The sequence below is a fragment of the Burkholderia sp. AU27893 genome (assembly GCF_002223205.1).
Taxonomy (GTDB): Bacteria; Pseudomonadota; Gammaproteobacteria; order Burkholderiales; family Burkholderiaceae; genus Burkholderia.
Genome location: NZ_NKFD01000005.1, coordinates 169,439 through 227,109, shown reverse-complemented (window position 1 = coordinate 227,109; position 57,671 = coordinate 169,439). Strand labels below are relative to the sequence as shown.

Below are 57,671 nucleotides of genomic sequence, written 5' to 3'. Positions count from 1 at the left end.
AGGCGCGCCGCCTGCTCGTCCAGCGACGACGCGGCCGCAGCCGCCTGCTCGACGAGCGCGGCGTTCTGCTGCGTGACTTCGTCCATTTGCGCGACCGCCAGCCCGATCTGTTCGATGCCGGTGCTCTGCTCGGCCGATGCCGCCGAAATCTCGCCCATGATGTCGGCCACCCGGTCGATCGACCGGACGATCTCCGTCATGCGCTCGCCCGCCGTCTCGACGAGCCGGCTGCCGCTGCCGGCCCGCTCGACCGACGCGTCGATCAATCCCTTGATGTCCTTCGCGGCCGCGGCGCTGCGTTGCGCGAGCGAGCGGACTTCCGACGCGACGACGGCGAACCCGCGCCCCTCCTCGCCGGCCCGTGCGGCTTCCACCGCGGCATTGAGCGCGAGAATGTTGGTCTGGAACGCGATGCTTTCGATGACGACGGTGATGTCGGCGATCCGCACCGATCCGTCCGAAATCTGCCGCATCGTCTCGACGACCGCCTGCACGGCGGCGCCGCCGAGTTCGGTCGCCTCCTTCGCCTGGCCCACGAGCGCATTCGCCTGGCGTGCGTTGTCCGCGTTCTGTTTGACCGTGGACGTCATCTGCTCCATGCTCGCGGCCGTTTCCTGCAGCGACGCGGCCTGCTGCTCCGTGCGCTGCGACAGGTCGAGGTTGCCTTGCGCGATCTCGCCGGTGCCGGTGGCGATCGAGTGCGTCGTGGTCTGGATTTCGGCGATGGTGTCGGTCAGCCGCGCCTTCATGTCGCCGAGCGCGACGAGCAGGCTGCCGGGCGCGGCGTGCGCCGTATCGAACTGCACGTCCAGTTCGCCGGCGGCGATGCGGGCAGCGATCTGCGTCGCATGCGCGGGCTCGCCGCCCAGCGTGCGCCTGACGCTGCGCAGCACGCCCCATGCGATGGCCGCGAGCGCCGCGGCGATGACGAGCGTGATCGCGCCCAGCACCGTCGCGAGCCGGGCAAACGCCGCGTTGATGTCGTCGTAGAAAAATCCGGTGCCGATCCACCAGTCCCAGTCCGGAATCGCGACCACGCCCTGCAGCTTCGGCTCCAGGTCCGCGTCGGGGCTGCGCTTGATCAGCACGTCGACGAGCGCGAAATGCGACTGTGCCATGCCCGCGCGATACGCCTCGCTGTCGGTCAGGCCGCTGGTCGTGCGGTTGCCTTTCGCGCGCGTGCCGATGAACTTCGCGTTCGGGTGGACGAGGTTGACGCCGTCGGCCGTCGTGACCCAGAAGTAGCTCTTCGAATTCGCGTTGAGCGCCGCCAGCGCGGCCTTGGCCTGCTGCTGCGCCTGCTCCTGCGTGAGCGTGCCGCTCGTCTGCATCGCGCGATACGAATCGACCAGGTGCTCGGCCTTGGTCAGCAGCATGACGATCTCTTCGCGGCGGCTGTCGATCAGCGCGTCGCGCAGCGTGTGCAGCGACAACGCGGCGAGCAGGACGACGCCGAGCAGCGCCGCGGCAACGAGCATCAGCAGTTTGGTGGACAACTTCATGCGGGGCCTCGAAAGATTAACCGTTCGGTACATATATCGGCCCGCGACGCCGCCCCTTGAACCGCTCAATATCGGTAATTACCCTCGTTTCGTGCGCTGATCGAACGCGCGACGGGTGGCGATGGACGCCGGCGGCATCGCGGCCGCCTCCCGTCCCGTCCTGCCCCGTCACGCCGATCGACGAATCGGCCGACGCAGCGCCTTACAGCCCGAGTTGCGTCGCGAGCTGGCCGATATCCGACACTTCGTAATAGTTGTAGAACGGCGTGCCCGGCTCGTGGCCGCGGTTCACGAACGCCTTGTGCCTGATCCCGAGGTCCTCGGCCGTCATCAGGTCGTAGCGCAGGCTCGACGACACGTGCAGCACGTCCTCCGGCTTGCAGCCGAGCTTGTCGAACATGTATTCGAAGCCCTGCATGCGCGGCTTGTACGACTGCGCCTGCTGCGCGGTGAACACCGCATGGAACGGCGCGCCGAGCTTGTCGACGTTGCTCATGATCTGGTCGTCCATCGCGTTCGACAGGATCACCAGCTTGTACTTCGACGCCAGCCGCGACAGCCCCGCCGGCACGTCCGGGTGCGGGCCCCAGGTCGGCACCGCGTGATAGAACAGCTCGGCCTCGGCTTCGTCGAACGTCACGCCGAGCCGCGCGCAGGTACGACGGACCGAGTTGACGACCACGTCGCGATACGGCTTCCATGCGCCCAGCACCTCGTCGAGCCGATAGGCGGCGAATGCGCGCACGAAGGCCTCCATCGTCGCCGGCGACAGCCGGTCCGCGTAGATTTCGCGCGCCGTCTCGGCCATCCGGAAATGGGTCAGCGTGCCGTAGCAGTCGAAGGTGATGTACTTCGGTTCAAACTGGATCATGGTCGGGTCCTGTCGGTGTGAAGCCCCGGCACGGCCGGGGATGGGCTGGGTTCAACGAAATTGAATCAGGGCAAAAAGTCGTTCGCGCATCGTTCGGCGCCGCTCAAAACGCACAATCGCCGCAAGTTGCCCGGCGCATGCAGCACGATCTGCGGTGCGATCGGGCGCGGCGCGGCAGGGCCGGCCGGTGGGCGCCGCGCTGCCGCAGCGGGCTCGCCTGTCAGCGCGGCCCGCCGGCAGGCGGCAGCGCCGCCGTGCATTCATCGTAGTGCTGTTCGCACAGCACGAGTGGCGGGATTGACCGGCCGCGCCGGCACGATCCGCGCGTTCGTCCGCGTCGATCGAACGGGTTTGCGTCGATCTCGCGGGCGGGCCCGTCCCCGCCGGAAAACAGGCGAATCGTCCTATCCGCGCCGCACCCGCGCTGGCAGAGTGAATGTGTCATTTCCACCCATCCGGAGTCCGGCGTGTCCGACCTCAACCCTTCCCGCACGCTCACCTATCGCCCGTTCGCCGACACCGACCTGCCCGCCGCCCATCGGCTGTCGGAGGCGGTCAAGTGGCCGCACCGGCTCGAGGACTGGCGCTTCGTGCTCCAGCTCGGCGGCGGCATCGTGGCCGAAGACGAGACCGGCGTCGTGGGGACCGCGCTGGGCTGGCGCCTCGGCGAATCGCACGCGGCGCTCGGCATGCTGATCGTGTCGCCCGAGCGCGCGGGCGGCGGCATCGAGCGCGAGCTCCTCGCCCGCGCGCTCGACGGCTTCGGCACCCGCACCGTCTTTCTGCATGCGATGCCGGGACGCGAGCCGCTGTACGCGGCGTTCGGCTTCGAGCCGATCGATACGATCAACCAGCATCAGGGCGCGGCGTTCCGGCCGCCGCTGATTTCGCTGCCGCCCGGCGAGCGCCTGCGCCCGCTCGGCACCAACGACGGGCCGCGCCTCGCCGCGCTCGCGTCGCGCGCGGCCGGCTACGAACGCGGCGCGGTGATCGACGCACTGCTCGACGTCGCGAACGGCATCGCGCTCGATCGCGACGGCGAGCTGCTCGGCTTCGCGCTGTTCCGCCGCTTCGGCCCGGGCCATGTGATCGGGCCGGTGATCGCGCCCGATGCGCTGCGCGCGCAGGCGCTGATCAGCCACTGGCTCGCGCTGAACGAAGGGATGTTCGTGCGGGTCGACCTGCCGAGCGACAGCGGGCTGTCCGACTGGCTGGACGGGCTCGGGCTGCCGCGCGTCGATACCGTCGTCACGATGGCGCGCGGCACGACGCCCGCGCGCGACCCGGCGCTGCGCGCGTTCGCGATCGTGAGCCAGGCGCTTGGCTGAACGGGACACACGATGAGCTTTCTCTACAAGGCCGACCCGGTGCGCGGTGCGCAATGGGCGGCACGCTTCGCGCAACAGGCGCCCGATCTGCCGTTCCGGATCTGGCCGGACCTCGGCGACGCCGCAGCCGTCCGCTATCTCGCCGCCTGGCAGCCGCCGGACGATCCGGTCGCGCTGTTGCCGAATCTCGAAGTCGTGTTCTCGGTCGGCGCCGGCATCGACCAGTTCGACCTGTCGCGCGTGCCGTCGCACATCCCCGTCGTGCGGATGATCGAGCCGGGCATCGTCGAAGGGATGGTCGAATACGTGACGCAGGCCGTGCTGACGATCCATCGCGACCTGTTCGACTATGCGGCGCAGCAGCGCGAGCAGATGTGGCACGAGAAACCGGTACGCGCGGCGGCATCGCGGCGCGTCGGCGTGCTCGGCCTCGGCACGCTCGGCCAGGCCGTGCTCGACACGCTGCGGCGCTTCGGCTTCCCGTGCGCCGGCTGGAGCCGCACGCCGCGCTCGCTCGACGGCATCGAGTGCTACGCGGGCGACGCGGCACTCGACGCGTTCCTCGCCCGCACCGACATCCTGATCTGCCTGCTGCCGCTGACCGACAGCACGCGCGGGCTGCTCGGCGCACGCGTGTTCGACGCGCTGCCGGCCGGCGCGTCGCTCGTGCAGGTCGGGCGCGGCCCGCAGCTCGATGAAGCCGCGCTGCTCGCGGCGCTCGCGAGCGGCCGCGTCGACAGCGCGATCCTCGACGTGACGGACCCCGAACCGTTGCCGGCCGGCCATCCGTTCTGGGCCCATCCGCGCATCCGCATCACGCCGCACATCGCGAGCGCGACGCGGCCCGACACCGCGGTCGATGCGGTGCTCGCGAACCTCGCGCGCCATCGCGCGGGGCAGCCGATGATCGGCGTCGTCGATCGCGCGCGCGGCTACTGACGTCGATGTCCGGCCGCACGGGGCGCGCAGCAGAAAATGCCGAAGCGCCCCGTGCAAACGCCGCGTGCGTACGTTTCGGGCAGCAAATTGAAGACGCATCCGGATTTGTCGCCCGTTAGCATGACCTCACCGCTGACACCTGACGAGAGTCCTGCCTGCCATGAACCAAGCCGCGCTGATCGAAGCCGATCGTCAACACCTGATCCACCCCGTCGTCAACTACCGTGCGCACGAAGCGCGCGGCGTCACCGTGCTCGAATCCGCGGAAGGCGTATTCCTGCGCGATGCCGCCGGCCATACGCTGCTCGACGCGTTCTCGGGCCTGTGGTGCGTGAACGTCGGCTACGGCCGCGACAGCATCGTGAAAGCTGCCGCCGACCAGCTGGCCAAGCTGCCCTACGCAACCGGCTATTTCCATTTCGGCTCGCAGCCAGCGATCGAACTCGCCGAACGCCTCGCCGCCCTCGCGCCGCCGTCGCTGAATCGTGTGTACTTCACGCTCGGTGGCTCGGACGCGGTCGATTCCGCGATCCGCTTCATCACGCACTATTTCAACGCGACCGGCCGCCCGTCGAAAAAGCACATGATCGCGCTGGAGCGCGGCTATCACGGCTCGTCGTCGATCGGCGCCGGCCTCACCGCGCTGCCGGCGTTCCACCGCCATTTCGACCTGCCGCGCGCGGACCAGCACCATATTCCGTCGCCCTACCCGTATCGCCACCCGCTCGGCAGCGATCCGCAGGCGCTGATCGCCGCGTCGGTCGCCGCGCTCGAATCGAAGGTCGCCGAACTCGGCGCGGACAACGTCGCCGCGTTCTTCTGCGAGCCGGTGCAAGGCTCGGGCGGCGTGATCGTGCCGCCGGCCGGCTGGCTGAAGGCGATGCGCGACGCGTGCCGGCGCCTGGGCATCCTGTTCGTCGCCGACGAGGTGATCACCGGCTTCGGCCGCACGGGCCCGCTGTTCGCGTGCGAGGCCGAACAGGTCGATCCCGACCTGATGACCGTCGCGAAGGGGCTGACCGCCGGCTATGCACCGATGGGCGCGGTGCTGATGTCCGACGAGATCTACGAAGGGATCGCGGGCAGCCGCACCGATTCGCCGGTGGTCGGCCACGGCCATACGTATTCCGCGCATCCGGTGAGCGCGGCGATCGGCCTCGAGGTGCTGAAGCTTTATCACGAAGGCGGGCTGCTCGCGAACGGCCAGGCGATCGCGCCCCGCTTTGCCGCGGGCCTCGACGCGCTGCGCGCGCATCCGCTCGTCGGCGACGCACGCTCGGTCGGCCTGCTCGGCGCGCTCGAACTGGTGACCGACAAGGCGCACAAGACGCGCTTCGATCCGGCACTGAACGTGCCCGACAAGATCGCGGCGGCCGCCTATGCGAACGGCATCGTCTTCCGCGCGTTCGGCGACGGCGTGCTCGGCTTCGCGCCGGCGCTGAGCTTCACCGTGGGCGAGTTCGACCTGTTGTTCGACCGCGTGCGCCAGACGCTCGACGACGTGCTGGCCGACGCGGGCGTGCAGCGCGCGCTCGATGCCGCGCACGCGCAGCCGGCCTGACGGGCCAAGGGAAAGCCGGGCTTGTGGCGGATATCTTTCGACTCTAAAGTAACCGGACATTCCATTTTTCCGACTCCCGACTCACGTGAACATGACGGACAGCAAGCTGGATCGCATCGACCTGCGCATCCTCTCCCAGTTGCAGAAGCGCGGCCGCATGACCAACGTCGAACTGGCCGATGCGGTCGGGCTGTCGCCCAGTCCCTGCCTGATCCGCGTGAAGCGGCTCGAGAAGGCCGGCTACATCGGCGGGTACGGCGCGCATATCCAGCTCGAGAAGCTCGGCGACGTGCAGGTCGTGTTCACCGAAGTCACGCTGGCCGACCATCGACGCGAGGATTTCGACCGCTTCGTCGCGGCGATCCGCAACGTCGACGAGATCGTCGAATGCCACCTCGCGAGCGGCGGCTACGACTATCTGCTGAAGTTCATCACGCGCAGCGTGAGCCATTACCAGACGATCGTCGAAGGGCTGCTCGAGCAGAACATCGGCATCGAGAAGTATTTCAGTTACGTGATCATCAAATCGCCGTTCGTCAAACGGCACTACCCGCTCGAATCGCTGTTCGGCGAACGTCACTGACGCACCGCGCGCGGCCCCCGCGAATACGGCAGCTTCGCTGTCCGTACGGGACAGTCGCGCGCGTGCCGCGCCGCCGTCGTCGCCGAACCGCTTCATCCAAGGACCTGCCATGCCGCTTTCGCTGACCCGCACCGAACTCCTGCGCTCCGCCAACCTGATCGACGGCACGTGGCGCGACGCGCTCGACGGCAGCCGCTTCCCCGTGACCGATCCGGCGCGGCTCGACACCGTTGCCCATGCACCCGACAGCGGCGCCGCCGATGCGCGCGCGGCCACCGATGCGGCGGTACGCGCCCTGCCCGCCTGGCGCGCGACGCCCGCTCGCGACCGCGCGGCGACACTCCGAGCCTGGCACGCGGCGATCGTCGCGAACACCGACGATCTCGCGAAGCTGATGTCGCGCGAACAGGGCAAGCCGCTTGCGGAAGCGCGCGGCGAAGTCGCGTACGGCGCGTCGTACGTGCTGTGGTTTGCCGAGGAAGCGACGCGCACGTACGGCGACATCATTCCGCAGCAGCAGCGCGGCAAGCGGCTGAGTGCGGTGAAGGAGCCGATCGGCGTCGTCGCGGCGATCACGCCGTGGAACTTCCCGCTCGCGATGATCGCGCGCAAGATCGCGCCGGCGCTCGCGGCCGGCTGCACGGTCGTCGCGAAGCCCGCGGAGGACACGCCGCTCACCGCGCTCGCGCTCGCGTTCCTCGCGCAGGAAGCCGGCGTGCCGGCGGGCGTGCTGAACCTGATCACGGCGTCGCGCGAGCGCGGCATCGACGCGGCCGCCGACTGGCTCGCCGACAGCCGCGTGCGCAAGATCACGTTCACCGGCTCGACGGCCGTCGGCAAGCTGCTCGCACGCGATTCGGCCGCGACGCTGAAGAAGCTGTCGCTCGAGTTGGGCGGCAATGCGCCGTTCATCGTGTTCGACGATGCCGAGCTCGACGCCGCGGTCGACGGGCTGATGGCCGCGAAGTTCCGCAATGGCGGGCAGACGTGCGTATCGCCGAATCGCATCTACGTGCAGGCCGGCGTGTACGACGCGTTCGCCGCGAAGCTCGCGGCGCGCGTCGCCGCGCTGAAGGTCGCGCCGGCGACCGACCCGGCCGCGCAGATCGGCCCGATGATCAACGCGCGGGCGGTGGACAAGATCGCGCGGCACGTGGGCGATGCCGTCGAGCGCGGCGCGCGCGTGCTGACGGGCGGCAAGCGCCTCACCGAGCTGGGCCCGAACTTCTACGCGCCGACGGTGCTCGCCGACGCGAGCGCCGACATGCAGCTCACGTGCGAGGAAACGTTCGGCCCGGTGGCGCCGCTGTTCCGGTTCGACACCGAGGACGACGCCGTCGACGCGGCGAACGACACGCCGTTCGGCCTCGCCGCGTATTTCTACACGCAGGACGTGCGGCGCATCGCGCGCGTGTCGGCGCGGCTCGAAACGGGCATCGTCGGCATCAACGAAGGCGCGCTCGCGAGCGAGGCCGCGCCGTTCGGCGGCGTGAAGGAATCGGGCTACGGCCGCGAAGGCTCGCGCTACGGGCTCGACGACTACCTGTCGATCAAGTATCTGTGCCAGGGCGGGCTGGATTGATCGGGGCGGCCGCGTGCCGTCCGCGGGGCGGCCTCGCGCTGCCCGGCCTGAACGCATGCGTTGACATAGGAACCGATCGGTTCTTATAATGCGATCCATTCCTGGACACCGCATCAATTGCGAAACCGATCAATGGCCAATTCCGCCGGCGTGGGCCGCCCCCGCGAATTCGAACTGGAAGATGCCGCGCGCGACGCGATGGCCGTCTTCTGGGACCACGGGTACGAAGGCGCGTCCCTGCCCGACCTGATGGCCGGCACGGGCTTGTCGCGCGGCAGCCTGTACAAGGCCTTCGGCGACAAGAAAGCGCTGCTGCTGGCGGCGCTCGACCTGTATATGGCCGACGGGCTCAAGGCAACCGCGGACATCCTGTCGCAACCCGGCACCGTGAAAGCGGCCATCCGGGACTCGCTGCTGCGTTATGCGCGCCTGTCCGTCGGCGACGCCGGCCGGCGCGGCTGTCTCGCGGTCGCGATGACCACGGAACTGGCCGCCCGCGACGCGGATGTCGCGGAGCGTACCGGGCGCATGTTCCGCCGCTTGCAGCAGCTCTATGCCGGCGCGATCGTGCGCGGCCAGGCAAGCGGCGAGATCGCCGAGCAGGACGAGCAGGTGCTCGCGCGTTTGCTCGTCTGCCAGGTCGAGGGCATGCGCGTGCTGGGCAAGACCGGCGTGCCCGAGGCCGACATGCTCGCGCTGGTCGACCGCACGATGCGCCTGCTCGATTGAAATTTTTTTACCCACTTTGGAACCGATTGGTTCCGTATGGAGAACCGTTCATGTCACGGAATGATCCCGGATCGCCCGACCCGCGTCGGTGGGCCATGTTCGCGGTGCTGCTCGTCGGCGCGTTTCTGCCACCGCTGGATTTCTTCATCGTCAATGTCGCCCTGCCATCGATTCGCGCGGAGCTGGGCGCGACGTCGTCCGCCGAGCAACTGGTGATTTCGTCGTATGCAGGCCTGTACGCGGTCACGCTGATCACCGGCGGGCGACTGGGCGACCTGTACGGTCGCGGCCGCGTGTTTTTCCTCGGGTTGATCGGTTTTGCCATCGCCTCGACGCTGTGCGGCCTCGCAGGCTCGCCGGGGATGCTCATCGCCGGGCGAGCATTGCAAGGTGTGACGGCCGCGATCATGGCGCCGCAGGCGCTCGCGTCGATCCAGGCGATCTTCCCGGAATCGGAAAAGCCGCTCGCGCTCAGCCTGTATGGCGCGGTCTTCGGCTTGGCGGCCGTGATCGGGCAGGCGCTGGGCGGGATCCTGATCTCGCTGAACCTGTTGAACCTCGGCTGGCGGACGATCTTCCTCGTCAACCTGCCGCTGGCGATGCTGGTCGTCGTGTTCGGCATCCCGCTGCTGAAGGAAACGCGTGCGCAGCATGCGCGCAAGCTCGACCTCGGCGGCACCGCGCTGTCGATGCTGACGCTCGGCGCGTTGATCGTGCCGCTGATCGAAGGGCGCGAGGCGGGCTGGCCCGTGTGGGCCTGGGCGTCGCTGATCGCGGCGCCGGCACTCGCGTGGGGCTTCTGGCGTTACGAGAGCCGGCTGGGCCGCCGCGGCGGCGCACCGCTGCTCGATCCGGCCGCGCTGCGCGCACCGGGGCTCGGCCGCGCGTTGCTGATCGCGCTGTTGCTGTACGCGATCGGCGCGTTCTTCCTGCTGTTCTCGGTGTATCTGCAGAATGCGTTGCACGTCGACGCGTTGAGCGCGGGCCTCGTGTTCCTGCCGTTCGGCGTGGGGTTTCTGCTTGGCCCGCTGTCGACGCCCTTGTGCACGCGTGCAATCGGCGCTTACGTGAATCCGCTCGGCATGAGCCTCGAGATCGTGGGGCTCGTCGGACTCGCCTGCCTGATCGACACGACGCCGATCGGGATGCCGCTCGCGTCCGTGCCGCTCGCCGCCGCGCTCTTCGTGATCGGGTTCGGACAAGGTCTCGCGCTGCCGACGCTGATGCGCATGGTGACGGGGCGCGTCGCACCGGCGGTGGCGGGGATGATCGCCGGTATCGCCAGCTCGACGCTGCAGGTCAGCACGTCGCTCAGCGTCGCGATCATCGGCGGGATTTTCTATACGGTTCTGGGCGCGCGCCAGGATCCGGCGGCCATTGCGCACGCATTTATCGTCGCACTCCTGTCGATCTCGGTGTTCCTCGCCGTCGGCGCCGCGCTGGGCATCTCGCTCGCGCGTGCACCGGCCGCGCCGTCGTCGGTGCGCTCCGCCGGGCAGCCGGCCTTCGGCCCCGCGCGCAAACGACCGTGATCGCCCGAGATCGCCCGTATCGACATTCAACGTTGCATCCGTCCAACCCGGAGGTTTCTCATGGTTTTCGCCGTTTCCTATCGTCGCGTGATGGGTGCGCGATTCGATGCCCGCTACTACGTCGAGCAGCACATTCCTCTGGTGGAAAAGTCGTGGAAACCGTACGGGCTCGAATACGTCGATGCGTTCTTCCCCGCACGGCAGGACAGCGAGGTGGTCGTCGTGGCCATGTGCCGCTTCACGGATCGGGCAGCGCTCGACGCCGCGTTCGCGTCCGCGGAAACGGCCGACATCATGGCCGATATCGACGCGTTCACCGATATCGCGCCCGATCGCTACATCACGGATGTGTTCTCGGGCGTCGAATGAATGCCGCCGGTCGCGGGCGACCGACGAACGACTGGGCGACCTGAATGGCGTAACGCGATTTTTGATTCACGACGTACACGGCAGGACCGGCGAACCTTGAATCATGCCGGCCGGGTCGTGCGTCGACGCATCCACGGATGCGTATGCGTATGCGTATGCGCATCGCGCATCGCGCATCGCGCATCGCGCATCGCGCATCGCGCATCGCGCATCGCGCATCGCGCATCGCGCGTCATGCGTCATGCGTCATGCGTCATGCTTCGTGCTTCGTGCGTCACGGATCGCGTCAAAGCAACCCCATCGCCGATGCCTTGAGCGTCGCCGCGGCGCGTGTCGAGCATTCGAGCTTGCGAAACGCCTTCTCGACATGGGTGCGCACCGTGCTCGGACTCATCGAGAGCGCCTGCGCGACCTGCTTGTTGCTCGCCCCTCGGGAGATGGCCCGCAGCACGTCGATCTCCCGTGGCGACAGTCGCGGGCCGTCATGCGACGCGCGAGCGGCCATGCGCCGGCCCGCAGGCGCGCCACCCGTGACGAGCGCCGCGACCACGTCGCCGCATAGCCGGCCGCGCGCCGCTTCTTCCTGCAATTGGCCGGCGGCGGCCGCATCATCGAGCGCCGCCCGCCACGGTCGCGCCGAGCGCAACGCGACCCACGCCAGCGATGCCGCGAGTACGCGCGCTTCCAGCGTCAGCGCCGCATCGCGCACGCCCCGGAAATAACCGGAACCGTCCTGCCGCTCGTACGCATACGACGCAAGCACCGCCGCTTCACCGAGCGCGCCGGTCTGCCGGCCGGCGCGCTCGGTCCAGTACGGCACGAGCCGCACCTTTTCCCATGCGCTTGCAGGCAGCCGCGTCGGCAGGTTCCACACGTCGTTCGGCACCGCGGCCCTGCCGATGCCATGAATCAGCCCGGCGCGGTAGACGCGCTCGCGCGCGGCCGCATCCGGCGACAGGCGCTCGTAACACGCGGCCGCCGTCACGGCGACCGAACGCGAGAACCCGGTCATCCACGGCAGCTTCAGATCGATGACGTCCGCGATCAATTCGGCGGAGGTCGCGCCTTGCATATCGGGCGTGGCCAATGCGGCATCGAGACCGTCGGGCGACAGGTGATCGAGCGCCGCGAGCCAGCGCGCGGCGTCGTGCGCAGCCGCGTCGACGAGCGCGCTCGGATATCGCGCGCCCGCGCGTTGCCCGATCCATTCGATGGCCTGCTCGATGCCGTACGTGCGGCTGAATACGTCGAGATCGCCCGCGAGCGTGACGAGCGACACGGCGGCCGGCACCTGTTCCCGCGCGAGCCGGGCGGGCAGCCCGTTGCCGTCCCAGCTTTCGAAAATGTGCCGCAGCGCGGTTTCCGTGGCGTGGGACAGGCCGAGTATTCGCGCGACTTCGCCCGACACTTCGCAGTGGATTTGCGCGAGCGGGATCATCGCGGCGCCGGCGCGGCCGACCGCTTCGGCGAGGCCGGGCCGGTTCTCGAGCATCGCGGCGCGAATCGCGACATCGTCGCCGAACGCCTGAGCGAAACCCGCGGCGTTCGCAGTACAGCCCGACCAGCGCAACAGCGCGACTTCGCGGGCCGTGTCGCACACCGACGCGTCGAATCCCGCCGCGTGCGCGAGATGTGCCGCCAGCCAGCCGGTGCGCAGCGAATGATCGGTCGGCTGCCCCATGCTGAGATCGCCGATGAAGGCCAGCGCGCGTACGGCGTCGAATATGCGCAACGGGGTGTGACGGGCTTCGGCGTCGGGCATCGGCTGGGGCGCGGGCATTCACGAGAACGGGAGAACGATCATACGCGACGACGTCGCGCCGTGCATGCGCGTGCGCGTGCGGATCGGCCGCGCGCCGCACCCGGCCCGAGGCGAGGTCGGCCGCTGCCCGGTGCGCGCGGCCGGCGCGCGTTCGCCATCGGACATCCGACCGATGGCGGGCGACCGCGACGATCGCGATACTCGGTGCACTGGAGATCCGGTCGGCACGACCTCCGCACGGCGGACACGCTGCACGCCGGCCGGAACGACGATCCGATATATGAAGGAATGCAAATGGCTGATCACTCCCCCGAATTCGGTGCCCCCGCCGACGCGCAATGGCTGAAACGGTACTACTTTTCCCGGGCGATATTCTCGATGCTCTGGGTCGCGCTGGCATTTTCCGTCGGCCGGCAGAGCGCGGCCGGCGCGGCGATCCTGCTGATCGTCTATCCGGCCTGGGATGCGCTCGCCAATTTCGTCGACCTCGCCCGCAGCGGCGGAGCGGCGACGAACCGCACCCAGGCGATCAACGTCGCGATCAGCGCCGCCACGACGCTGGCGGTTTTTCCCGCGTTGAATGCCGGCATGCATGCGGTGCTCATGGTGTTCGGCATCTGGGCGATTCTTTCCGGCCTGCTGCAGCTCGGCACGGCGCTGCGTCGCTGGAAGCAGGTCGGCGCGCAGTGGGCGATGGTTCTGAGCGGCGCGCAATCCGCGCTTGCGGGCGTGCTGTTCATCGCCCAAAGTCACGCGTCCATGCCGCCCGCTATCGTGAAGATCGCGGGCTACGCGGCGGTAGGCGCCGCCTATTTCCTGATATCGGCACTGTGGCTGCAGTTGCGGCGGGCGCGACGCAGCATGTCGTGAGGCGTCGATCGAGATGAAGATGTCACGCCACGGAGTGCCGTCGCCGTGGTTGCGGTCAAGGGCAGACGTCGTGCAACGCATGAGTTCATGCAGATGATCGCAGCGGTGAAAACCGGGGGATTTCGCGGGCGCGAATGGCACGTGTCGGACGACGCGAACGGGTTTGAACGACCCGTTCGGGCCATGCGGATGCGATGTAGATGCGTCCGCTGTTAGCTCCAATTGAGACACCACGTGCCGGCTCTTTGTCGGTCTTCCGCTAACAGCCAGCGTTCAACCAATCTCAACGAACTTGGGTTCGACGAGAGATGTTCACACGGGTGGCGCATGTCACAACATGCGACTTCCTGCGCGCTTGGCCAGCTCACTCGTAAGGCTACAATGGGTCGTCAATCACCCGCGCGAGGCCGGAATGTCAACCCCAACACGTGAACCTCAAGACCAAGAGCCGGAGCTAGAACGTCTGCTCAACAGTGTCCTTGAAACGATAGACTCGACTCGTTATCCGAATATCGAGATTCCGTTCCTTGGCGCACTGCGAAGTGAGGATAGAAACATTTGGTGGGGCGCAGTTACTCAACTTCAAGAGCTCACAGCTGGTATCAAGGATGCCATCGTCCGAGACAGCCGATTTCTCGGTGAGAATGTGAGAATGATGCGAAGCGGGTTAGGTGGCGGGTCCGGGTTTTATCCAAACTTTGTCGACCAACTCCTTGTTCGCCGTGCTGCTCAATTGGGGTCAGCTGATAAGGCGATTCAGTGGCTCCAAAAGGTCCTAACCACTTCGGATGCAACAGGCCGATTGATCTTGACGTTGTGGGGAGTTCCCGTTGAGAGTGAGCTTCAATTGACGGACGATGTAAAGATTGTTCCGGTGGAAAGGCTTCCTGAAAGCGAGCAAAAGCAAGTCGTGATCGACCACGCGTTCGGTGTTGGGGGAAGGATGCCCACGTCCGCACTCGATTTCGCGGCTCCCGAATCTGCTCTTGTGATAGAGCGACACGTCGCACCGCTTACCTACGATGGTTCCGCGACGCCGCAACACGATGACTACATGTCGACGCACGAGTTTCTACGCGAAATCGCTCTCGTTCTCACCATAGTCGGCCCAAGGGTCTCCCTACCTGCAATGCTTTGGTTTACTTTTGACGACTCTGATTTCAATGTGTGGCCTAGCAGCATGAACTCGCTGATGGAGATTATGCCCACGCAATTCGGAAATAACTCAAACATCGATCCGGAGGAAGCGCCGGAGATGGTGAGGGCATATCTCGCGTTACCTGCTGGCACACGTCAACTTGTACGGGTCGCGATTGAACGAATTAGTCAAGCGCAGCGCCGTCGGAGCGTCGGCGATCGCGCAGTTGAGTTAGCCACCGCGCTCGAAGCTCTGGTTGGGGACGGAGCTAACAACGAGATGACTCACAAGGTCAAAGTCCGCACGGTTCGATTAGTAGGCGGCTCGCGTGACGAACGTATTATCAATGCGACCATCATCAACAAGACCTACTCGATTCGAAGCAAACTCGTTCACACGGGGCGGATTGACGAAAATGCTACTGCCGCAATCGCGGGCTCACACTTCACGGTGTCGCAGATCGTTGACCGAGCTCTGTCGTTGTGCGTCCAACTGACAAAAAAGATCATCATGCGCGGTGAAGTTCCGAACTGGTCTCTCTTTGATATTACAGAGCAGCCGGGCGACTCGGCCGACGGCTGAACGTTACCAAACTACCTGCTTTCTGCGATGAGCCTTGAGAAATCGCTGCGAAATCCCTGCCGCAGACGCGACGCGTGCGTCCGCAAATGCATTTCCAACGGACCTTGACGGAAGATTGACGATAGTCCGCTTCTGGCCGAACCCGGTCACGCGCGAGGGGCAGTTTTCGACCCATTGCGGCGAGCGGCCGCGCTCCGAAGCAGACACTCAAAAGCAGGGGCCAAGTCACCCGTCACGGGTTATCAGCTCTCTTGAGAAGGTGACATGTAGATATTGATGTACTCCTCTAAATGCCGGTCTCTCAATAGCGACAAATTAATTACATCCTTGCTCGATTTTCCATTGGCGTTTTTAAATGTCACCACAACCGATGGCGCCCTCCTGTATCCGCCAGTCGAAATTACGTTTTCAATGAAATTCCATGGGAGTTGTAACTTTCCATGTTGATAGCCGGTTTTCGAAAGCGTTACTGCGGGCGTGTTGATATTCCACCAAATTCGAACGACGTCGCAAGCCTTCTTTCCAAAGAAAATCGTTGCGGGAAGAAACATGATGCCAAGCACGGTTACAGCCAGATTATCACTTGGCTGCTTCGCAGGAGCCCAAAGCCACGCCGTGTTTATGAGCAGAAACGTTCCGGTGATGGCCAGTAGAGCCATCGATTCAAATGCAACGACTCCCTCTGAGTAGAAAAAATCCATGGATTGAGGAACACTTTTTGTTTCTAATATTTTCTTGACCTCGGCCTGCCATTTTTCGGCGTCTCTACCAATTTTTACCATTCCATACGGGATGATAACGAGGAGCGCAGGAAGCATCAGTAAATAAATTAATTTACCCAACTCTCAACCCCTTGGTGAAAGCGATAGATAATGGATTATTTTCAATTCAGCTTCCAAAATGTTCATGGAATGAAACGACCTCGAACTAATCGCATTGCAATGTAGCCCGACTCAACCATTTGCACGCAGTAACTGGCACCCTACGCCCATAGTGTCGCCGATTGTCGACGATTTCACCTGATGTGTCGAATGTCGCTTCTTGGCCGAACCCGGTCACGCGCGAGGGGCAGTTTTCGACCCGAACCGGTCATACGCCTCACTCCGAAGCGGTCATTCAGTGCGGCTGCGCCGGCAGCCTTCGTTAATGGTCGTCGACTTTACTTCAGCTTTGTCCCATCCCGCACGATATCGTTAATAGTTTCGGTCGCGTTGCCAACGGGAGAAACGCATATCGCCACAAACGTGGCTAACGTCGTAACAAGGCACGATAGCGCGTCTCTCTTCATATGCGAACCATCTGACTGTTGATCTACCTAAAGGCTCAATTCTAGAATCTCGCCGTTCTCGGCAGCCAAGAAAAGGAAATCACGTGCTGCTGCCAACTGCAAGATCAGAGCCTCTCGCGGTATTTCTAGAACATAGGCCTCTCCGCGTGGCGTCCATCTGTAGACGAAGCTAATAATCTCGTCTTCCCGCTCCTCAAGTCCACAAATTTCGCGCTCCAACTCGCATGCGACCTTGCCAAGTGTAGTGGACTCGGCCGCTTCCTCCTCGAACTGGTCGAACATTGTTCCAAGCAAGGCGTTTGTTCTTTGCCAAAATTTGGAGACAAACAACCATTCAGAAGCAATTCCATCCAAGACGAAGACTGGCTCCTCAATACAACCAGCGAGAAAGAAGCGTGAACTCCTAGCGCTCATAGACCACCGTTTCAATAGACTATTGGTCTCTAATTGTGGGCGATATAGGGTGCCGCGTCTATCGCCCGCTTCTGGTCGAGGCTGTGTAAAAAACGCATTCGATCACCTAGACTGAATCAACCCATTCCGATGAGAGGCGACGATGGGGCGATTTGTCGAAGGCGAGGACCGCAAGCAAGTCACGTTGCTTCCAGAATGTCTCGATGATTTCATCGCCGAGGACAATCCAGTCAGGATCATCGACGCGCTTGTAGACACGAACTTGAACTGATCTCGCTCGGATGCCAGAGCGCCACGCCGGCGGACGGGCCGGCCCTCTTACCACCCGGCGGTATTGCTCAAGATCTACATCTACGGCTATCCGTCACGAGTAACGGGTTAGCACCTGTACCCCGACTACTCGGTCCCCGTCGCATTAGACTTGCTTTGCACCCGATCACGCATGACGCCATTGCATTTCTTTGAGTCTGGCGAATATGAAACGAATCGATTGTCTTCGACTGTCTCAACGTGAATTCGCCCGCATGCAGAACACTCGTATGCGGTGCGATTGATCGTGAGAAACTTCCCATAAAGGTGATCGTGGAGCACGTTTCCATGATCTAGTTGAAGGGCAATGTACTCTTCGGAATAGTCGCGACTTATCAGCCATTCATGAATGTTTCCTTGTTCAAGGGCTGTTACGTAGCTTTGAAGTTCACTCACAAGCCAGTCCGAAAACGACTCACAATGCAAGTCCTTGAACATCGAAGCTTTGTAGGGCAAGGAACTTGTGTTGTCGCAAATCAAGTAACCGCATTGACAGCGAAGCTTGCTCATTCAATCACCTTTAAAATTTGCCGATGGTGTTGCAATCAGGTGTACGGAAAGGTGATTGTCGACGATTTTGGCAGCTGGGTCGAATGTCTCTTTGTGGCTGCGGATTCAACCCGTCGATGCAACACACTTGAGGCTGCATAGCAGCAAGGAGTGTTGCCATGAAACAGAGACGGCGGATCTACTATACAGACAGCCAGAAGACGTTAATGTGGGAGCGCTGGCGCAGGGGCGAATCGCTGCAGCAGATCGCCCAGCTGTTTGATCGGAACCATTCCTCGGTACAAGGGATTCTGGCCGAAACGGGCGGCATACAGCCAAAGCAACGGCGCCGTTCGAGCTTGGCACTGACCCTTCCCGAGCGGGAGGAGATCTCGCGCTCAGTGGTTGCTGGTGATTCGATTCGCGCGATTGCGATTCGGCTCGCACGTGCTCCGTCCACCATTAGCCGCGAGCTCAAGCGGAACGGCGGTATGCAGGGTTATCGGGCGAACAATGCTGACGAACTTGCGTGGGAGCGAGCCCGTCGCCCCCAAGTCTGCAAGCTCGTCAGGAACCGGGAGCTCGCCCAGGTCGTGGCAAGCAAGCTCGGGCTGCAGTGGTCACCTGAGCAGATCGCCGGTTGGCTTAAGCACGTGTATGCGGTCAACAAGGACTATCAGGTGTCGCACGAAACCATATACCGCAGCCTCTATATACAAGCTCGCGGTGCACTCAAAAAGGAATTGCTCGAGCATTTACGGCGCTCGCGAGCTATGCGTCGTTCGCGTCATCACACGATGAAGACCGACGACCACGGCAGAATCTGCGACACCGTCCCGATTAGTGAGCGCCCCGCGACCGTTGATGATCGTGCGATACCGGGCCACTGGGAAGGCGATTTGCTGTTCGGCAGCGCGAACAGTCAGATTGCCACGCTCGTCGAGCGTCAGAGCGGCTTCGTGATGCTAGTGAAAGTCGGCAGCAAGGATACGGAAACGGTCATCAATGCGTTGATTCGGCACGCCGGCAAGCTTCCTCAGGAACTCTACAAATCACTGACCTGGGACCGGGGCAAAGAGATGGCCGATCACACGCGCTTCACCGTGGCCACCGACATCAAGGTCTACTTTTGTGATCCGCAGAGCCCTTGGCAACGGGGTTCGAACGAGAACACAAATGGGCTCCTCAGACAGTATTTCCCGAAGGGGCTCGACCTCTCGGCCTATTCCCAGGCCAAGCTCAACGCTGTTGCCAGGCGGCTCAATGAGCGTCCGCGGAAAACACTAGACTTTGATACACCGGCTGAGCGCTTTCATCAATTCGTTGCATCGACGGGTTGAATCCACAGCCGAAAGCGGTCGCCCAGCAATAGGCGTCGCATCTGGCGAAACCAAGTTCGAGAAGCTCAGATTGAATACTCGAACATTCCGATGTAGACCAGTTCGAACCCTTCGCCTTGCACTGACCGTGGCGATTTTATCTGTTCGCAATTTATGAAAATCAGCGCGTTCGCATCTCCCAAATTTGCGGCGCGCGCCGCTTCACATAGCGCTTCCGACCATTTGTCCGAGTACGAGTGAGGTGCAAAGAACTCTTCCAGTGAAGTATCCGGCTCTCGCAGCCCTGTTTCCATGAAATCATGGTCACAGAAGAACTCACCCTGGGAGCCGTAGAACTCGGAAACTGGTCGACTTTCATCCTGGCCGTAGTGTTCTGCGAGAAAGCTTGAAAATCGGGAGGTGTCAGTTATCCGGCCAAGATAGAAATGAGAAGCTTCCATTTTATGCATCGTTGGTTGGCTCCCTTGAGCGCAAAAAAAGTTGTATTCCTTCACCTACTGAGCGGCTGCTCCTGGCCGCATGGCGACATTACCGCATTGCAACGTACGGAAAAACAGGAAAACCCGGTGATCCGACGATAGTTGCAGGCAATAACCGCCCGACGAGGCAACCGACTACCGCTCATCACTCAGCCACCGCCGACGATCTGCTCAAGGTCAACTTCGGTCAGGGTTTCTCACTCCCCTGCCTGGAGCCGATGGCCGCAGCAATACGGCTTTGCGCAGCGACGAGTTGGTCATCCGTAGTCGCTACCAGCCAAAGACGTGCCTGCTCCTCGATTTGGCGGTTGTGATCCTTCAACGGGCCCATCGCGGCAGCGGCCTTCCAGACGACCGGGGCGATTCGGCTTTTCCTGCCTGACGGCGCGCCTACCAGCAGGCAGTAAGGTCCCAGCGGGAGCGATACAAACGGAAGTGCCGGGCTGGCACGCACGCGCCAGTCGATGAAAGGCGTGTCGCCGATAAGCAGCGGCATGGGCAAGCCGTGAAGCACACTGAAATCGTACAGCGCCAGTTGCTCCCGCACGCCGGCGTAAATTCGCCGGATGTCGTCGACAACCGCCGCGCGTATCTCGTCATCGAACATGGGTTCCTGCGCGTATCGGGCAAACGCCTTTCGAGCCTCCCATTGATATGCGCTGAACAGGCCAATCTCCACGCAGTCCTGCACTGCGCGCTGGACATCCGCTACGGAACCGGCTTCCTCCGGCGTACCCAACTGCGCGGCCCGCAAAAACCGGGCAAGTCCGGCCTCGTGGATCGCAGGACCCTCCGCAGATGCATCGTCTTCAGCGCCCTTGCCAAGGGGCACATAGATATATTTCTCGGCCGCGAAATGCGACTTCTTGCCCTCGTCAAACCTGATTTCGCCATCTACGCAGTCGAGATAGCGAGTCCCGATTCGGCCATGCTCCCAAACCCAGTTTTTCAGGAGCGGACGGAGTGGATGCAGTCTGTCGTGATCGGTCATTGAAGCCTCCAGGTTGCCCAGTATAGTTCCAGGTTGTCGATTGTTCGTGGAGGACATGGCGATCAATCGATCCACTACCGCCGTTGGAGCAAGGTTCAGAGCCAAGCTGACCTTCGAACGTCCAACTGCATGCACCGGCGAAGGTCCTCAGACAGTCGCACTGATGGGCTGTCACTACGCGCTTTGGTAACGGACTGCGCAAGCGGGCGCCCCGGGCTGCCCTTTACTCTCTTGACGCGGCGTCAGGAGCCGTTCAAGCAGATCGGCGCTGTCCAGTTGCGCAATCCACCAGTTCAAAGCGTTCCCTACCTTGTCCTCGCGCCAAGCGAGGTAGCCATTCGTGAACTCGCGCACACCCACAATGCGACGCGCAACCAGCCTGCCTTCGTGTATCGGTTCTTTCGCTACGAGATCGGGCAGCATCCCAACCGCGATACCTTCGCACAGCGCTTGCAGTTTAGCTGCGAGCGTCGGCACGATGATCAGAGGCTGTCCGTCACGGGTAGCCACAGATTGCGGTTGCAGTTCGCGAGAAGTGTCACTGATGACGACACCCCGATATCTTGCGATCGTTTCGCTCTCCAACGGCTCGGGCATGCGGGCGAGTGGATGGTCCGGTGCCACGACAAAAACGTGCCGGAGGGTTCCGATTGGCCGGGCCGCAATATTGGCGGCATGCGGCGGCTCGCCGAACGCCCCTATCGCGAGATCGGCACGCCGCGTAACCAGGGCATCCCACACGCCCCCAAGCACCTCGGTGGAAAGACTGAGCTGGGTATTCATCTCCAGGTCGTAGAAGGCATGGACATACGGCCATAAGGACTGGATCGGCAGGATTGCATCGACGCACAGTCGAAGCTCCGATTCCCAACTGTCTCGAATACCTTTTGCTTTGACCTCCAGGCGTCGAGCCGCGTCTAAAAGTCGACGCCCATCTTCCACAACAGCACGACCCGCTTCCGTGAGTCTCGCCCGTCTGCCGCTGCGATCGAACAGCTCGACATCCATGTCGCTTTCCAGCTTTTGCACGAGGTAAGTGAGCGTGGACGGAACTCTATGCAACAACTCGGCCGCATCGGCGAATGTACCGGTCCGGTCAATTGCATCCAAAACTTCGAGAACTTCAAATGACAGCTTCGTCGCCATACAGCATCCTTGGATACTTCTATCGTTCACAGGCTTCACCGCGTCGGCCGAGCGGCTTTGCCGCAGCAACGCTTCCACACGGTGCCCAACCTTTCGGGACTCGCTCGGATGCTGATCAGATGGACAACGGCGATGTCGTCCCTGAACCGGATGCATCTCCCTGATGCTCTCGTTGACGAAGCCACCGGCCACTCAATGGTCATTGCGGCAAGAGTCTAAGGTACACGCTGCCGTTTGTCTGCTCGTGGCGTGACGCACAGTTAGCCAGGCGCATGACAGGTCGCCGCCACCGCATGCGTAATAATCGAAAGCAACCGGCTCACCCGATGGCCTTGACCTGGAGACGCAGCACGAGACCGATTGTCGCCATTTCTTAACAGATGATTAAGAACGGCTACAAACGGCAAAAATATACTGCTCATGTTTCATGAATCGACGCCGATAAAAGGAACGCAGTACACACCTTTTCTATCGGGAGAGTCAGATGTCCATCCAGGCAATCAGTCAAAGTACTGCGCAGGCACCGGGTCCGTCGGTTGCATCGACTTCGGGGTCGGCGTCGACGGCTCCGGCCGCGAGCGCAACCGCTTCTTCGGCCGCTGGATCAAGCACCAGCACGTCCACGTCGTCGTATACGGTCAACATCAGCAGCGCCGCGCGCGCGATGTTGGCGGAAGCAACGGAGACCTCGGTTCAAACCGCGCAGGAAGCAGGAAAAGGTGACACGCAGGCGCAGCGTCTGCTCGCAAAAGAGGCGGCAGCCAAGGCGGCGTAAGCGCGCCCGGCAGTTTCGGTGATTGAACCGCCGCCGCGCGGGCCTGGCGGCGGCACTCGGTCAAGCTTCATGCATACCCTGCATACAGGCACTGGATGGGGTATGCGGCAATCATCGTTTGTCGTTGCCGATCGAATGGCCGCTCACCGGTGCCCGGGCCGATCGACATGTCCGTGCTCTCCTTTCGCTCATTCGACCAGGCGCGCAGGCGAGTACGCGCCGTAGTTGGCCCCGATGCCACCCGCCCCTGACGCCTGGCATTTGTCCGGATTGTTGCTCATCTCCATCTGAATGTATTTCGCACTCCCGCCACTCGCGCCGTCAATGTGCACACATGCAAATGCCAGAATCCGCTCGTAGGACGACGTCGTGAGATCCTGAACAATCGGGATCAGCACATATTCACAGGCCTTCGTGCCGGCCGCACTACACGCGTTGACGGACGAATACAGTGTCGTCTTCGTGCCGGGCTGGATATACGTGCACGTGTTGTCAGCGGTCGAGCAAACGCCGCTCGGCGATCCGACCGCTGCCGGATTCGGATTGCCGCTGGCTATCAGGTTCCGCACCGTCGGCACATCATTGGCGGTGGTATCGAACGTCGTCCACTGACTCGCCTCGCAAGGCCCGGCATGGTAGGACGAGGTCACGTAAAAGGTGTACGGCTGACCGGCGACCTGATTGGGTTGACCAGGGCCAGGCGGCGTCGTGGCGGTTGCGACCTTGGGTTTTCCGTTCGTCGAATCCCAATACTGGTCGTACATGCATTTCGTCATCGCAACCGGGAAGAGCGCGCCGGTGCCGACATTGCCGGGGTCCGAAATAACCGCGACAGCCACCGCGCTCTCGGGTACCGACTGAAAACCTAAGACCTTCGCCAGAAAGGAAGGAACGCCGCCACCGTTTTTCGTTCCCGAACGCGTGACGACGACTTGCACGGCCGGCTCGCCGACGGCCGGCGACGCGGGCATGGTGGTTTGAAGACCCTTGACGCTCCCCGTCACGTCCCAATAGCCGTACGTCACATCGGTCGCGTATCCGACCAGCGTCACATTTGACGACTTGTTCAACGAGACGCTCTGTACCGTCTGCGCCTGGGCCGTGGCCCAATCGGGAGCCGTCGACTTCGTGTTGCCGCATTGCGCTCGCGGATAGATACATGGCGCACCGGCCAACGCTGCAGCGTCGGCGGCATTCTGAAGCTCGTTGCGCACGACAAAAAGATAGCCGACGTCGATCGCCAGCGCACCAAAACCGAGCAGTATCGTCAGCAAGACAGCGACCGTTATCGCTACCGCGCCTCGCTGATCACGACGGCGCTTCGAAGCGAGACCGGCATACTTCGAATGTCTGCGTGCGCGCGATGACCGCCCACCTCGGAAACGAGTGTGATCCATGGCCGGCTCCTCACTCGTTGTTCATGACGGTGGTCGCTGTCAAGGTCAACAGCTTGGTCAATGGCCCGATCCACGAACCTAGAGCCAGGCCGGTGAATTTATACGTGACCGTCACCGTGAGCGGCGTGCCGAAACTCCCGCCCTGACCCGACGGAACGGCGACGGTAGGCGTTGACGCGCTACCCAGGCTGATCAAGTGAGTCTGGCAGTAATTGAGCGCGACATTCTGAATATCCGTCGTGGAAGCTTTGGGGGATTTCAGAACGATCCCGGCTCGCGCACCTTCGCGGCTCGCGTTGGTTATGACGGCCTGGTCGAACATAACGAGACCGAATTCGATAATGCCGAACAGGATCAACAGCAGCAAAGGGAGCACCAATGCGAATTCAACAACCGCAACGCCCCGCTGCTGTTTCCAGTGTCGTCGATTCATGATTCTTGTTCCCCGTATAAGAAACTGACGCGATGTTCGACGCGCTCTCATTGCTTCTTCCCGCATGCGTTCCCCCATGCACGGTCAGCGAACAAGCAAATTGCGCACCATCGGTCGCACACGGTTGACGCGCGGGGACAGCGTCTTGCGACACCGATGAAGGAAGGCGTGAGAGGGGGGAAATGTTTCAGACTTGAACCGTGAAGCGTCGACGCTCAGTCGACGGCGCAACGCACCTGCAAGCGGATGCACACGGAATGGGGGAAGATCGGCGCGAATGATTCAGTTGTGAAACACCGACGCAGTTACGGGCCTGCAACGCGTCTCTGCCATCTGCCGGACAGGAGGCCAAGAGTCACGTTGGCTCGGCCGCCGTCTCGCCTGCGGGATAGCGTTGCAGCATCGATCGCGCAGCCTCGGCATTCGTCGGATGCAGCCATTCCCAAACCCGGCCTTTGCGACCCCTTGACGACGCCAGCTTGCCCCCGCGTATCTACCGGCTACCCAACGCCTGAGCCAGCGCATCCCCCGCAGCCAGAATATGCGCGGACAGCGCCGCGCACGCCGCGTCCACATCGCCATCGCGTATCGTCTGAACGATGTCCCGATGCTCGTCGTTCGAGCGATCCTGCCAGTCGAGTTGCTGCCACGTCGCGTAAAGATGCCGCGAACTGGCGCGATGCATGTCGCCGATTGCGTCGATGAGCCGCGGCATCCCGCACCGCGCGGTCAATGCGCGATGAAACCTGAGGTTCAGCGTGCCGAGCACGGCGATACCGCGCGCCGCCGACTCCTGATCGAGGATCGCATCGAGTTCCTCCAACGCACGGGCGTCGAGAGCGGGCATCGCCTCGCGCAGCGCCAGCGCCTCGAAAGCAGCGCGCATCTTGGCCAATTCAAGCACGTCCGCCGGCTCGAGCGGCGCCGCCCGCACGCCCCTTCGCGGTTCCACCACGGCCAACCCTTGCGCTTCCAGCCGCCGGAACGCCTCGCGTACCGGCACGTGGCTCGCGCCGAACTCGGCCGCGATGTGGTCCTGACGCAGCCACTCGCCCGGCGCGATGACGCCCGAGATGATGCGGTCCGCCAACGCGGCAGCGATCCGATCGGCCAGCGAGCGATCTTCCTTGACTTCAAAGTTCATGCCGACCACCATGCATATATTATCTATTAAATTGTAACAAACTCGGAGGCTCGATGCGCCACCACCGTCCTGAGCGTCTGCAGCACATTGCCGGCATCGGCGTCGATCGCATGGGTTCGATCGCCGATCATGCCGACGTCGACCTGTTGCGGCTCGAAAATCTCGATACCGACATCCCGCCCACTGCGGAGGCGCTCGCCTTCACCCGGGAGGCCATCGAGCGAGACTCGGCCAACTCCTATTTGCCGTTCGTCGGTCAGGATCGGCTGCGCGCGAGCGCTGCCGCCCACGTGTCGGCGCTTTCGGGGCAGCGCTTCACGGCCGACCAGGTGGTGGTGTCGGCGGGCGGGCTCTCCGGCATTCTGAACACGCTGCTTGCCACCGTCGAGACCGGCGACGAAGTGATCGTCACCGATCCGACGTACGCGGGCCTGCTGAACCGCGTCCGCCTGGCGGGCGGCGTGCCGCGGCAGGTTCCGTTCGCCTTCACGCCGGGCGGCGAATGGAAGCTGGACCAGGCCGCGCTGGGGGCGGCAATCGGCCCGAAAACGCGGGCCATGCTGCTGATGTCGCCGTCGATGCCTTCGGGCGGGGTATTCGATGCATCCGACTGGCAACTGATCGCGAGCCTGTGTGTGCAGCACGATCTGCTGCTGATCCTCGACAGTGCGATGGAGCGGCTGCTGTTCGATGGACGCACGGTCATCCATCCCGCCGGCCTGCCCGGCATGGCCGAGCGCACGGTGACGGTCGGCGCGGCGTCGAAGGAGCTGCGCATGATTGGCTGGCGGGTCGGCTGGATCGTCGCGCCGGAATGGCTGATTCCCGATCTGGTGGCCGTGTCGCTCGCCAATGTCGTGGTGCCGGTCGGCATTGCCCAGGAGGCTGCGGCAGTCGCGCTCGAGCATTCCGCGTCCGATCTGCCCGGCTACGTGAGCGAACTCGAAAGGCGGCGTGACACGATCGCCGCCGAACTGTCCGGGCTCCCGTTCGGCATGCCGGCGGGCGGCTGGTCGATGCTGCTGCGTGTCTCCGACTTCGGCCTGACCGGATCGCAGATGTCGGAGCGGTCGCTGCGCCGCTGCGTATGTGCGACGGCGATGACCGGATGGGGCGTCGCACACGGCGAGCAGTATGTCCGTTTCGTGTTCTCGAACGAACCGGTCGAACGGTTGCGCACGCTCGGAAACAAGGTGCGCGTCGCGCTGGAGGACGCATGATGGCCGCCTATGAGACAGCCGGGTCGTGCGCCAGGTGTCCGTGGCTCGAGGCATCCGGCATGCCGCGTGTGGGGGGGCGAGCGAACTCACACGCGATCCTGTTTTTGCCGAAAGTCCTGCTTGCGACGATTCACGTGACGCGAGACATCCGACGCCGGGCAGCGCGATGCCCGGCCCGGCCGAACGCCCTACCGCGCCGCCGGCGGCTGCAGGATGTCGCGCGGAATCGTCGCGATCAGCACGCAGCTGACCAGCAGGCACGCGCCCAGCGCATAGGTGCCGTTGTTGATGTCGCCGGTCATCTGCTTGGCGATGCCGGTGATCATCGAGCCCGTGAACCCGGACAGGTTGCCCACCGCGTTGATCAGCGCAATGCCGGCCGCCGCCGCGGTGCCGGACAGGATCTGCCCCGGAAAGGTCCAGTAGATCGGCATCAGCGCGAGGATGCCGCACGTCGCGATGGTCAGGAATACGATCGACAGCACGACGTTGTGCGCCAGCGCCGCGCTCGCGATCAGGCCGACCCCGCCGATCAGCGCGGGAATCGCCGCGTGCAGGCGGCGCTCGCCGGTCTTGCGCGAGTGCGACGCGTTCCACACCATCGCGAAGATGGCCGTCAGGTACGGAATGGCGGTCAGGACACCGATATGCAGCGGGCTCTGCACGCCCGACGCGCGAATGATCGACGGCAGCCAGAACGCCAGCCCGTAAAAGCCGGTGTTGAACGTGAGCAGGATGAAGGTGAGCAGCCAGACGCGCGGGCTGCGCAGCGCGGCGCCGATGCTGTGCGACTTGTGCGCGGCTTCGGTTTCGAGGTTGCGCGCCAGCCGCGCCTTTTCGTCGCCGGACAGCCACTTCGCCGACTGCGGGCCGTCGCCGAGGCACGCCAGCACGACGAACGCCACCACGATCGACGGCAGCCCTTCGAGCAGCAGCATCCATTGCCAGCCGCTCATGCCCGACAAACCGTGCGTGTGCTCCATCAGCCAGCCGGACACCACGCTGCCGAGCGTGAGGCTCAGCGGGATCGCGACCAGGAAGCCCGACATGGCCACGCTCTGGCGGCGCGCCGGGAACCAGTAGTTCAGGTACAGGATGACGCCCGGAAAGAAGCCGGCTTCGCACAGGCCCAGCAGGAAGCGCAGCGCGTAGAACATCGTGGACGTCTGCACGTGGAAGAACTGCGCGAGCGGCACGATGAACGCCATCGACGACGACACGATGCCCCACGTGATCATGATCCGCGCGATCCAGAAGCGCGCGCCGTAGCGGTGCAGCAACAGGTTGCTGGGCATCTCGAACAGGAAATAGCCCCAGAAGAAAATGCTGGCGCCGAGCGCATAGACGCCATCGCTCAAGCTCAGGTCGTCGAGCATCTGCAGCTTCGCAAAGCCCACGTTCACGCGATCCAGGTAGGCCACGACGTAACACAGCAGCAGCAGCGGCAGGATGCGCCGCATCACCTTGCGATACAGGGCGTCGTCGGATGAATCGGCCGCGGCCGGGGCGGCAGCGGCCTGCGTAATGGATGGCATCGGTCTGTCTCCTGATTGTGTAGGTCTTCTTCGTACCGGCGGTTCTTCGACACATCGATGTTACCGATAACATTCCGTGGCAAAAAAAACGCCGACGAGGCAGCGGGGAACAATCGACACACTGATACCGGTAACGAATCGGAAGGTAGCACGCGGCGACAGGCGCGTACAAGCGCCGGCGAACGCGTGGTTTCCCTAACGCGCGCATCGCCGCGACGGGGCGGCGCGGCACGCATGAACGCGGCTGCGGCACCGGTATGATGTAGCCTTTCCAGCTTCCGTCCGATCGCGATTCCGATGCCCAGTCCCACCGCCGTCCGGCCTGCCGGGCCGCCCCGCATGTCCGACGTAGCGCGCCTCGCCGGCGTATCGAAGATGACGGTGTCGCGCGTGCTCGCCGGCCACAGCGTGGCCGCCGAGACGCGCGCGCGGGTCTGCGCGGCGATCGACCAGCTCGGCTACGTGGCGGACGCGGCCGCCGGCGCGCTGTCGTCGGGGCGCTCGGAATTCGTTGCGGTGCTGGTGCCGTCGCTGTCGAGTTCCAACTTCTCCGACACCGTGCGCGGCCTGACCGATGCGCTCGAACCCGAAGGCCTCCAGTTGCTGCTCGGCGACACCGACTACGATCTCGAGCGCGAGGAACGGCTGGTGCGCTCGATGTTGCGGCACCAGCCGCGCTGCATCGCGCTGACGGGCGCGCAGCACACCGATGCGACACGCAAGGTGCTGGAACGCTCGGCCATTCCCGTGGTCGAGATGTGGGACCTGCCCACGCGTCCGATCGACACCGCCGTCGGCTTCTCGAACGTGCGCGCCGCCCGGGCGATGGTGCGCCACCTGGCCGAGCGCGGCTACCGGCGCATCGGCTTTCTGGGCGGCGCGAGCGAGCTGGATCGGCGCGGCCTCGACCGGCTCAAGGGATACCAGGCGGAGATCAAGGCGCTGAAGCTTGGTGAGCCGCGCGTCGTGCGGCTCGGCGAATCGCCGATCACCATGAGCCACGGCGGGCCCGCGATGGCGGCCCTGCTCGCGCAGTGGCCGGACACCGATGCCGTGATGTGCGTCAGCGACATGTCGGCATTCGGCGCGATCATGGAATGCCACCGGCGCGGCCTGTCCGTGCCCGAGGACATCGCGGTGGCCGGCTTCGGGAACTTCGAAGTGGCCGCATGCTGCCACCCTGCCATCACGACCGTATCGGTCGACGCATACGGCATCGGCCTGCGCACGGGCGAGGCACTGCTGGCGGCACTGCAGGCGCGCGACAGCGGCGAGCCGGTCGAATCGCAAAGCATCCGTATCGACTACACGATCGTCGCGCGCGAAAGCGCGTGACGGGCCGGCGACCGGGCCGGTCGCGCCCGGCGAGAACCGGCGAGCACCGGCGTGCGCTCGAGACGCGCGCGGAGGACGCGATTGCGTACCGCCCCCCTGCCCTTACGCCGCCCCGCCATCGCATGAACGAAAGGCCGTGTTGACGGCCGATGCGCGTCGATACGGTGCCGTTCGACTGGATGGAAACCGGTGCGTCGCGCACGGCGCTTTCTCCGTCCCCTGCGCCACCCGCACCCAAAAATTCCCTTCCGCCACGCAAAAACCCCGTGCTAACATCCATTCGATGTTACCGGTACCAATCCGGCACGCAACAATGAACGAGCCCTTCGGAGACAGCCCGCCATGTCACAGCCACCGCGCCGCCTGCGCAGCCAGGAATGGTTCGACGATCCCGCGCATGCCGACATGACCGCGCTCTATGTCGAGCGCTTCATGAACTACGGATTGACGCGCGAGGAGTTGCAGTCGGGCCGCCCCGTGATCGGCATTGCGCAGACGGGCAGCGACCTCGCGCCGTGCAACCGCCACCACATCGAACTGGCCGAGCGCACGAAGGCGGGTATCCGCGATGCGGGCGGCATTCCGATGGAATTCCCCGTGCATCCGCTGGCCGAGCAAAGCCGCCGGCCGACCGCCGCGCTCGACCGCAACCTCGCCTACCTCGGGTTGGTGGAAGTGCTGCACGGCTTCCCGCTGGACGGCGTGGTGCTCACCACCGGCTGCGACAAGACCACGCCCGCCTGCCTGATGGCGGCCGCGACCGTCGACCTGCCGGCGATCGTGCTGTCGGGCGGGCCGATGCTCGACGGCTGGCACGACGGCAAGCGCGTCGGCTCGGGCACGGTGATCTGGCATGCGCGCAACCTGCTCGCCGCCGGCGAGATCGACTATGAAGGCTTCATGCAGCTGACCACGGCATCGTCGCCGTCGATCGGCCATTGCAACACCATGGGCACCGCGCTGTCGATGAACAGCCTGGCCGAGGCGCTCGGCATGTCGTTGCCGGGCTGCGCGAGCATCCCCGCCGCGTACCGCGAGCGCGGCCAGATGGCGTACGCCACCGGCAAGCGCGCGGTCGAGCTCGTGCGCGAAGACGTGCGCCCGTCGACGATCATGACGCGCGCGGCCTTCGAGAATGCGATCGTCGTCGCGTCTGCGCTCGGCGCGTCGACCAACTGCCCGCCGCACCTGATCGCGATCGCGCGCCACATGGGCGTCGAACTGGGCCTGGACGACTGGCAGCGCCTCGGTGAATCGGTGCCGCTGCTCGTCAACTGCATGCCCGCTGGCGAGTACCTCGGGGAGAGCTTCCACCGCGCCGGCGGCGTGCCTGCGGTGCTGCGCCAGCTCGATGCGGCCGGCCTGCTGCGGCGCGACTGCGCGACCGTGTCCGGCCGCGCGATCGGCGAGATCGCCGACACCGCGCCCGACGCCGATCGCGACGTGATCCGCACGCCTGACGCGCCGCTCAAGCATGGCGCAGGCTTCATGGTGCTGTCGGGCAACTTCTTCGACAGCGCGATCATGAAGATGTCGGTGGTCGGTGAAGCGTTCCGCCGGACCTATCTGGCCGAGCCGGGCGCGGAGAACACGTTCGAGGCCCGCGCGATCGTGTTCGAAGGCCCCGAGGACTACCACGCGCGCATCAACGATCCCGCGCTGAACATCGACGAGCGCTGCATCCTCGTGATTCGCGGCTGCGGCACGGTCGGCTACCCGGGCAGCGCGGAAGTCGTCAACATGGCGCCGCCGGCCGAACTCGTGAAGCGCGGCGTGAGCTCGCTGCCCTGCCTGGGCGACGGGCGCCAGAGCGGCACGTCGGCCAGCCCGTCGATCCTGAACGTGTCGCCCGAGGCGGCGGTCGGCGGCGGCCTGGCGCTGCTGCGCACGAACGACCGCATTCGCGTGGACCTGAATCGCCGCAGCGTCGACGTGCTCGTGGACGAGGATGAACTCGCGCGCCGTCGCGAGACGGCGCGCTGCACGGTACCGCAGGCGCAAACGCCGTGGCAGGCACTCTATCGCCAGTTCGTCGGCCAGTTGTCCACCGGCGGCTGCCTCGAACCGGCCACGCTGTACCTGAAGGTGATCGAACAACGCGGCAACCCGCGCCATTCGCACTGACCCTCCTGCCCACGACCCTTGCCGAGCTGACCATGCGTACTCTTTCCGTTTCCGACTGCCTGCCGCACGACCTGGCGCAAGCGCTGCTGATCGGCCGTGTGTGGCGGCACGACGGCGCCCATGTGGGCCCGAGCGTCGTTGCCGTGCGCAACGGCGAAGTGATCGACATCACGCGCACCGTACCGACCACCGCGGACCTGTTCGACCGCCCCGACGCCGCCGCCCTCGCGCGCACGGCGCCCGGCGAATCGCTCGGCCGCGTCGAGCCGCTGCTGCGGGCGGCGCTCGACGGCACGCGCGGCGCGACCCACCTGCTCGCACCGTGCGACGTGCAGGCCATCAAGGCCTGCGGCGTGACCTTCGCCGTCAGCCTGATCGAGCGCGTGATCGAGGAACAGGCCGGCGGCGACCCCGTGAAAGCAGCGGACGTGCGCGCGACCATCGCGGCCACCATCGGCACCGATCTGTCGAAGATCGTGCCGGGCTCGGACGCCGCGATGCGGCTGAAGGCGGAACTCGAGCGCCGCGGCGCGTGGTCGCAATACATGGAAGTCGGGATCGGCCCCGATGCCGAGGTGTTCTCGAAGGCGCAGCCGATGTCGGCGGTGGGCTTCGGCGCGGACGTGGGGCTGCTGCCCGTGTCGGTCTGGAACAACCCCGAACCTGAGATCGTGCTCGCGGTTGCCAGCGACGGCAGGCCGGTGGGCGCGACGCTCGGCAACGACGTGAACCTGCGCGACATCGAAGGCCGCTCGGCGCTGCTGCTCGGCAAATGCAAGGACAACAACGGCTCGTGCGCGATCGGCCCGTTCGTGCGGCTGTTCGACGACGGTTTCACGCTGGACAACGTGCGCGAGGCCAGCGTGTCGCTGCGCGTCGAAGGCGCCGACGACGGCTTCGTCCTCGACGGCATCAGCCACATGCGCGAGATCAGCCGCGACCCGCTCGACCTCGTCGCGCAGACCTGCGGCGCGCATCACCAGTACCCGGACGGCTTCATGCTGTTCCTCGGCACGATGTTCTCGCCGATCCAGGACCGCGACGCGCCCGGCGGCGGATTCACGCATCACCTGGGCGACCGCGTCACCCTCTCCACGCCTACACTCGGCGCACTCGTCAACACCGTGCGGCTGTGCACCGAGATCGCGCCGTGGACCTTCGGCGTGCGCGCGCTGTATGCGAATCTGGCCGCACGCGGCCTGCTTACGACGTAAGCCCCCGGGCCGCGATACCCCCATCGACATCGACGCGCGGCGGATCGACGGCAAGACCGCCCCCTCAAGCACGCGGTTGCGATGACGGGTGGCGCGCCTGCGTGCCGCGCCGATGCGGCCGCCCGGCGAAATCATGCAAAATACGCCCCATCTGAGATGCGGAGACGCGCCCGTGGGGATCAACTTCGACTTGAACGACTTGCAGGCGTTTCGCGCGGTCGTGGAAACGGGCAGCTTCCGAAAGGCCGCGGAATCGGTCAGCATTTCCCAGCCCGCGTTGAGCCGCCGGATCGACAAGCTCGAGGAAGCGCTCGGCGTGCGCCTGTTCGAGCGCACCACGCGTCGCGTCGCGCTCACCACGGTCGGCCGCGTGTTCGCCCAGAGCGCCGAACAACTGCTCGACGATCTCGACGTGGCGCTGCTCGGCATTCGCGACGTGTCGTCGAGCCGCCTCGGCCATGTGACCATCGCGTGCGTGCCGTCGGTCGCCTACTACTTTCTGCCGGCCATCATCGCGCGCTATCATCGGCGCTTTCCGCGCATCCGGGTCAAGCTGCTGGACGCGAGCGCGAACGAAGTGCTGGGCGCCGTCATCAGCGGCGAAGCCGATTTCGGCGTGAGCTTCATGGGCAGCCAGGAAGCCGACATCGAGTTCAAGATGCTGCTCCAGGAGCGCTTCGTCGCCGCGTGCCGCCGCGACCATCCGCTCGCGCGCAAGAAGCGCGTGACCTGGAACGAACTGTACGAGCACGATTACGTGTCGGTGGACAAGACTTCCGGCAACCGCCTGTTGCTCGACCAGGCGCTGGCCGCCGTGGCGCCGCGCGGGCCGAGCGTGTGCGAAGCGCGCCACGTGACGACCCTGCTCGGCTTGATCGAGGCCGGGCTCGGCGTCGCCGCGGTGCCCTCGATGGCGATGCCCGGGCACGACCATCCGATTCTCACGAGCGTGCCGCTCGTCGAGCCGGTCGTCAAACGCCGGGTGGGCATCGTCAAGCGGCGCGGACGGCCGCTCACGCCGGCTGCTGAAGCGTTTCACCGGATGATCGTCGACGCGAAGCGCGACGGCATCGCAAGCAGCGATGCCTCGGCGTGACGACGACACAAGCGACACGAAGGAAGACCGTTCCGTGAGGTTGGCCACGCTGCTCAAATCGCTCTACGTGCAGGTCCTGCTCGCGATGCTGCTCGGCGTGACCGTCGGTCACGTGTGGCCTGACGCAGGCGCGAGGCTCAAGCCGCTCAGCGACGCGTTCGTCGGGCTCGTGCGGATGACCATCGCGCCGATCGTCTTTTGCACGATCGTCTCGGGCATCACGTCACTGGCGAACGGGAAGGCGATCGGCCGCACGATCGTTCGCGCGCTGGCGCTCTTCTATCTGCTGACCGCCGTCGCGCTTGCCGTCGGGCTCGTCATCGCGTTCGTGCTGCGCCCCGGCGCCGGCCTGCACATCGACGTTCACCACCTCGACGCGAGCATCCTCGCACAGTACGCGAAGGAGGCGCAGCCGCGCGGGCTCGTGGCATTCGGGCTGAGCGTGATCCCCGAGACGATGCTCGGCGCGTTCCAGCAAGGCGAGGTGTTGCCGGTGCTGCTGCTGTCGCTGCTGTTCGGCTTCTCGCTGAATGCGCACCGGCGGGCCGGCCAGCCCGTGCTTGCGCTGATCGACGGGGTCGCCCAGGTGGTCTTTCGCGTGCTCGCGATGATCATGCGGCTCGCCCCGCTCGGCGCGTTCGGCGCGATGGCCTTCACGGTGGGCCGCTTCGGGATCGGTTCGGTCGGCTCGCTCGCGAAGCTGGTGGTGTCCTTCTATGTGGCCTGCGCGCTGTTCGTCGCGCTCGTGCTCGCCCCGCTCGCGCGGCTGCACGGCTTCGCGCTGTGGCGGCTGTTGCGCTACCTGCGCGAAGAGTTGCTCATCGTCCTCGCGACATCGTCGTCGGAGCCGGTGCTGCCGCGCCTGATCGTCAAGCTGGAATCGCTCGGGTGCGACAAGGGCGTCGTGGGGCTCGTGCTGCCGGCGGGTTATTCGTTCAATCTGGACGGCACCGCGATCTATCTGACGCTCGCCGCGTTGTTCATCGCGCAGGCGTGCGACGTGCCCCTTTCCGCATCGCAGATCGCCGTGATGCTCGCCGTGATGCTGCTCACGTCCAAGGGCGCGGCCGGTGTTTCCGGTAGCGGGCTGGTGGCGCTGGTCGCCACGCTTGCCGTCATGCGCGACCTGCCCGTCGCCGGGGTCGCACTGCTGGTCGGCATCGATCGTTTCATGTCCGAGGCGCGGGCGCTGACGAGCGTGATCAGCAACGCGTGCGCGGTGATCTTCGTGTCGATGTGGGAACGCGCATGCGATCGCACGCGTCTTGCGCAGCGGCTCGCTGCCGGAGGGCCGGTCTCCCCGAACGGAGTCGATGCGGGCCGTGCCGCCGCGGATGCCGGCGGCGACGGTGACGGGAAGGCGGTCTGACGCCAACCTTCCCGTCGATCATGCTCAATGAGCGGGGACGGAATCCAGCCCGGTCGATTTCACGTCGGCCTGAACATCAGGCGACGCGAGATAGTCGAGCAGTGCCTTCGCTTCCGCCGGATGCTGCGCGCCGACGGGGATGCCGGCCGCGAAGCGCGTGACCGACTGCAGCGATTCGGGGATCTTGCCGACGAAGGTCGCCCCCTTGACCGGCAGCAGCTCGCTCACCTGCTGGAAGCCGATCTCGTAGTCGCCGTTCGCGACGACCGATGCCACCGGAATGCGCGGAATCATCTTCGCCTTCGACTTCACCTGGTCCTCGATGCCGAGTTTTTTGAACAGCTCGCGCTCGATGTAGACGCCACTCGCGCTGTCCGAATACGCGATCGACTTCGCGTGCAGCAGCGCCTGCTTGAGACCTTCGGCGGAACCGACGTCGGGTTTTGCCGAGCCGTCGCGCACGACCACGCCGATGCGCGAGTCGGCCAGCTCGACGCGCGAGCCGGGGATCACCTTGCCCTGCTTGATCAGGTCGTCCAGCGCATAGCCGACCATGATGACCGCGTCGGCCGGCTCGCCGCGCGCGAGCCGGTTCGGAATCGCCTCGGGCGACTTGCCCATCGACGGGCCGAGCGCGGTATCGAGCGTGTTACCCGTCGTGGCGGCAAACCGGGGGCCGAGCAGCTTGTAGGCGGCGGTGAAGCCGCCCGAGCTCATCACGTGCAGTTCGGCGGCCTGCACGTTGGCGGCCATTGCCGTGGCCAGGACGAGCGCGGCCGCGCAAAATTTCGGAAGCAGGTTTCTCATGATCATGGTCGTGGTCGTGGTCGTGCGGATTCGTCTGGGTTGGCAAGCATTCCGGATGGCCCGGGCCTCAATGCGCGGGCGTCAGCGTCGCCGTGTGGCGACGATAGAGCGCGAACGTCGCCAGCAGCGCGCACACCGCGGCGAAGCTCATCCAGTAGCCCGGTGCGGCCTTGTCGCCCGTCGCGTGAATGAGCGCGGTCGAAATGGCCGGCGTGAAGCCGCCGAACACGGCCGTCGCGAGGCTGTACGCGAGCGAGAAGCCCGCGACGCGCACCTGCACCGGCATCACTTCCGTGAGCGCGACGACCATCGCCCCGTTATAGATCCCGTACATGAACGAGAGCCACAGGAGGACGAGCAGCATGTTGACGAACGACGGCGCGTGCGCGAGCAACGACAGCGCCGGGTAGGCGGTCACGACGGTGAGCACCGTCATGCCGACCAGCAGCGGCCGGCGGCCGATCCGGTCGGACAGCGCCCCGCCGATCGGAAGCCACACGAAGTTCGACACGCCGACGCAGAGCGTCACGAGCAGGCTGTCGGCGGTGCTCAGGTGCAGCACCGTCTTCCCGAAGGTGGGCGCGTAGACCGTGATCAGATAGAAGCTCGTGGTGGTCATCGCGACCAGCATCATGCCGGCCACTACGACGCCCCAGTTCTGCACCAGCGTCCCGAACACTTCCTTCATGCCCGGGCGATGCTTGCGCGCCTTGAACTCCTGGGTTTCCTCGAGGTTACGGCGCAGCATGAAGATGAACGGCACGATCATGCAGCCGACGAAGAACGGCACGCGCCATCCCCATGCGGCGATGGCCGACGCGCTCAACCATTGATTGAGCGCAAAGCCGAGGCCCGCCGCGACGACGATCGCGACCTGCTGGCTGGCGGATTGCCAGCTCGTGAAGAAGCCCTTGCGGCCGGGCGTCGCCAGTTCGGCGAGATACACCGAGACGCCGCCCAGTTCCGCGCCGGCGGAGAAGCCCTGCAGCAGCCGCCCGAGCAGCACGAGCGCGGGCGCCAGCAGGCCGATCGTCGCGTAGCCCGGCACGAACGCGATCAGGACGGTGCCGCTCGCCATGATGGACAGCGTGACGATCAGGCCCTTGCGGCGGCCGACATCGTCGATGTACGCGCCCAGCACGATGGCGCCCAGCGGCCGCATCAGGAAGCCGGCGCCGAACACGGCGAAGGTCATCATCAGCGACGCGAACTCGCTTTGCGCGGGAAAGAAGACGTTGGCGATCTGCGTGGCGTAGAAGCCGAACAGGAAGAAGTCGAACTGCTCGAGAAAATTCCCGGCGGTGACGCGGAAAACCGCAGCGGCCTTCGAACGGGCGTTCGGAAGGCTGGACGAGGGGTGCATCGGGTGTCTCCTGAAAATCCGGAAATAGGCGGGAGGGGTGGATCGATTGTCGTTTTCCGGCATGTTCGCTCGTCGCCGCGCAAACGATAAGTGCAATTTTTGGAAGGATTGATGTCGATGGGTTATCAATCGACGTGCCGGCGGCGCGTGTCGCCGCCCCTCGTTCCGCGCGCGGCGAACGCTCGATGCATCGCTTTGCGGGACCGGCCACGCGGGCTCGCACACGTTTGCGCTCCCGTGCGCGCCTGCCCGCGCCTATCGGCGGCCCTGCCGGCCTCGATTTTCTGTTAACCGTGCCGTTAACCCGGATTTGACCCGCGCCGGAACCGTCGCAACCGGCTTCCCCTACGAGCACGAGCATGCCCGCAACCACCTCGATCGAGAAAATCGCCGACTGGGCCGGACGCAACCATCTTGTCGTCGGCGCATTGGGCACGTTGATGTCGCTGGCGGCGCTCGGGATCAGCGCGGCGACCCTGTGGGTCGGGCGCAGCGAAGTGATCGAGCACGCGCACGAGACGTCGCGCAACGTCGCCGCCGTACTGGTGAGCCAGATCGCGCGCACCGTCGAGACGTCGAACAACGCGCTGGTCGCGCTCGCGTCCGATCTCGGCAAGCCCGCGGTGCGGCGCATGGATGCCGGGCTGCGGCACGACCTGCTGTTCGAGCGCACCGCCGCGCAATACGTGACCGGCATGGGCGTGACCGACCGGCACGGCCAGTTGATCGACGGCTGCTGCGGCACGACCCATCGTTGGGATTTCAGCGATCGCGACTACTTCAAGGTCCATCGCGATGCCGACAACGTCGGCCTCTACGTGTCCGAGGCGTATCGCGCACGCTCGCGCGACGGCAAGGAATCGATCGCGCTGTCGCGGCGCATCGAACGGCCGGACCATACGTTCAACGGCATCGCGGTGGTCGCCATCGACATCGCCTATTTCGAGCAGCTCCTGTCCGGGCTCGATGTCGGGCCGAACGGGGTCAGCGCGATCCTGCGCGCGGACGGTGCGATCCTCGCGAGAAATCCGTCGTTGAACGACAACCAGATGAACCACCTGCGTCGCTCGAAAGCGTTCGACCGGATGGTGCACAGCGAGTCGGGCTTCTACCCCGCTCGTTCGGTCATCGACGGCACCAAGCGGCTGTATACGTACCAGCGGGTGCCGGGCACGCCGCTGATCGCCGTCGTCGCGCCGGCCGAGCGCGACGTGCTGGCGAGCATCACGCGCCTGTCGTGGACGGTCGGCGTGTCCGCCACCGTGATCAGCGCATTCTTCTGCGCGGTGGTCTGGCTGCTCGCGTTTGCGCTGCGGGACAACCTGCGCAAGCAGACGCTGCTCACGGATCTCACGCGGACCGATCCGCTGACGGGCTTATGCAACCGCCGCGCGCTCGATATCGCGCTCGCCGACGAATGGGAACGGCTGCAGCGCGGCAGCAACGGCAGCCTGTCGATCCTGTTCATCGATGCGGACCACTTCAAGCAGTACAACGACCGGCACGGGCATGCGGAAGGCGACACGGCGCTGCGCTTTCTCGCCGAATGCATCCGCACCCACACGCGACGGCGCGGCGATCTCGCCGCGCGCTACGGCGGCGAGGAGTTCGTCGCGGTGCTGCCGGATACAGACGAAAGCGGGGCCGCGCAGGTCGCGGAGGCAATTCGCCGCGAAGTCGAACGCAACCGGCTCGACGGCTTCGCGGAAACCGTGCCGGCGTTCACCGTCAGCATCGGCTGCGCGACCGGCCATCGCGCGCGCCCTCCGTCAGTGCACGCGCTGTCGCATCAGGCGGACATGGCGCTTTATCGTGCGAAGCGCGAAGGCCGGAACCGGGTGTGTTGCGCGGAAACGGAGCAACACGCTCGCGTGGCTTGACCTGACCGGCCACGGATCGTGGCCTGCATCTTTTTCTCGGCAGCGGCCTCTACGCAAACGATTGCGTCGGACAACAGTCCTAAATTGTTCATGTACCAATCCGATAATAAGGAACGCTACTTGATATCAATGAAACTGGACGGCTCACATGAATAATCGACGATTAACGGTTCGCACGAAGCTGACCCTGGCGTTCAGTCTCCTGACGTGCATGGTGCTGCTCGTCTCCATTCTCGGCATCGTATCGCTCGGCAATGCGAACGCGGCATTCGACCATTACGTCAACGGCACCAACGCCCGTGCCATCCTGGCGGACAAGGTTCGCGTCGCGGTCGACCGGCGTGCGATCGCCGCCCGCAACCAGGTGCTGGCGACCGCGCCGCGCGATGCGGACATCGAGAAGGACGCGGCGCTGCAGGCCGACCACGACGTCGGCGCGCTGCTGGGCGAACTGACGAATGCAGTGCGCGAGGGGAGCGGCGCGACCGACCAGGCCCGCGAACTGGTCCGGCAAATCGGCGCGGTCGAAGCGCAGTACGGCCCCGTGGCGCGCGCCATCGTCGACGCGGCGGCGAACAACCGCCGCGATCAGGCGATCACGATGATCAACGAACAGTGTCGGCCGCTGCTGGCCAGGCTTGTCAGCGCCACCGACGCCTATGCGACGTTCGCCCGCGTGCAAGGCGAGCAACGGGTGACGGAATCGGCCGACCGCTATGCATCACAACGACTATTGCTGATCGTCATGTGTATCACGGCGGCGGCCGCCGCCGCGATCCTGGGCGTCTTCATCACCCGCGGCCTGCTGCGCGCGCTCGGCACGGAGCCTGCCGTGCTCAGCGAGATCGCCGGCCATATCGCCGCCGGCGACCTCGGCGCCGAATCCACGACCGGTGCCGCGCCGGCCGGCAGCGTCCTGGCGTCGATGCGCGACATGCAGGCGAACCTGATCCGCCTGATCTCCGAGGTCCGTACCGCATCCGGTAACGTCGCGACGGGCGCCGGCGAAATCGCGTCCGGCAACCAGGACCTGTCGTCCCGCACGGAACAGCAGGCCGCCTCGTTGCAGGAGACCGCATCGAGCATGGAGCAGCTGACGTCCACCGTGCGCCTGAACGCCGACAATGCGCAGCAGGCGAGCGGGCTGGCCAACAACGCATCGGAAGTCGCCCAGCGCGGCAGCACGGCAGTCGGCCTGATGGTCGACACGATGACGGACATCAGCGCCGGCTCCGCCAAGATCGCCGAGATCACCGCGATCATCGAAGGGATCGCCTTCCAGACCAACATCCTCGCGCTCAACGCGGCCGTGGAGGCCGCCCGCGCCGGCGAGCAGGGCCGCGGCTTTGCCGTGGTGGCCAGCGAAGTCCGCAGTCTCGCGCAGCGCTCGTCGAGCGCCGCAAAGGAAATTCGCGAGCTGATCTCGGAATCGGTCCGGAAAGTCCAGGACGGCTCGCATATCGCGAACAACGCGGGCGAGACGATGACCCAGGTCACGCATGCGATTGCGCGCGTGACCGACATCATGGGCGAGATCGCGGCCGCGTCGAACGAGCAGAGCCGCGGCATCGAGCAAGTGAATCTGGCCATTACGCAAATGGATGAAGTCACCCAGCAGAACGCGGCGCTCGTCGAACAGGCCGCCGCCGCATCGAAGTCGCTCGAGGAACAGGGTGGCCGGCTTGCCGAGGCGGTATCGCTGTTCCGGCTCGACACGCGGGCGGCGGGCGCCTAGCCTTCCGCCGTGCGCGTGCCCGTGATGGACGCATCGAATCCCGCGCCCGACATGCTCAGCACCCGAAATTAACCAGATAGTGGGAATTCACGCGCATTGCATCCGATGCGAAACAAATCCGTAACGGCCGCGTAACGATCGCTCACCACAATCCTCCATCTTCGACCATCAGGATGGAGTCTTGCATGTTTGCGTCACGAAGCCGTTTCCCGCTGCACGTCGCAGCCTTGTCGAGTGCGATCGTGCTGGCTGCGTGCGGCGGCGGCGATGATGTCACGTCGACCAGCACCCTGGCGGCGGCCGTTCCCGCGCCGCCCGCCGACCCCGGCTTCGTCGACAGCGCGCCGATCCCGAGCGCGCCCGCGTTCGTCGACAACGTCGCGACCAACCAGCGCGGCGATGCACGCTATGCGACGCTGTCGACCAACGCTGCGGTGCGCGTGTTGAGCCGCTTCCTCGATCTCTGGCAACCGGCGACGATGCTGGTCGATGCGGGCGTGAGCGCGCCGGCAAACGGCGCGTTTCCGGCCATCTCGCCGTCGACCTGCTCCGGGTTGCCGAACAGCGGCGTGTCGTGCGGCACGATCCTGAACGATGCGGTGCTGTCGGCCAACGTGCAGTACGTGGTCAACGCGACGACCGCCCGCACGCCGCAGCAGGCCGATGCCGCGTATTACGACGACCGGCGCGGCAAGGGTTACAGCGTGACCGACGGCATGGGCCCGCTCACCGCCGCGTGGCGCACCGCGGCGCAGCAGACGACCAGCATCACCAGCGTGCCCGCCGATGCGACGACCGTGCTGTACAACGACTCGGGCAACAACGTCGGCGTCGGCAGCAGCAGCGGCAACGCCAGCTTCGGGAAGGTCGTCGACCTGCTCAACGAAATGGGCAACAACGCGTCGACCGAACCGTCGAAGCGCTTCTTCAAATATGCGCGCCCGTACCGCTGGAGCACGAGCGTGATCGTCGCGCCGACGCTCGTGCCGGCCGAAAGCACGACGCCCGCGACCGACGGCGGTTTCATCAGCGGCCACACGGCCGAGGCTGTGCGCGACGCGACGACGATGGCGTGGCTCGTGCCGGAACGCTTCCAGGAAATGCTCAGCCGCGGCCTCGAACTGGGCGAGAACCGGATCCTCGCCGGCATGCATTCGCCGCTCGACGTGATCGGCGGCCGCATGCTCGCGCTGGCCGTCAGCGCGGCGAACCTGACCGCGTACGCCAATGACGCGCAGGCCGCGTACACGCAAGCCCATCAGACGCTGCAACAACTGACGGGGACCAGCGCCACGACCTTCTCCGCCTTTGCCCACTCCGGCACCACGGCCACCGACCGGTTCGCCGACTACACGACGAACAAGGCCGCGTTCCTGCGCCGCATGACGTTCGGCTTCGGCGCGATCGAATCGACGGACGCGCCGCCGGTCGTGCCGAAGGGCGCGGAGATCCTGCTGCAGACGCGCTTCCCGTACCTGAGCGCCGACCAGCGGCGCATCGTGCTGAAGACGACCGAAGTGCCGTCCGGCTATCCGGTCATGGACGATGCGGAAGGCTGGGGGCGCCTGAACCTGTTCGCGGCCGCCGACGGCTACGGCGCGTTCAACGGCAACGTGATCGTGTCGATGGATGCGTCGCAGGGCGGGCTCAATGCGGCCGACCTGTGGCGCAACGACGTCGCGGGCGCCGGCAAGCTGACGCTGCAAGGCAGCGGCACGCTGACGCTGGCGGGCAACAACCGCTACACGGGCGGCACGCAGGTGAGCGGCGGCACGCTCGCGGCCGCGTCGACGACGGCGTTCGGTAACGGCGACGTGTACGTCGGCTCGGGCGGCGGCGTGAAGATCGCGGCCAATGCACCGGTGACGATCGCGACCCGCTATACGCAGCTCGACAACACGACGCTCGAACTCGACATCGACGGCAACGGCGGCGGACGCCTGCGCGTGGGCGGCCCGCTCACCGTCACGGGCGGCACGCTGCACGTGAAATTCGTGAACGGCTTCACGCCGAAGGCCGGCGACACCATCGCGCTGATCGACGGCGCGGCGGCCGCCGCGAAGTTCTCGACGGTGACGGTCGACGGGTTCAAGGCCACGCCGGTTTATACCGCGACGGGCGTGTCGGTCACGCTGTCGGCGGCGTAGCCGGCAGCGAAGATCGATCCCGCAACGGCGCCGCCCAAGGGCGGCTTCGGCGTGGGCGTGGGCGTGGGCGTGGGCTTGGGCTTGGGCTTGGGCTTGGGCTTGGGCTTGGGCTTGGGGCTTGGACTTGGGCCCGAGCCTGGCCTCACGCGAAGCGCGCAGGCGCCGCCGTGCCGGCTTCGCCCGACGGGCAAGACCGCGTACCGAAGCGCCGCTGCAGCTCGATGATCGTCGGCAGGTTGAAGTCGTGGACATCCGGCGTGGCGCCGCCCTGTCGCCGGTTCACCTCCACACAGAGCTCCAGCGCCCGCGCCCGCGTCTCGGCAAGCAAGCGCAGCGCCTCGCCGAGCAGGCCCTTCTCCAGTTCCGACAGCTGATCGCCGCGGCCGGCTTCGCCGGTCGCCGGCTTGCGCATGATGGTTTCCATCGCAACGTCTCCTTCCCAGTCCGATTGCGCGGGCGGCCGTACACCGCGTCGCGCGTCACATGACCGCGCCGCGCAGCCAGGGCACGAATTCGCGGTCGCCGATACCGTTCTCCTCGCTGCGCGACGGCCGCCCGGACGCGACGTCGAGCATCAGCCGGAACAGCCGCTCGCCCGCTTCGCCGACCGAGAGCGCGCCGGCGACGATCCCGCCGCTGTCGAAATCCATATCCGATTGCATTCGCTCGAACAGGCCGGTCGTCGTCGCGATCTTGATCGTCGGCACCGGCTTCGAGCCGAACACCGAACCGCGGCCCGTCGTGAAGCACACGAGATTTGCGCCGCCGGCGATCTGCCCGGTGGCCGACACCGGGTCGTAACCGGGCGTATCCATGAACACGAGCCCGGCTTGCCGTACCGGCTCCGCATAGTCGTAGACTGCGCGCAGCCGCGAGCGGCCGCCCTTCGACACCGCGCCGAGCGACTTCTCGAGAATCGTCGTGATGCCGCCGGCGAGGTTGCCGGGCGACGGGTTGTTGTTCATTTCGCCGCCGTTGTCGGCGACGTAGCGCGCCCACCACTGCAACCGGCCGAGCAGACGCTCGGCCACGTCGCGCGACGCCGCCCGCGCGATCAGCAGATGCTCGGCACCGTAGATCTCGGGGGTCTCGGAAAGAATCGCGGTGCCCCCGTTGCGGACCAGCAGATCGACGGCCGCGCCGAGCGCCGGGTTCGCGGTGATGCCCGAGTAGCCGTCGGACCCGCCGCATTGCAGGCCGACCGTCAGCCGCGAGGCCGGCACGGCGCTGCGACGCGCGCCGTCGGCCACCTCCACCAGTTCGCGCACGATCGACACGCCTTTGGCCACGGTGTCGCGCACACCGCCTTCGTCCTGGATCACCAGCGTGCGCACGGTGCCGGGCGCCGCCGCGTCGAGCCGTTGCGCGAGCGCGCCGACCTGGTTGACCTCGCAGCCGAGGCCGACGAGCAGCACGCCGGCGAAATTCGGGTTGCGTGCATAGCCGACGAGCGTGCGCCGCAGCAGCTCGATGCCGTCCCCGGTCGCCGACATGCCGCAGCCGCTCTGATGGGTGATCGCGACGACGCCGTCGACGTGGCCGAACGCATCGAGCGCGCCGTGCCGGTACGCATCGGCGATCGCATGACACACGCTCGCCGAACAGTTGACGCTGGCGATCACGCCGACGTAGTTGCGGGTCCCCACGCTGCCGTCGGGCCGCACGAAGCCGTCGAAGGTATCGCGGCGATCCGTCTCGACCTCATGCGCGTCGTCGGCAGGGCCGCCGTCGTGCGTATGCTCCTCCGGCATCCCGACGTTGTGCACGTGCACGTGCTCGCCCGCGGCGATGTCGCGCAGCGCGACGCCGATCGGCTGCCCGCATTTGACGATCGCGCCGCCGCGCGCGATCGGCGCGGTGGCGACCTTGTGGCCGGCCGGTATCGCGTCCGCCGGTTGCAGCGGTGCGCCGCGCACGTCGATCGGCACGTCGGGCGCCAGCGCATCGAGCGCGACGGCGACGTTGTCGTTGCCGTGAAGGATCACGATTGCCGGTTGCTTCACGATGCCTCTCTCCCTGTCATTGCGATGCCGGCCGCCGGAGCGCCGGCCGCCGGTTCATGGCGGGCGACGAGTTGCCGCAACCGCGGTTGTTCGGCCGGCAACGCGAGCGAATCCGCGAGCGCGAGCAGCGGCGCGATCCGCCGCGCGACTTTCTCGCGATGGTTGACCGCGATATCGGCGATGCGATGCGCGAGAAACGGATTGAGCAAGCGCTCGCGCACGCTGTCGACGTAGCGTTCGGCCGTTTCGCGCAAGCCCAGCGCCACGAATACCGGCGCGACTTCATCGCGCCACACGGCCTCGAGCCCGTCGCGCAGCCGCGCATCGTTCATCGCGTCCAGCACCGTTTCCGCTGCATTGCGCCCGGCCGCGAGCCACTGCTCCGCGAGCCAGCTGTGCCCGAGATTGAGGAAGAACAGCTTCAGGCGCTCGTGGCTGCGCAAATCGTCGGTGACGACGATCTGCGCGTGCCGGCACGGCAGCGCCATGCCTGCGCGCCGTTCGATCGCCCAAAGCGCGTAGGGCTCCGCGATCGCGCCGACCGGATGCAGCGGCTCGGACACGATGCGGTCGACGAGCGAGTTGACCCATGTGCAGCGGTGGCCCAGATAGTCGGCGAACGCGTCGGGCAGCCGCCACTGGCGCGCGAGGCCCAGCACGATGTCGCGCAGCGTGTCGCCGTTGTTCGTCACCAGTTCGCACGGCAGGATCGACACGCCGTCATCGGGCCGCACCTGCCAGCGCGCATGCAGCAGCGCGAGCAGCTTCGCCGGAAAGCCGTGCGGTGCGTGCTCCGGGTGATCCAGCAGGTCCGCGGCGTCGCGCGGGTCGGCGCGATAGCCTGCGTCGCCGGTGTTCGACACGATGACGCGCACCGTGTCGATCGCGGCGCCGCGTATGTCCGCCCAGTCGCGCTCGGCGTCCCACGCGCGCTGCACGGCGCGGCATTCGACGACTTCGTCGACCACGCCGCCGCGCTCGCGCCCGCGAATCCGCACCGGATAGCGGCCGGTGGCGCGCAACGCGTCGATGCGGGCGCGGCTGGCCGGATTGCCGGTCGTCTGCACGATGCCGATGCCGCCGATCGCCTCCTCCGCATCCAGCGCCTGGGAGACGAACAGGTCGACGTGCGCGAGCAGGAAGCGGCTCGTGCCGAACTGCAGGATCGGCGGCGTCACCATGTCGTGCGCTCCGCGTGCCGGATTCGACGGATCAGCATTCGACGAGCGCCTTCACGACGGTCTGCCCGGCATCCAGCAGACGCGGCAACGCGTCCGGCACCTCGTCGAGCCGCATCCGGTGCGTGTTCAGCGCGCGGTCGGGAATGCGCCCCGCGCGCATCGCGTCGAGCACCGTCGCGAAATCCTCGGCCGTCGCATTGCGGCTCGCGAGCAGCGTGGTTTCCCGCTTGTGGAATTCGGGATCCGAAAACGCGACATGCCCGCGCACGATCGAGATCAACGTGTATTTGCCGCCGTGCGCGACGAATTCGAACCCGCGATTCATCGCATCGAGGTTGCCCGTCGCATCGAACACCGCATCGAAATACTCGCCGTTCGTCAACGACGCGAGATGCGCCGCGTCCCCTTCCCCCACCTCCACCGCCGCATCGACCGCCAGATGCTGGCGGCAGAACGCCAGCCGGTCGGCGCGCGTGTCGAGGCACGTGACGTCGGCGCCGCGCAGCTTCGCGAAGATCATCGCGGCCATGCCGATCGGCCCGGCGCCGACGACCAGCGCGCGCTGCCCGGCACGGATGTCCGCGCGGCGCACCGCATGCGCGCCGATCGCGAGAAATTCCAGCATCGCCGCCTGGTCGAGCGAAATGCCGTCGGCCTTGTGCACGAACTGCGCGGGCACGCTCAGGTATTCGGCGAGCGCGCCGTCGCGATGCACGCCGAGCACCTTGATGTTCACGCAGCAGTTCGTGTTGCCGTGCCGGCAGGCGACGCAGTGTCCGCACGACAGATACGGCATCACGTACACCGCGTCGCCGGCGCCGAGCCGCGACTCCGGTTCCGCCTCGACGACGACCGCCGACAGCTCGTGCCCCATCACGCGTGGATAGTCGAGGTACGGCTGGTTGCCGGTGTAGATGTGCAGATCGGTGCCGCAGATGCCGACCCGTTGCACGCGCAACAGCACTTCGCCGCTGCCGCGCACGGGCAGCTCGCGCTGCTGCACGCGCAGCACGCCGGGGGATTCGCAAATCACGCTGAGCATGTCGGTTTCCTTTCGTTCGGGTTCATTCGTCGTGGCGTGCGGTGTCGATCCGGTAGAAGCGGCGCGCGTTGCCGCCGAACAGGCCGTCGAGCGCCGCGGCGCCGAGCGACTGCGCGACATCGTCCTCGCATGCGGCCAGCCATTCGTCGTAGCCGCCGCACGCCGACGCCAGCCGCAGCACCGGCCAGTCGCTGCCCCACATCAAGCGCGTCGGCCCGAACAGGTCGGCCAGCGCCTGCACATACGGCCGCGTGCGCGCGCGCACCGCATCCGGGCCGGCCGACGGCCCCGCCTCCGTCCAGAGGCCGGACAGCTTGCAATGCAGGTTCGGCAGGTGTGAGAGTCGACGCATCGACGTGAGCCACGGCTGCATCTCGCCGCGCTCGATGAACGGCTTCGCGCCGTGATCGATCACGATCGGCAAATCCGGGTGGCGTCGCGCGAACGCATGCAGCGCATCGAGATGGCGCGGCATCACCAGCGCATCGAACCGCAGCCCGTGCTCGAGCATCGCGGCGACCGCGCGATCCAGCCGCGGATCGTCGATCCACGCGTCGTCGGGCAGATCCTGCAGCATCGGTCGCAAGCCGCGCGCCTTCGGCGCGGACGCAAACGCCGCGATCCGCGCGGGTGCGTCGTCGGCCTTCAGGTCGACCCAGCCGACCACGGCGCCGACGCTCGGCGTTTCGGCCGCGAGATCGAGCAGAAAGCGCGTGTCGGCTTCGCTCGGCAGCGACTGCACGAGGACGGTGGTATCGATGCGCGCGGCGTCGAGCAGCGGCGCCAGATCGGCGGGGCCGAAATCCCGGTGGATCGCAGCGAGTTCGGCCGGCGGCCAGCAGCCGGCCCGCGCGCCGATGCGCCAGTAATGCTGATGGGCGTCGATCCGTGCGGTCATGCGCATGCTCCCGGCACCGGCGCGTGCGCGTCGATCAGCCCTTCGTCGCGCAGCGCCTCCCACAGCTCGGCGGGCGCGGGGCGCTCGAACCAGGCGATGTTCTGCGCCAGCTGAGCCACGCTGCGCGCGCCGACCACGCACGACACGACGGCCGGATGGCCGAACGGAAACTGCAACGCCGCGGCGGGAAGCGGCACGTCGAAGCGGTTGCACAGCGCGCCGAGCCGCGTCGCCTTGTCGATCACGTCGGCGCTCGCGTCCGCATAGTTGAACTTGCCGTTGCCGGCGAGCAGGCCGGAATTGAACACGCCGCCGATCACGATCGCCGTCCCGTCACGGGCGCACGCGTCGAGCAGCGGCTCGAGCGCCGTCTGTTCGAGCAGCGTGTAGCGGCCGGCCAGCAGCACCGCATCGAGCGCCGCTTCGTTCAGCGCGTCGGCCGCGACTTCCCATTCGTTCACGCCGAGACCGAACGCGCCGATCTCGCCGCCCGAGCGCAGCGCATCCAGCGCGCGAAACCCGCCGCCGCGCGTCAACTGGTCCCAGTAGTGCGCGTGACGCTCGCCGTGCGTCATCGCACCGATGTCGTGCACGTACAGCATGTCGATCCGCGCGAGCCCGAGCCGTTGCCGGCTGTCGTCGTGCGAGCGCATGATCCCGTCGTAGCTGTAGTCGTAGACGGGCCGGAACGGCAGCGGCTCGGCCCAGCCGTCGTCGCCCGGCCGCACGCTCGCGTCGGCCCGCATCAGCCGCCCGACCTTCGTGCTGAGCGTGAAGGCGCGGCGCTCGCGCGGGGCGAGCCCCGCCCCCACGCGCCGCTCGGACAGCGTGTAGCCGTAATACGGCGCGGTGTCGAAATAACGCAGGCCGGCGGCCCACGCGGCGTCGACGAGCGCAGCGGCATCGGCGGCCGACATCGGCCGATAAAGGCCGCCGAGCTGCGAGCAGCCGAGGCCGAGTGCGGACACCGTCAGCCCGCTGCGCGGCAAGGTGCGCGTATCGTGTGCGTTCATGAGTGGTGACTCGATGCGTGAGAGCGGCACGGGCGATCAGTACAGGACGTTCTTCGCCGCCTGCGAATCGAGGTTCTGCTTGTCGACCATCACGACGCCGGTGTCGATCAGCTTCGGCGCGGGCTTGCGCTCGATCACGTCGAGCGCCGTGCGCACGCCCTGGTTCCCCATCTGCCACGAGCCCTGCACGGCGATCGCCTGCACGGTGCCGTCGCGCACGAAGCCCTGCAGGTCCTCGTTGCCGTCGAACCCGATCGCCACCACCTTGCCCGCCTTGCCCGACTGCTTCAGCGCGCGGCCCATCCCGACCGCGGTCGGCTCGTTCGCGCCGAAGATGCCCTTCAGGTCCGGGTTCGCCGACAGCACGTCGGTCGTCTGGTTCAGCGCGGTCGCCATTTGCGACTGCGAGTAGTACGGGCCGACGACCTGCAGCTTCGAATGGCTCTCGATGTACTTGCGGAACCCGCCGACGCGGCTGACCTCGGACCCCGCGCCCGGCACGTACGACATGATCGCGATCTTGCCGGACTGCCCGACGCGGTCGATCAGCGCCTTCGCGCACAGCGCGCCCGCCTTCTCGTTGTCGGTCGACAGGAACGCCTGGTAGTACGGCTTGCCCGCGTCCGCGATCGCCGAATCGATCAGCACGACGGGAATGTGCGCTTCCCACGCCTTCTTGATCGCGGGCACCAGCGCATCGGGATCGGACGGCGCGAGCACGATGCCCGCCACGTGACGCGTGACCGCGTTGTCGACCATGTTGACCTGCCCGCTGATGTCGGACTCGGCCGCCGGGCCCTGGAACGTCATCGTGTAGCCCTTCGCGCCGTCGAGCGCCGCCTTCGCGCCTTTCTGCACGTTCTGCCAGTAGTTCGAGTTGACCGTCTTGACGATCACCGCGATCTCGCCGCCCGCCGCAACCGCGCCGCCGCTGCATACCGCGAACACGCACGCCGATGCCGCCAGCAGGATGGATTTGTTCATGTCTCGCTCCGCTTCTCGTTGGTTGGGACTGCTTGCTGCCGGTCAGGGCCGGCGATTGCGCAACTGGTCGATCCACACCGTGCCGAGGATCACGACGCCGATGATGATCTGCTGGATGAAGCTCGATACGCCGTTCATGTTCAGGCCGTTGCGCAGCACGCCGATCACGAACGCGCCGATCGCCGTGCCGGAGATCGTGCCGACGCCGCCCATCAGCGACGTGCCGCCGATCACCGAACTGGCGATCGCGTCGAGTTCGTACATCACGCCTTCGTTCGGCTGCCCGGTGACGAGCCGCGACATCAGCACGCAGCCCGTCACGCCCGCGAGCGCGCCCGAGAGCACGTAGGTGAACAGCTTCACGCCCTGCACGTTCACGCCCGACAGCCGGGCCGCTTCCGCGTTCGACCCGACCGCGTAGATGTGGCGGCCCAGTGACGTTCTCGACAGCAGCACGGACACCACGACGAACAGCACGACCATGATCACGACCGGATACGGAATGCCGGGAAAGGTCGTGTCGGGAAAGCCGTCCGCGCCGATGCGCGAGATCCGCAGCAGCGCGCCGTTGCCGAGCGCACCGAACGCGTCGCCGAGATCCGATACCGGCCGCGCGCCGGTGATCTGCAGCGCGATGCCGCGCGCGACGAGCATCATGCCGAGCGTCGCGATGAACGGCGGCAGGCCCATCTGCGTCACGCAGATGCCGTTGACGAGCCCGCACAGCGCGCCGACCAGGATGCCGGCCGCCATCGCGGCGGGCACAGGCACGCCGGCCTTGACCAGCAGCGCCGCGCAGACGCCGGCCAGCGCGAGCACCGAGCCGACCGACAGGTCGATGCCGCCCGTGATGATCACGCAGGTGGCGGCGACGCCCAGGTAGGCGATCGACGTGACCTGCAGGCCGACCGTCATCAGGTTGTCGACCGAGAAGAATGCCGCGCTCGATATCGAGAACGCGAACACGAGCACGACGAGGCTGCCCAGCGCCGCGAACTTCTGGATCAGGTCGCGCCGCCGCTGTCGCGCCGCCCGTTCGTCGGCCTGGCTTCGATCGGATGTCATTTCAAGCATGGGAACGCCCCGACGCAAAGTGCATGATCTCCTCCTGACTGGTGTGTTTCGTGTCGAGCAATGCGGTCAGTCGACCTTCGTGAAAAACGGCGATCCGGTCGGTCATGCCAATCAACTCCGGCAATTCCGAACTGATCAGCACCACGCCGACGCCGTCGGCGGCGAGCCGGTCCATCAGCCCGTAGATCGCGAATTTCGCGCCGACGTCGATGCCGCGCGTCGGCTCGTCGAAGAACAGGATCTTCGAGCCGCGATACAGCCATTTGCCGATGACGACCTTCTGCTGGTTGCCGCCGGACAGGTTGCGCACGCGCTGGTGCACGGACGGCGTGCGAATCGCGAGGTCCTGCACGTAGCGGCGCGCGACGGCGAGTTCGTCGTCGAAGCGCAGGAATCCGAAGCGTGACGCGATGCCGCGCACGTTCGCGAGCGTGAGGTTCGCCGCGACGGGCATCGGCAGCGCGAGCCCTTCCTTCTTGCGGTCCTCCGACAGATACGCGATGCCGTGCCGGATCGCCTCGCGCGGCGAGCGGATCGTCACGGGCCGCCCGTGCAGCGCGATCGTGCCGCCGTCGACGCGATCGGCGCCGAAGATCGCGCGGGCGATCTCGGTGCGCCCGGCGCCCATCAAGCCCGCGAAACCGAGGATCTCGCCGCGCCGCAGCGCGAACGACACCGGCCCGAACACGCCGTCGCGGCGCAGCTCGCGCACGTCGAGCAGCACCTCGTCGGTCGGCACCGATTGCCGTGACGGATAGGCGTCGTCGAGCGTGCGTCCGACCATGCGCGCGACGATGTCGTCGAGGCTCACGTCGGCGAACGCGTCCGTCGAGATGTGGCGCCCGTCGCGCAGCACCGTCACGCGATCGACGATCTGCGCCATTTCGTCGAGCCGGTGCGAGATATACAGGATCGCCACGCCGTCGGCGCGCAGTTCCTCGATGATGCGAAACAGCTGCACCGTTTCCGCTTCCGTCAGCGACGACGTGGGCTCGTCCATGATCAGCACGCGCGCGTCGTGCGACAGCGCCTTCGCGATCTCGACCATCTGCTGCTGCGCGATCGACAGCACGCCGACCTTCGTCGTCGGGGCCACGTTCAGCCCGATGCGCGCGATGCAGCGCGCCGCATCCGCGTTCATGCGTTTCGTATCGACGAACGGGCCGCGCCGCGGCTCGCGCGCGAGGAACAGGTTCTCCGCCACGCTCAGGTGCGGGACGAGATTGAGTTCCTGGTGAATGATCGAGATGCCCGCCGCCTGCGCTTCGGAAGCCGAACGAAATTGCACCGGCGCGCCGCGGTAGTGAACGACGCCGTCGTCGGGCAGGTACTGGCCGCTGATGATCTTCATCAGCGTCGATTTGCCCGCGCCGTTTTCGCCGCACACGGCGTGCACCTCGCCGCGGCGCAGGTCGAGGCGAATCCCGTCGAGCGCGAGGACGCCCGGAAAGCGCTTGCGAATCCCGTCCAGGCGCAGGATCTCCCGGTCCGCTGCGTCGTGCGCGGCCTGACCGGGCAGATTGCGAGGCATTGCCATTGCGTCTCCTTGGGGTGGATCGACCTCGGCACTCCCTGGTCAGTCCAATTCGGATGAATTACAGCAACCAAACCTGTTTTGGTCAAGCCAATTTAACTATTTCAATCTGATCTTACCAACAGTGAAAACCCGGACATCGGGATGAACCCGCCGCCATACGGGGCGATGCGGCAGGCGTGATAGACTCCGCGACACGCGCTTGCGCCCAAAGCGCATTGATCCCACTCCATCGGATGAAATCGACAGAACCCAAGCGGCTTTACCAATCGGTCGCGGCCCAGATCGTCGCGTTGATTCGCCAGGGCGAATTCGCGATCGACGAGCGGCTGCCGCCGGAGCGCGAACTGGCGCTCACGCTCGGCGTCTCGCGCCCGTCGCTTCGCGAGGCGCTGATCGCGCTGGAAATCGGCGGCCAGATCGAGATCCGCATGGGCTCCGGCGTGTACGTGCGCGACACGGCGGCCGACGCGGTCGGCCCGATCGCCACGCTCGGCGACAGTCCGTCGGAATTGATGCAGGCGCGCGCGGCCGTCGAAGGCAGCGTCGCCGCGCTGGCCGCGGCCCGAATGACGGCCGCGATGCTCGAGCGGCTGCGCCGCACGGTGCAGCGCATGAAGCGGCTGGCGGAGGCCGGCAAATCCCCCGTCGAAGCCGACCGGCAATTCCACATGCTGATCGCGGAAGCCGCCGGCAACTCGGTGCTCACCCGCTTCGTCGGCGAGCTGTTCGACAGCCGCCACGACCCGATCGCCACCGCGATGCGCGGCCACGCGGAGAATCCGCAGACGTGGACCGCCGCGGTGCGCGAGCACGAGGACGTGCTGCTCGCGCTGCAGGCCGGCGACCCGATCGCGGCCCAGACGGCGATCCGCGCGCACCTTCGCGCGTCCGAAGCGCGGTGGATCGAGGGTGGGCTGAAAGCCGATCCGGATTGACCCACGCACGGGCACCGGCACGCACGTCGTCGCACCACGACGCACGGCGCCACGGAATGAACCGTGCCGACCGCCATGAAATCCGCTGATGCGTGATTCGAGCCCGCGCGGCAACCCGCGCGGGCGTGACGTCGCTCGACGTCGGCCTCCCTGATCGAACCAAGCAAGACGCGACGACCCGGACATTGCCGGTCGCCGCTTTCCGCTGGACGAAGAACCGCCGCGCCCTGACGTCGCGAAAAGCGCGATTCCGCGCGTTCCGCGACCGCCGCCGCACCGCCCGCCGCCATGCACCCACCCCATCTCAAAATTACGATTGCAAATGCCTCTCATTTGCATTAAATTGCCGCGCAAATGTACTGTTTGGAACACAGATGCCGGCGCAATGCCGCCCGCCGTGCCCGAACGCGAACGACACAACAAGGAAAAGGACGGGTATGAGCAGGAGGAACTGGGCGGCCGCACCGCTGGCCATCGTCGTCGGCACGGCCGGCATGGGCGCCGCCGACGCGCAGGAGACGGCGCTGCCGACCATCGAGGTGTCCGCGCAACGCGCGACGGCGCCGTTCCGCACGCGCGAATCGACGAGCGCGACGCGCAGCGAGGCGGACGTGATGGAGATTCCGTTCGCGGTCAGCAGCGTCGATACGAAGCTGATCCAGACGGTGGCCGCCACGCGCGGCGACGATCTGTACGACTGGGTCGCGGGCGTGTCGCGCCAGAACAACTTCGGCGGCCTGTGGGACAACTACGCGGTGCGCGGCTTCGCCGGCGACGGCGGCACGTCCGGCACCGACTACCTGGTCAACGGCTTTTCGTGGAATCGCGGGATGAGCGTGCCGCGCGACACCGTCAGCCTCGAGCGCATGGAAGTGCTCAAGGGGCCGGCGTCCGCGCTGTATGGCCGCGGCGACCCGGGCGGGATCATCAGCTATACGACGAAGCAGCCGCAATTCGCCCGCGCGAACACCATCGGCGTGTCGGCCGGCAGCTACGGTGCGTTGCGACAGACGCTCGATTCGACCGGCCCCGTCACGAAAACGCTCGCGTACCGCTTCGTCGCGATGAACGAGAACAACGGCAGCTTTCGCGACACGGTGTCGAGCAAGCGCTACCTGTTCTCGCCGTCGTTCACGTGGGACATCGGCGCGGACACGACGCTCCACTACGAATTCGAGAGCGCGCGCCAGCGTGCGCCGCTCGATCGCGGCGTGCTGGCGGTCAACGGCCAACTGGGCGTGATTCCCGCGTCGCGCTTTCTCGGCGAGCCGCGCGACGGCGACTACGACGTGCGCAACACGGGCCATCAGTTCACGCTCGAGCACCGCATCGATTCGAGCTGGTCGATCAATGCCGGCGTCGCGCAACGCAACACCGACCTGTCGGGGCGCTCGTCCGAGGCATTCGCATTGCAGCCGGACGGCCGCACGCTGTGGCGCCGCTACCGGCAGGTCGCGTTTCACTCGAACGACCTGCAAGGCCGGCTCGAAACCACCGGCGCGTTCCGCACGGGCGGCATCGGCCACACGCTCGTGATGGGCGTCGACGCATATCGCTTCAACTATGACCAGTTCGTCGCGCGCTCGACGCCGAGCGCCGCCGCGCCGTATGCGATCGACATCTTCGATCCGGTCTACGGCCAGCCCACGCCCGCGCTGCGTACCGCGACCAACCTGCTCGAACGCGACAACGGACAAGGCGTCTACGCGCAGGACACGCTCGCGTTCGGGCCGCACTGGAAGATCCTGGCCGGGTTGCGCTGGGATCGCTTCCACCAGTCGATCGACAACCGCCTGAACGGCGTGACGACGAGCCAGTTGCAGACCGCGGTGAGCCCGCGTCTCGGCGTCGTGTATGAAATGAGCCCGGCGTGGTCGTTCTATGCGAACACCGCGTATTCGTTCCGGCCGAACAACGGCGCGGACGTCGGCGGCAACGCGTTCGATCCCGAGAAAGGCCACGGCTACGAAGCCGGCGCGAAATGGGCGGGCGCGCGCTCGCTCACGACCGTCTCGGCGTTCTACGTGACCAAGCGCAACGTGCTGACCGCCGATCCGGCGAATGCCGGCTTCTCGCGCGCGGCCGGCGAAGTACGCAGCCGCGGCGTCGAATTCGAATGGAGCGGCGACCTGGGCCACGGCTTGCGCGGCCTCGTCAACCTCGCGTACGTCGATGCCGAAGTCACGCGCGACACGGTGCTGACGCCCGGCGCGCGGCTCGTCGACATACCGCGGCTGAGCGGCAGCGCGCTGCTGATGTACGAGACGACCCTGCCGTTCGCGGACAAGGCCGGCGCCGGCGCCGGCGTGATCTATGTCGGCCGCCGCGCCGGCAACACGGCCAACACGCAGGACGGCTTCGAGCTGCCGGCCTACGCGACCGTCCAGCTCAACGGCTACGTGCAGGTCAACAAGCACCTGCGCGCGTCGGTCGTGCTGAACAACCTGTTCAATCGCACCACCTACGTCAGCTCGTACAACAGCCTGTGGGTCACGCCGGGCGCGCCGCGCAGCCTGTTCGCGTCGCTCGCGTACTCGTTCTAGCGCGGCCGGGGCGGCTGACGCGACGCGCATCGCGCGTCAGCCGCCGACCACGAACCGCGCGCCCAGCGCGAGCAGCAACGCAGGCGGCATCACGCACGCGCCGACCGCGAGGAATGCGCGGAAACCGACCTGCAGCCCTTCGCGCCGGATCGCCGCCAGCCACAGAATCGTCGCGAGCGAACCGGTGATCGACAGGTTCGGGCCAAGATCCACGCCGATCAGAATCGCATCGACCACCGTCTGCGGGCTGTGCGCCGCGTGGATCGTCGAACTCGCGATCAGCCCGGCGGGCAGGTTGTTGACCGCGTTCGACACCAGCGCGATCGCGACGCCGGCCACGGCCGCCGCGACGTGCTCGCCGCTTTGCATCAGCAGGTGCAGCAGGCCCGCCAGCGCGCGCACCGCGCCGGTCCGGTCGAGCGTCTCGACGACGACGAACAGCCCCGCGACGAGCGGCAACACGCTCCATGAAACCGCGCGCACGATCGGCACGCACGCCGCGCGATCCCGCATCGCCACGCACGCGACCGTGACGACGCCCGCCAGCGCGGTCGGCAACCCGAGCGGGCGATCGGCGACCGACACCGCCATCAGCGCGACGGCCGTTGCGGCGATGCCCGCCAGCGCGATGCGGCCGCCGCTGGTCAGCGGCTGCACCGGCAGCCCGGACTCGCAACGGCCGGACAGCGCACGCCGCTGCACGATCCGCAGCATCACGAACGTGCAGACGATCGACGCGACGGACGGCGCCGCGAAATGCGCGAGCCAGACGCCGAGCGCCGGCATGTGTGCACAGTACAGCACCAGGTTCGCCGGATTCGAAATCGGCAGCACGAAACTCGCGGCATTGGCGACGAGCGCGCAGCTGTACAGCAGCGGCATCGGATCGGCCTTCGCGCGGCGCGCGGCGGCAAGCACCGCGGGCGTCAGCACGACGGCGGTCGCATCGTTCGACAGGAACACCGTGGTGACGACGCCGACCCCGTAGATCAACGCGAACAACCGCCGCGGCGAGCCCTGCGCGAGATTGACGACGTGCGTCGCGACCCAGTCGAACAGCCCCTCGCGACGAGCCGCCTCGGA

General features: G+C 66.1%; 47 protein-coding genes and 1 pseudogene (2 of these 48 running past the window's edge). 24 read left to right on the top strand and 24 right to left on the bottom strand.

Annotation, left to right across the window (positions count from 1 at the left end; translation table 11 throughout):
- Positions 1–1,502, bottom strand: partial view of a methyl-accepting chemotaxis protein gene (locus tag CFB47_RS33300; RefSeq protein ID WP_089463750.1) — the 5' portion only. Its footprint begins 37 nt before the window's first position; 1,502 of the gene's 1,539 nt are visible here — the first part of the coding sequence; it begins with the start codon at positions 1,500–1,502; the stop codon falls past the left edge of the window.
- Positions 1,503–1,704: 202 nt separating this feature from the next.
- Positions 1,705–2,373: a haloacid dehalogenase type II gene (locus tag CFB47_RS33295; RefSeq protein WP_089429371.1), complete on the bottom strand. Its 669-nt coding sequence runs from the start codon at positions 2,371–2,373 to the stop codon at positions 1,705–1,707.
- A 467-nt stretch (positions 2,374–2,840) separates the two neighbouring features.
- Between CFB47_RS33295 and CFB47_RS33290 the strand changes: the two genes are divergently transcribed.
- From CFB47_RS33290 to CFB47_RS33255, 8 genes are all read left to right on the top strand, one after another.
- Complete coding sequence (locus CFB47_RS33290; protein WP_089463749.1) at positions 2,841–3,701, top strand: GNAT family N-acetyltransferase; 861 nt, start codon at positions 2,841–2,843, stop codon at positions 3,699–3,701.
- A 12-nt stretch (positions 3,702–3,713) separates the two neighbouring features.
- The gene (locus CFB47_RS33285) at positions 3,714–4,640 is read left to right on the top strand and encodes a glyoxylate/hydroxypyruvate reductase A (RefSeq protein ID WP_089463748.1); all 927 of its coding nucleotides are present in this window, start codon (positions 3,714–3,716) and stop codon (positions 4,638–4,640) included.
- A 160-nt stretch (positions 4,641–4,800) separates the two neighbouring features.
- Entirely contained in the window at positions 4,801–6,201 is a 1,401-nt protein-coding gene (locus tag CFB47_RS33280) for an aspartate aminotransferase family protein (protein WP_089463747.1), read from the top strand.
- A 91-nt stretch (positions 6,202–6,292) separates the two neighbouring features.
- Positions 6,293–6,784 (top strand): Lrp/AsnC family transcriptional regulator, encoded by a 492-nt coding sequence (locus CFB47_RS33275; protein WP_006749694.1) that lies wholly within the window; start codon positions 6,293–6,295, stop codon positions 6,782–6,784.
- A gap of 109 nt (positions 6,785–6,893) precedes the next feature.
- Positions 6,894–8,366: an NAD-dependent succinate-semialdehyde dehydrogenase gene (locus tag CFB47_RS33270; RefSeq protein ID WP_089443901.1), complete on the top strand. Its 1,473-nt coding sequence runs from the start codon at positions 6,894–6,896 to the stop codon at positions 8,364–8,366.
- A 132-nt stretch (positions 8,367–8,498) separates the two neighbouring features.
- Complete coding sequence (locus CFB47_RS33265) at positions 8,499–9,095, top strand: TetR/AcrR family transcriptional regulator (RefSeq protein ID WP_089463746.1); 597 nt, start codon at positions 8,499–8,501, stop codon at positions 9,093–9,095.
- A 50-nt stretch (positions 9,096–9,145) separates the two neighbouring features.
- Entirely contained in the window at positions 9,146–10,627 is a 1,482-nt protein-coding gene (locus CFB47_RS33260; RefSeq protein WP_089463745.1) for an MFS transporter, read from the top strand.
- A gap of 60 nt (positions 10,628–10,687) precedes the next feature.
- A complete protein-coding gene (locus CFB47_RS33255; RefSeq protein WP_089463744.1) occupies positions 10,688–10,996 on the top strand; it encodes an EthD family reductase in 309 nt (102 codons plus the stop codon).
- A gap of 286 nt (positions 10,997–11,282) precedes the next feature.
- On the opposite strand, the gene CFB47_RS33245 is transcribed toward CFB47_RS33255, so the two are convergent.
- Entirely contained in the window at positions 11,283–12,758 is a 1,476-nt protein-coding gene (locus tag CFB47_RS33245; protein WP_089464274.1) for an HD domain-containing phosphohydrolase, read from the bottom strand.
- A gap of 294 nt (positions 12,759–13,052) precedes the next feature.
- Here CFB47_RS33245 and CFB47_RS33240 point away from each other — a divergent pair, with 294 nt between their 5' ends.
- Together CFB47_RS33240 and CFB47_RS33235 are read left to right on the top strand one after the other, a co-directional pair.
- On the top strand, positions 13,053–13,628 hold the full coding sequence (locus CFB47_RS33240) for a DUF308 domain-containing protein (RefSeq protein WP_089463743.1): 576 nt from the start codon (positions 13,053–13,055) through the stop codon (positions 13,626–13,628).
- 412 nt (positions 13,629–14,040) lie between these two features.
- On the top strand, positions 14,041–15,348 hold the full coding sequence (locus tag CFB47_RS33235; RefSeq protein ID WP_143330903.1) for a HEPN domain-containing protein: 1,308 nt from the start codon (positions 14,041–14,043) through the stop codon (positions 15,346–15,348).
- A 242-nt stretch (positions 15,349–15,590) separates the two neighbouring features.
- Here CFB47_RS33235 and CFB47_RS40860 read toward each other — a convergent pair whose 3' ends face one another.
- Positions 15,591–16,190: a hypothetical protein gene (locus CFB47_RS40860; RefSeq protein ID WP_143330902.1), complete on the bottom strand. Its 600-nt coding sequence runs from the start codon at positions 16,188–16,190 to the stop codon at positions 15,591–15,593.
- Positions 16,191–16,663: 473 nt separating this feature from the next.
- Positions 16,664–16,990, bottom strand: coding sequence for a hypothetical protein (locus CFB47_RS33230; RefSeq protein ID WP_143330901.1), 327 nt, complete (start codon positions 16,988–16,990; stop codon positions 16,664–16,666).
- 202 nt (positions 16,991–17,192) lie between these two features.
- Here CFB47_RS33230 and CFB47_RS41910 point away from each other — a divergent pair.
- A pseudogene (locus tag CFB47_RS41910) lies at positions 17,193–17,423 on the top strand (transposase); the annotation flags it as partial.
- Positions 17,424–18,027: 604 nt separating this feature from the next.
- Positions 18,028–19,188: an IS30 family transposase gene (locus tag CFB47_RS33220; protein ID WP_089463740.1), complete on the top strand. Its 1,161-nt coding sequence runs from the start codon at positions 18,028–18,030 to the stop codon at positions 19,186–19,188.
- 65 nt (positions 19,189–19,253) lie between these two features.
- Here CFB47_RS33220 and CFB47_RS33215 read toward each other — a convergent pair whose 3' ends face one another.
- From CFB47_RS33215 to CFB47_RS33205, 3 genes are all read right to left on the bottom strand, one after another.
- Positions 19,254–19,628: an immunity 22 family protein gene (locus CFB47_RS33215; protein ID WP_179259033.1), complete on the bottom strand. Its 375-nt coding sequence runs from the start codon at positions 19,626–19,628 to the stop codon at positions 19,254–19,256.
- 226 nt (positions 19,629–19,854) lie between these two features.
- Positions 19,855–20,658: a hypothetical protein gene (locus CFB47_RS33210; protein ID WP_089443898.1), complete on the bottom strand. Its 804-nt coding sequence runs from the start codon at positions 20,656–20,658 to the stop codon at positions 19,855–19,857.
- Positions 20,659–20,832: 174 nt separating this feature from the next.
- On the bottom strand, positions 20,833–21,804 hold the full coding sequence (locus CFB47_RS33205) for a LysR family transcriptional regulator (protein WP_089463738.1): 972 nt from the start codon (positions 21,802–21,804) through the stop codon (positions 20,833–20,835).
- Between the two features lie 484 nt (positions 21,805–22,288).
- Here CFB47_RS33205 and CFB47_RS40855 point away from each other — a divergent pair, with 484 nt between their 5' ends.
- The gene (locus CFB47_RS40855) at positions 22,289–22,579 is read left to right on the top strand and encodes a hypothetical protein (protein ID WP_143330899.1); all 291 of its coding nucleotides are present in this window, start codon (positions 22,289–22,291) and stop codon (positions 22,577–22,579) included.
- Between the two features lie 188 nt (positions 22,580–22,767).
- Here CFB47_RS40855 and CFB47_RS33200 read toward each other — a convergent pair whose 3' ends face one another.
- From CFB47_RS33200 to CFB47_RS33190, 3 genes are all read right to left on the bottom strand, one after another.
- Positions 22,768–23,868, bottom strand: coding sequence for a pilus assembly protein TadG-related protein (locus CFB47_RS33200; RefSeq protein ID WP_256946849.1), 1,101 nt, complete (start codon positions 23,866–23,868; stop codon positions 22,768–22,770).
- A gap of 118 nt (positions 23,869–23,986) precedes the next feature.
- Complete coding sequence (locus CFB47_RS33195) at positions 23,987–24,409, bottom strand: TadE/TadG family type IV pilus assembly protein (protein WP_089459905.1); 423 nt, start codon at positions 24,407–24,409, stop codon at positions 23,987–23,989.
- 493 nt (positions 24,410–24,902) lie between these two features.
- Complete coding sequence (locus CFB47_RS33190) at positions 24,903–25,553, bottom strand: GntR family transcriptional regulator (RefSeq protein ID WP_256946812.1); 651 nt, start codon at positions 25,551–25,553, stop codon at positions 24,903–24,905.
- Between the two features lie 53 nt (positions 25,554–25,606).
- Here CFB47_RS33190 and CFB47_RS33185 point away from each other — a divergent pair, with 53 nt between their 5' ends.
- Entirely contained in the window at positions 25,607–26,773 is a 1,167-nt protein-coding gene (locus tag CFB47_RS33185) for a pyridoxal phosphate-dependent aminotransferase (RefSeq protein ID WP_089463735.1), read from the top strand.
- A 188-nt stretch (positions 26,774–26,961) separates the two neighbouring features.
- Here the strand turns inward: CFB47_RS33185 and CFB47_RS33180 are convergent, their stop codons facing one another.
- Complete coding sequence (locus CFB47_RS33180) at positions 26,962–28,308, bottom strand: MFS transporter (RefSeq protein WP_089463734.1); 1,347 nt, start codon at positions 28,306–28,308, stop codon at positions 26,962–26,964.
- Between the two features lie 297 nt (positions 28,309–28,605).
- Between CFB47_RS33180 and CFB47_RS33175 the strand changes: the two genes are divergently transcribed.
- The 5 genes from CFB47_RS33175 (at position 28,606) to dctA (ending at position 35,446) form a co-directional block, all read left to right on the top strand.
- Complete coding sequence (locus CFB47_RS33175; protein ID WP_179243807.1) at positions 28,606–29,643, top strand: LacI family DNA-binding transcriptional regulator; 1,038 nt, start codon at positions 28,606–28,608, stop codon at positions 29,641–29,643.
- A 342-nt stretch (positions 29,644–29,985) separates the two neighbouring features.
- Complete coding sequence (locus CFB47_RS33170) at positions 29,986–31,767, top strand: IlvD/Edd family dehydratase (protein ID WP_089463733.1); 1,782 nt, start codon at positions 29,986–29,988, stop codon at positions 31,765–31,767.
- Between the two features lie 32 nt (positions 31,768–31,799).
- On the top strand, positions 31,800–32,981 hold the full coding sequence (locus CFB47_RS33165) for a fumarylacetoacetate hydrolase family protein (protein WP_089463732.1): 1,182 nt from the start codon (positions 31,800–31,802) through the stop codon (positions 32,979–32,981).
- A gap of 172 nt (positions 32,982–33,153) precedes the next feature.
- On the top strand, positions 33,154–34,077 hold the full coding sequence (locus CFB47_RS33160; protein ID WP_089464273.1) for a LysR family transcriptional regulator: 924 nt from the start codon (positions 33,154–33,156) through the stop codon (positions 34,075–34,077).
- A 34-nt stretch (positions 34,078–34,111) separates the two neighbouring features.
- The gene (gene dctA / locus CFB47_RS33155; RefSeq protein WP_089464272.1) at positions 34,112–35,446 is read left to right on the top strand and encodes a C4-dicarboxylate transporter DctA; all 1,335 of its coding nucleotides are present in this window, start codon (positions 34,112–34,114) and stop codon (positions 35,444–35,446) included.
- A 24-nt stretch (positions 35,447–35,470) separates the two neighbouring features.
- Here dctA and CFB47_RS33150 read toward each other — a convergent pair whose 3' ends face one another.
- Together CFB47_RS33150 and CFB47_RS33145 are read right to left on the bottom strand one after the other, a co-directional pair.
- Positions 35,471–36,253, bottom strand: coding sequence for a substrate-binding domain-containing protein (locus tag CFB47_RS33150; protein ID WP_089460130.1), 783 nt, complete (start codon positions 36,251–36,253; stop codon positions 35,471–35,473).
- Positions 36,254–36,320: 67 nt separating this feature from the next.
- A complete protein-coding gene (locus CFB47_RS33145; RefSeq protein ID WP_089443888.1) occupies positions 36,321–37,616 on the bottom strand; it encodes an MFS transporter in 1,296 nt (431 codons plus the stop codon).
- A 359-nt stretch (positions 37,617–37,975) separates the two neighbouring features.
- Between CFB47_RS33145 and CFB47_RS33140 the strand changes: the two genes are divergently transcribed.
- From CFB47_RS33140 to CFB47_RS33130, 3 genes are all read left to right on the top strand, one after another.
- Positions 37,976–39,496, top strand: a complete 1,521-nt coding sequence (locus CFB47_RS33140; protein ID WP_089463731.1) for a sensor domain-containing diguanylate cyclase — start codon at positions 37,976–37,978, stop codon at positions 39,494–39,496.
- 148 nt (positions 39,497–39,644) lie between these two features.
- Positions 39,645–41,231: a methyl-accepting chemotaxis protein gene (locus CFB47_RS33135; RefSeq protein WP_089463730.1), complete on the top strand. Its 1,587-nt coding sequence runs from the start codon at positions 39,645–39,647 to the stop codon at positions 41,229–41,231.
- Between the two features lie 185 nt (positions 41,232–41,416).
- Positions 41,417–43,378: a phosphatase PAP2 family protein gene (locus tag CFB47_RS33130; RefSeq protein ID WP_089463729.1), complete on the top strand. Its 1,962-nt coding sequence runs from the start codon at positions 41,417–41,419 to the stop codon at positions 43,376–43,378.
- Positions 43,379–43,520: 142 nt separating this feature from the next.
- Here CFB47_RS33130 and CFB47_RS33125 read toward each other — a convergent pair whose 3' ends face one another.
- From CFB47_RS33125 to CFB47_RS33085, 9 genes are read right to left on the bottom strand one after another with little or no spacing between them, the layout of a single operon-like run.
- Complete coding sequence (locus CFB47_RS33125) at positions 43,521–43,802, bottom strand: hypothetical protein (protein ID WP_089443884.1); 282 nt, start codon at positions 43,800–43,802, stop codon at positions 43,521–43,523.
- Positions 43,803–43,857: 55 nt separating this feature from the next.
- Complete coding sequence (locus CFB47_RS33120) at positions 43,858–45,381, bottom strand: UxaA family hydrolase (RefSeq protein ID WP_089463728.1); 1,524 nt, start codon at positions 45,379–45,381, stop codon at positions 43,858–43,860.
- The gene (locus CFB47_RS33115) at positions 45,378–46,559 is read right to left on the bottom strand and encodes a D-mannonate oxidoreductase (protein WP_089464271.1); all 1,182 of its coding nucleotides are present in this window, start codon (positions 46,557–46,559) and stop codon (positions 45,378–45,380) included. Before CFB47_RS33115 ends, CFB47_RS33120 begins: the two co-directional genes overlap by 4 nt.
- A gap of 34 nt (positions 46,560–46,593) precedes the next feature.
- Entirely contained in the window at positions 46,594–47,604 is a 1,011-nt protein-coding gene (locus CFB47_RS33110; RefSeq protein WP_089463727.1) for a zinc-binding alcohol dehydrogenase family protein, read from the bottom strand.
- Between the two features lie 22 nt (positions 47,605–47,626).
- Positions 47,627–48,502 carry an amidohydrolase gene (locus tag CFB47_RS33105; RefSeq protein ID WP_089464270.1) on the bottom strand — a complete coding sequence of 292 codons (876 nt, stop codon included), beginning with the start codon at positions 48,500–48,502 and terminating at the stop codon, positions 47,627–47,629.
- On the bottom strand, positions 48,499–49,515 hold the full coding sequence (locus CFB47_RS33100) for an aldo/keto reductase (protein WP_089463726.1): 1,017 nt from the start codon (positions 49,513–49,515) through the stop codon (positions 48,499–48,501). The genes CFB47_RS33105 and CFB47_RS33100 overlap by 4 nt, the downstream gene beginning before the upstream one ends.
- Before the next feature lie 36 nt (positions 49,516–49,551).
- Positions 49,552–50,499 carry an ABC transporter substrate-binding protein gene (locus tag CFB47_RS33095; RefSeq protein ID WP_089459890.1) on the bottom strand — a complete coding sequence of 316 codons (948 nt, stop codon included), beginning with the start codon at positions 50,497–50,499 and terminating at the stop codon, positions 49,552–49,554.
- A gap of 42 nt (positions 50,500–50,541) precedes the next feature.
- Entirely contained in the window at positions 50,542–51,573 is a 1,032-nt protein-coding gene (locus CFB47_RS33090) for an ABC transporter permease (protein ID WP_011549867.1), read from the bottom strand.
- Positions 51,566–53,110 carry a sugar ABC transporter ATP-binding protein gene (locus tag CFB47_RS33085; protein WP_089463725.1) on the bottom strand — a complete coding sequence of 515 codons (1,545 nt, stop codon included), beginning with the start codon at positions 53,108–53,110 and terminating at the stop codon, positions 51,566–51,568. Before CFB47_RS33085 ends, CFB47_RS33090 begins: the two co-directional genes overlap by 8 nt.
- 233 nt (positions 53,111–53,343) lie before the next feature.
- Between CFB47_RS33085 and CFB47_RS33080 the strand changes: the two genes are divergently transcribed.
- Together CFB47_RS33080 and CFB47_RS33075 are read left to right on the top strand one after the other, a co-directional pair.
- On the top strand, positions 53,344–54,045 hold the full coding sequence (locus CFB47_RS33080) for a FadR/GntR family transcriptional regulator (RefSeq protein WP_089463724.1): 702 nt from the start codon (positions 53,344–53,346) through the stop codon (positions 54,043–54,045).
- A gap of 437 nt (positions 54,046–54,482) precedes the next feature.
- Positions 54,483–56,588, top strand: coding sequence for a TonB-dependent siderophore receptor (locus tag CFB47_RS33075; protein ID WP_089463723.1), 2,106 nt, complete (start codon positions 54,483–54,485; stop codon positions 56,586–56,588).
- A gap of 36 nt (positions 56,589–56,624) precedes the next feature.
- On the opposite strand, the gene CFB47_RS33070 is transcribed toward CFB47_RS33075, so the two are convergent.
- On the bottom strand, positions 56,625–57,671 hold the 3' portion of the coding sequence (locus CFB47_RS33070; protein ID WP_089463722.1) for an arsenic transporter. The gene runs 207 nt beyond the window's last position; 1,047 of the gene's 1,254 nt are visible here — the last part of the coding sequence; its start codon lies beyond the right edge, outside the window; the stop codon is at positions 56,625–56,627.

What these genes read in the sequence shown, in the direction of transcription:
- CFB47_RS33285 (WP_089463748.1), top strand. Translation starts at nt 3,714, where the DNA reads ATGAGCTTTCTCTACAAGGCCGACCCGGTGCGCGGTGCGCAATGGGCG.
- CFB47_RS33215 (WP_179259033.1), bottom strand. Translation starts at nt 19,628, where the DNA reads ATGGAAGCTTCTCATTTCTATCTTGGCCGGATAACTGACACCTCCCGA.
- CFB47_RS33145 (WP_089443888.1), bottom strand. Translation starts at nt 37,616, where the DNA reads ATGCACCCCTCGTCCAGCCTTCCGAACGCCCGTTCGAAGGCCGCTGCG.
- CFB47_RS33080 (WP_089463724.1), top strand. Translation starts at nt 53,344, where the DNA reads ATGAAATCGACAGAACCCAAGCGGCTTTACCAATCGGTCGCGGCCCAG.
- CFB47_RS33175 (WP_179243807.1), top strand. Translation starts at nt 28,606, where the DNA reads ATGCCCAGTCCCACCGCCGTCCGGCCTGCCGGGCCGCCCCGCATGTCC.
- CFB47_RS33295 (WP_089429371.1), bottom strand. Translation starts at nt 2,373, where the DNA reads ATGATCCAGTTTGAACCGAAGTACATCACCTTCGACTGCTACGGCACG.
- CFB47_RS33165 (WP_089463732.1), top strand. Translation starts at nt 31,800, where the DNA reads ATGCGTACTCTTTCCGTTTCCGACTGCCTGCCGCACGACCTGGCGCAA.
- CFB47_RS33135 (WP_089463730.1), top strand. Translation starts at nt 39,645, where the DNA reads ATGAATAATCGACGATTAACGGTTCGCACGAAGCTGACCCTGGCGTTC.
- CFB47_RS33100 (WP_089463726.1), bottom strand. Translation starts at nt 49,515, where the DNA reads ATGAACGCACACGATACGCGCACCTTGCCGCGCAGCGGGCTGACGGTG.
- CFB47_RS33205 (WP_089463738.1), bottom strand. Translation starts at nt 21,804, where the DNA reads ATGGCGACGAAGCTGTCATTTGAAGTTCTCGAAGTTTTGGATGCAATT.
- CFB47_RS33085 (WP_089463725.1), bottom strand. Translation starts at nt 53,110, where the DNA reads ATGGCAATGCCTCGCAATCTGCCCGGTCAGGCCGCGCACGACGCAGCG.
- CFB47_RS33075 (WP_089463723.1), top strand. Translation starts at nt 54,483, where the DNA reads ATGAGCAGGAGGAACTGGGCGGCCGCACCGCTGGCCATCGTCGTCGGC.
- CFB47_RS33125 (WP_089443884.1), bottom strand. Translation starts at nt 43,802, where the DNA reads ATGGAAACCATCATGCGCAAGCCGGCGACCGGCGAAGCCGGCCGCGGC.
- CFB47_RS33110 (WP_089463727.1), bottom strand. Translation starts at nt 47,604, where the DNA reads ATGCTCAGCGTGATTTGCGAATCCCCCGGCGTGCTGCGCGTGCAGCAG.
- CFB47_RS33255 (WP_089463744.1), top strand. Translation starts at nt 10,688, where the DNA reads ATGGTTTTCGCCGTTTCCTATCGTCGCGTGATGGGTGCGCGATTCGAT.
- CFB47_RS33185 (WP_089463735.1), top strand. Translation starts at nt 25,607, where the DNA reads ATGCGCCACCACCGTCCTGAGCGTCTGCAGCACATTGCCGGCATCGGC.
- CFB47_RS33170 (WP_089463733.1), top strand. Translation starts at nt 29,986, where the DNA reads ATGTCACAGCCACCGCGCCGCCTGCGCAGCCAGGAATGGTTCGACGAT.
- CFB47_RS33180 (WP_089463734.1), bottom strand. Translation starts at nt 28,308, where the DNA reads ATGCCATCCATTACGCAGGCCGCTGCCGCCCCGGCCGCGGCCGATTCA.
- CFB47_RS33140 (WP_089463731.1), top strand. Translation starts at nt 37,976, where the DNA reads ATGCCCGCAACCACCTCGATCGAGAAAATCGCCGACTGGGCCGGACGC.
- CFB47_RS33260 (WP_089463745.1), top strand. Translation starts at nt 9,146, where the DNA reads ATGTCACGGAATGATCCCGGATCGCCCGACCCGCGTCGGTGGGCCATG.
- CFB47_RS33235 (WP_143330903.1), top strand. Translation starts at nt 14,041, where the DNA reads ATGTCAACCCCAACACGTGAACCTCAAGACCAAGAGCCGGAGCTAGAA.
- CFB47_RS33265 (WP_089463746.1), top strand. Translation starts at nt 8,499, where the DNA reads ATGGCCAATTCCGCCGGCGTGGGCCGCCCCCGCGAATTCGAACTGGAA.
- CFB47_RS33150 (WP_089460130.1), bottom strand. Translation starts at nt 36,253, where the DNA reads ATGAGAAACCTGCTTCCGAAATTTTGCGCGGCCGCGCTCGTCCTGGCC.
- CFB47_RS33090 (WP_011549867.1), bottom strand. Translation starts at nt 51,573, where the DNA reads ATGCTTGAAATGACATCCGATCGAAGCCAGGCCGACGAACGGGCGGCG.
- CFB47_RS33195 (WP_089459905.1), bottom strand. Translation starts at nt 24,409, where the DNA reads ATGAATCGACGACACTGGAAACAGCAGCGGGGCGTTGCGGTTGTTGAA.
- CFB47_RS33105 (WP_089464270.1), bottom strand. Translation starts at nt 48,502, where the DNA reads ATGACCGCACGGATCGACGCCCATCAGCATTACTGGCGCATCGGCGCG.
- CFB47_RS33240 (WP_089463743.1), top strand. Translation starts at nt 13,053, where the DNA reads ATGGCTGATCACTCCCCCGAATTCGGTGCCCCCGCCGACGCGCAATGG.
- CFB47_RS33190 (WP_256946812.1), bottom strand. Translation starts at nt 25,553, where the DNA reads ATGAACTTTGAAGTCAAGGAAGATCGCTCGCTGGCCGATCGGATCGCT.
- CFB47_RS33220 (WP_089463740.1), top strand. Translation starts at nt 18,028, where the DNA reads ATGAAACAGAGACGGCGGATCTACTATACAGACAGCCAGAAGACGTTA.
- CFB47_RS33270 (WP_089443901.1), top strand. Translation starts at nt 6,894, where the DNA reads ATGCCGCTTTCGCTGACCCGCACCGAACTCCTGCGCTCCGCCAACCTG.
- CFB47_RS33280 (WP_089463747.1), top strand. Translation starts at nt 4,801, where the DNA reads ATGAACCAAGCCGCGCTGATCGAAGCCGATCGTCAACACCTGATCCAC.
- CFB47_RS33245 (WP_089464274.1), bottom strand. Translation starts at nt 12,758, where the DNA reads ATGCCCGACGCCGAAGCCCGTCACACCCCGTTGCGCATATTCGACGCC.
- CFB47_RS33130 (WP_089463729.1), top strand. Translation starts at nt 41,417, where the DNA reads ATGTTTGCGTCACGAAGCCGTTTCCCGCTGCACGTCGCAGCCTTGTCG.
- CFB47_RS40855 (WP_143330899.1), top strand. Translation starts at nt 22,289, where the DNA reads ATGTCCATCCAGGCAATCAGTCAAAGTACTGCGCAGGCACCGGGTCCG.
- CFB47_RS33275 (WP_006749694.1), top strand. Translation starts at nt 6,293, where the DNA reads ATGACGGACAGCAAGCTGGATCGCATCGACCTGCGCATCCTCTCCCAG.
- CFB47_RS33210 (WP_089443898.1), bottom strand. Translation starts at nt 20,658, where the DNA reads ATGACCGATCACGACAGACTGCATCCACTCCGTCCGCTCCTGAAAAAC.
- CFB47_RS33095 (WP_089459890.1), bottom strand. Translation starts at nt 50,499, where the DNA reads ATGAACAAATCCATCCTGCTGGCGGCATCGGCGTGCGTGTTCGCGGTA.